Annotated in this window: 55 protein-coding genes (1 of these 55 only partly in view); 22 read left to right on the forward strand and 33 right to left on the reverse strand. The window is 68.7% G+C overall.

Annotated elements, in window-relative coordinates; all coding sequences use genetic code 11:
- Positions 1-775: 775 nt before the first annotated feature.
- A complete protein-coding gene (locus tag ACGFIF_RS34185) occupies positions 776-1,471 on the reverse strand; it encodes a DUF433 domain-containing protein (protein WP_393160231.1) in 696 nt (231 codons plus the stop codon).
- A 282-nt stretch (positions 1,472-1,753) separates the two neighbouring features.
- Here ACGFIF_RS34185 and ACGFIF_RS34190 point away from each other — a divergent pair, with 282 nt between their 5' ends.
- The 3 genes from ACGFIF_RS34190 (at position 1,754) to ACGFIF_RS34200 (ending at position 3,551) form a co-directional block, all read left to right on the forward strand.
- Positions 1,754-2,290 (forward strand): DinB family protein, encoded by a 537-nt coding sequence (locus ACGFIF_RS34190; RefSeq protein ID WP_393160232.1) that lies wholly within the window; start codon positions 1,754-1,756, stop codon positions 2,288-2,290.
- Positions 2,287-2,787, forward strand: a complete 501-nt coding sequence (locus ACGFIF_RS34195; protein WP_393160233.1) for a DinB family protein — start codon at positions 2,287-2,289, stop codon at positions 2,785-2,787. Before ACGFIF_RS34190 ends, ACGFIF_RS34195 begins: the two co-directional genes overlap by 4 nt.
- Before the next feature lie 137 nt (positions 2,788-2,924).
- Positions 2,925-3,551, forward strand: a complete 627-nt coding sequence (locus tag ACGFIF_RS34200; protein ID WP_393160234.1) for a TetR/AcrR family transcriptional regulator — start codon at positions 2,925-2,927, stop codon at positions 3,549-3,551.
- Here ACGFIF_RS34200 and ACGFIF_RS34205 read toward each other — a convergent pair.
- Positions 3,538-6,783, reverse strand: a complete 3,246-nt coding sequence (locus ACGFIF_RS34205) for a BTAD domain-containing putative transcriptional regulator (protein WP_393160235.1) — start codon at positions 6,781-6,783, stop codon at positions 3,538-3,540. The two genes, ACGFIF_RS34200 and ACGFIF_RS34205, sit on opposite strands and share 14 nt — an antisense overlap.
- 73 nt (positions 6,784-6,856) lie before the next feature.
- Between ACGFIF_RS34205 and ACGFIF_RS34210 the strand changes: the two genes are divergently transcribed.
- Complete coding sequence (locus ACGFIF_RS34210; RefSeq protein WP_393160236.1) at positions 6,857-8,206, forward strand: serine hydrolase domain-containing protein; 1,350 nt, start codon at positions 6,857-6,859, stop codon at positions 8,204-8,206.
- A 1-nt stretch (position 8,207) separates the two neighbouring features.
- On the opposite strand, the gene ACGFIF_RS34215 is transcribed toward ACGFIF_RS34210, so the two are convergent.
- The 5 genes from ACGFIF_RS34215 to ACGFIF_RS34235 form a co-directional block, all read right to left on the reverse strand.
- Positions 8,208-8,651 (reverse strand): VOC family protein, encoded by a 444-nt coding sequence (locus tag ACGFIF_RS34215; protein ID WP_393160237.1) that lies wholly within the window; start codon positions 8,649-8,651, stop codon positions 8,208-8,210.
- Positions 8,652-8,717: 66 nt separating this feature from the next.
- Entirely contained in the window at positions 8,718-9,533 is an 816-nt protein-coding gene (locus ACGFIF_RS34220) for an ABC transporter permease (protein WP_393160238.1), read from the reverse strand.
- The gene (locus ACGFIF_RS34225) at positions 9,530-10,519 is read right to left on the reverse strand and encodes an ATP-binding cassette domain-containing protein (protein WP_393160239.1); all 990 of its coding nucleotides are present in this window, start codon (positions 10,517-10,519) and stop codon (positions 9,530-9,532) included. The genes ACGFIF_RS34220 and ACGFIF_RS34225 overlap by 4 nt, the downstream gene beginning before the upstream one ends.
- Positions 10,520-10,618: 99 nt before the next feature.
- The gene (locus ACGFIF_RS34230) at positions 10,619-11,935 is read right to left on the reverse strand and encodes a nitrate/nitrite transporter (RefSeq protein WP_393160240.1); all 1,317 of its coding nucleotides are present in this window, start codon (positions 11,933-11,935) and stop codon (positions 10,619-10,621) included.
- Entirely contained in the window at positions 11,932-12,666 is a 735-nt protein-coding gene (locus tag ACGFIF_RS34235; RefSeq protein ID WP_393160241.1) for a GntR family transcriptional regulator, read from the reverse strand. The genes ACGFIF_RS34230 and ACGFIF_RS34235 overlap by 4 nt, the downstream gene beginning before the upstream one ends.
- 277 nt (positions 12,667-12,943) lie before the next feature.
- On the opposite strand from ACGFIF_RS34235, the gene ACGFIF_RS34240 reads away from it, so the two are divergent.
- Positions 12,944-14,368 carry a S8 family serine peptidase gene (locus ACGFIF_RS34240; RefSeq protein ID WP_393160242.1) on the forward strand — a complete coding sequence of 475 codons (1,425 nt, stop codon included), beginning with the start codon at positions 12,944-12,946 and terminating at the stop codon, positions 14,366-14,368.
- Between the two features lie 43 nt (positions 14,369-14,411).
- Here ACGFIF_RS34240 and ACGFIF_RS34245 read toward each other — a convergent pair whose 3' ends face one another.
- The 5 genes from ACGFIF_RS34245 to ACGFIF_RS34265 all read right to left on the reverse strand — a co-directional run bounded on the left by ACGFIF_RS34245 (position 14,412) and on the right by ACGFIF_RS34265 (position 20,463).
- Positions 14,412-15,245, reverse strand: coding sequence for an EamA family transporter (locus tag ACGFIF_RS34245; RefSeq protein ID WP_393160243.1), 834 nt, complete (start codon positions 15,243-15,245; stop codon positions 14,412-14,414).
- Positions 15,246-15,350: 105 nt separating this feature from the next.
- Entirely contained in the window at positions 15,351-16,778 is a 1,428-nt protein-coding gene (locus ACGFIF_RS34250) for a dihydrolipoamide acetyltransferase family protein (protein WP_393160244.1), read from the reverse strand.
- Positions 16,778-17,755 carry an alpha-ketoacid dehydrogenase subunit beta gene (locus ACGFIF_RS34255; protein ID WP_393160245.1) on the reverse strand — a complete coding sequence of 326 codons (978 nt, stop codon included), beginning with the start codon at positions 17,753-17,755 and terminating at the stop codon, positions 16,778-16,780. Before ACGFIF_RS34255 ends, ACGFIF_RS34250 begins: the two co-directional genes overlap by 1 nt.
- On the reverse strand, positions 17,755-18,921 hold the full coding sequence (gene pdhA, locus ACGFIF_RS34260) for a pyruvate dehydrogenase (acetyl-transferring) E1 component subunit alpha (protein WP_393160246.1): 1,167 nt from the start codon (positions 18,919-18,921) through the stop codon (positions 17,755-17,757). The genes ACGFIF_RS34255 and pdhA overlap by 1 nt, the downstream gene beginning before the upstream one ends.
- A 342-nt stretch (positions 18,922-19,263) precedes the next feature.
- Complete coding sequence (locus ACGFIF_RS34265; protein WP_393160247.1) at positions 19,264-20,463, reverse strand: phytase; 1,200 nt, start codon at positions 20,461-20,463, stop codon at positions 19,264-19,266.
- A 199-nt stretch (positions 20,464-20,662) separates the two neighbouring features.
- Between ACGFIF_RS34265 and ACGFIF_RS34270 the strand changes: the two genes are divergently transcribed.
- On the forward strand, positions 20,663-21,604 hold the full coding sequence (locus ACGFIF_RS34270; protein WP_393160248.1) for an EamA family transporter: 942 nt from the start codon (positions 20,663-20,665) through the stop codon (positions 21,602-21,604).
- 488 nt (positions 21,605-22,092) lie between these two features.
- Positions 22,093-22,695: a hypothetical protein gene (locus ACGFIF_RS34275; protein ID WP_393160249.1), complete on the forward strand. Its 603-nt coding sequence runs from the start codon at positions 22,093-22,095 to the stop codon at positions 22,693-22,695.
- Between the two features lie 158 nt (positions 22,696-22,853).
- Here the strand turns inward: ACGFIF_RS34275 and ACGFIF_RS34280 are convergent, their stop codons facing one another.
- Together ACGFIF_RS34280 and hisC are read right to left on the reverse strand one after the other, a co-directional pair.
- Complete coding sequence (locus ACGFIF_RS34280; RefSeq protein WP_393160250.1) at positions 22,854-23,576, reverse strand: SDR family NAD(P)-dependent oxidoreductase; 723 nt, start codon at positions 23,574-23,576, stop codon at positions 22,854-22,856.
- The gene (gene hisC, locus ACGFIF_RS34285; protein ID WP_393160251.1) at positions 23,573-24,682 is read right to left on the reverse strand and encodes a histidinol-phosphate transaminase; all 1,110 of its coding nucleotides are present in this window, start codon (positions 24,680-24,682) and stop codon (positions 23,573-23,575) included. Before hisC ends, ACGFIF_RS34280 begins: the two co-directional genes overlap by 4 nt.
- Before the next feature lie 175 nt (positions 24,683-24,857).
- Between hisC and ACGFIF_RS34290 the strand changes: the two genes are divergently transcribed.
- Complete coding sequence (locus tag ACGFIF_RS34290; RefSeq protein ID WP_393160252.1) at positions 24,858-25,730, forward strand: dimethylarginine dimethylaminohydrolase family protein; 873 nt, start codon at positions 24,858-24,860, stop codon at positions 25,728-25,730.
- Between the two features lie 3 nt (positions 25,731-25,733).
- Here the strand turns inward: ACGFIF_RS34290 and ACGFIF_RS34295 are convergent, their stop codons facing one another.
- Together ACGFIF_RS34295 and ACGFIF_RS34300 are read right to left on the reverse strand one after the other, a co-directional pair.
- Positions 25,734-26,339: a PEGA domain-containing protein gene (locus ACGFIF_RS34295; RefSeq protein WP_393160253.1), complete on the reverse strand. Its 606-nt coding sequence runs from the start codon at positions 26,337-26,339 to the stop codon at positions 25,734-25,736.
- A complete protein-coding gene (locus tag ACGFIF_RS34300) occupies positions 26,339-27,937 on the reverse strand; it encodes a phage tail tip lysozyme (protein ID WP_393160254.1) in 1,599 nt (532 codons plus the stop codon). Before ACGFIF_RS34300 ends, ACGFIF_RS34295 begins: the two co-directional genes overlap by 1 nt.
- Before the next feature lie 182 nt (positions 27,938-28,119).
- On the opposite strand from ACGFIF_RS34300, the gene ACGFIF_RS34305 reads away from it, so the two are divergent.
- Positions 28,120-28,788 carry a GntR family transcriptional regulator gene (locus tag ACGFIF_RS34305; protein ID WP_393160255.1) on the forward strand — a complete coding sequence of 223 codons (669 nt, stop codon included), beginning with the start codon at positions 28,120-28,122 and terminating at the stop codon, positions 28,786-28,788.
- Here the strand turns inward: ACGFIF_RS34305 and ACGFIF_RS34310 are convergent.
- The 8 genes from ACGFIF_RS34310 to ACGFIF_RS34345 form a co-directional block, all read right to left on the reverse strand.
- Complete coding sequence (locus tag ACGFIF_RS34310) at positions 28,779-30,824, reverse strand: hypothetical protein (RefSeq protein ID WP_393160256.1); 2,046 nt, start codon at positions 30,822-30,824, stop codon at positions 28,779-28,781. The two genes, ACGFIF_RS34305 and ACGFIF_RS34310, sit on opposite strands and share 10 nt — an antisense overlap.
- A gap of 69 nt (positions 30,825-30,893) precedes the next feature.
- Positions 30,894-32,147 (reverse strand): enolase C-terminal domain-like protein, encoded by a 1,254-nt coding sequence (locus ACGFIF_RS34315; RefSeq protein ID WP_393160257.1) that lies wholly within the window; start codon positions 32,145-32,147, stop codon positions 30,894-30,896.
- Positions 32,144-32,905, reverse strand: a complete 762-nt coding sequence (locus tag ACGFIF_RS34320) for an SDR family NAD(P)-dependent oxidoreductase (RefSeq protein ID WP_393160258.1) — start codon at positions 32,903-32,905, stop codon at positions 32,144-32,146. Before ACGFIF_RS34320 ends, ACGFIF_RS34315 begins: the two co-directional genes overlap by 4 nt.
- 10 nt (positions 32,906-32,915) lie before the next feature.
- Complete coding sequence (locus ACGFIF_RS34325) at positions 32,916-33,725, reverse strand: carbohydrate ABC transporter permease (RefSeq protein ID WP_393160259.1); 810 nt, start codon at positions 33,723-33,725, stop codon at positions 32,916-32,918.
- A complete protein-coding gene (locus tag ACGFIF_RS34330) occupies positions 33,712-34,644 on the reverse strand; it encodes a carbohydrate ABC transporter permease (protein ID WP_393160260.1) in 933 nt (310 codons plus the stop codon). The genes ACGFIF_RS34325 and ACGFIF_RS34330 overlap by 14 nt, the downstream gene beginning before the upstream one ends.
- Positions 34,641-35,936 (reverse strand): ABC transporter substrate-binding protein, encoded by a 1,296-nt coding sequence (locus tag ACGFIF_RS34335; RefSeq protein WP_393160261.1) that lies wholly within the window; start codon positions 35,934-35,936, stop codon positions 34,641-34,643. Before ACGFIF_RS34335 ends, ACGFIF_RS34330 begins: the two co-directional genes overlap by 4 nt.
- Before the next feature lie 17 nt (positions 35,937-35,953).
- Positions 35,954-36,661 carry a FadR/GntR family transcriptional regulator gene (locus ACGFIF_RS34340; protein ID WP_393160262.1) on the reverse strand — a complete coding sequence of 236 codons (708 nt, stop codon included), beginning with the start codon at positions 36,659-36,661 and terminating at the stop codon, positions 35,954-35,956.
- Positions 36,658-37,830: a DUF4185 domain-containing protein gene (locus ACGFIF_RS34345; RefSeq protein ID WP_393160263.1), complete on the reverse strand. Its 1,173-nt coding sequence runs from the start codon at positions 37,828-37,830 to the stop codon at positions 36,658-36,660. The genes ACGFIF_RS34340 and ACGFIF_RS34345 overlap by 4 nt, the downstream gene beginning before the upstream one ends.
- A 137-nt stretch (positions 37,831-37,967) precedes the next feature.
- Between ACGFIF_RS34345 and ACGFIF_RS34350 the strand changes: the two genes are divergently transcribed.
- On the forward strand, positions 37,968-38,357 hold the full coding sequence (locus tag ACGFIF_RS34350; protein WP_393160264.1) for a phage holin family protein: 390 nt from the start codon (positions 37,968-37,970) through the stop codon (positions 38,355-38,357).
- A gap of 2 nt (positions 38,358-38,359) precedes the next feature.
- The gene (locus ACGFIF_RS34355; RefSeq protein WP_393160265.1) at positions 38,360-38,785 is read left to right on the forward strand and encodes a low molecular weight protein-tyrosine-phosphatase; all 426 of its coding nucleotides are present in this window, start codon (positions 38,360-38,362) and stop codon (positions 38,783-38,785) included.
- Positions 38,786-38,789: 4 nt separating this feature from the next.
- Here ACGFIF_RS34355 and ACGFIF_RS34360 read toward each other — a convergent pair whose 3' ends face one another.
- Positions 38,790-40,001 (reverse strand): pyrophosphate--fructose-6-phosphate 1-phosphotransferase, encoded by a 1,212-nt coding sequence (locus ACGFIF_RS34360; protein ID WP_393160266.1) that lies wholly within the window; start codon positions 39,999-40,001, stop codon positions 38,790-38,792.
- Positions 40,002-40,111: 110 nt separating this feature from the next.
- A complete protein-coding gene (locus ACGFIF_RS34365; RefSeq protein ID WP_393160267.1) occupies positions 40,112-40,573 on the reverse strand; it encodes an Lrp/AsnC family transcriptional regulator in 462 nt (153 codons plus the stop codon).
- A 63-nt stretch (positions 40,574-40,636) separates the two neighbouring features.
- Here ACGFIF_RS34365 and ACGFIF_RS34370 point away from each other — a divergent pair, with 63 nt between their 5' ends.
- The gene (locus ACGFIF_RS34370; RefSeq protein WP_393160268.1) at positions 40,637-41,551 is read left to right on the forward strand and encodes a DMT family transporter; all 915 of its coding nucleotides are present in this window, start codon (positions 40,637-40,639) and stop codon (positions 41,549-41,551) included.
- On the opposite strand, the gene ACGFIF_RS34375 is transcribed toward ACGFIF_RS34370, so the two are convergent.
- On the reverse strand, positions 41,486-42,484 hold the full coding sequence (locus ACGFIF_RS34375) for an acetamidase/formamidase family protein (RefSeq protein ID WP_393160269.1): 999 nt from the start codon (positions 42,482-42,484) through the stop codon (positions 41,486-41,488). The two genes, ACGFIF_RS34370 and ACGFIF_RS34375, sit on opposite strands and share 66 nt — an antisense overlap.
- Positions 42,485-42,623: 139 nt before the next feature.
- Between ACGFIF_RS34375 and ACGFIF_RS34380 the strand changes: the two genes are divergently transcribed.
- The 5 genes from ACGFIF_RS34380 (at position 42,624) to ACGFIF_RS34400 (ending at position 47,801) form a co-directional block, all read left to right on the forward strand.
- Positions 42,624-43,316 (forward strand): response regulator transcription factor, encoded by a 693-nt coding sequence (locus tag ACGFIF_RS34380; protein ID WP_393160270.1) that lies wholly within the window; start codon positions 42,624-42,626, stop codon positions 43,314-43,316.
- Positions 43,313-44,893: a sensor histidine kinase gene (locus tag ACGFIF_RS34385; protein ID WP_393160271.1), complete on the forward strand. Its 1,581-nt coding sequence runs from the start codon at positions 43,313-43,315 to the stop codon at positions 44,891-44,893. Before ACGFIF_RS34380 ends, ACGFIF_RS34385 begins: the two co-directional genes overlap by 4 nt.
- A 139-nt stretch (positions 44,894-45,032) precedes the next feature.
- Positions 45,033-46,469, forward strand: a complete 1,437-nt coding sequence (locus tag ACGFIF_RS34390) for a S1C family serine protease (RefSeq protein ID WP_393160272.1) — start codon at positions 45,033-45,035, stop codon at positions 46,467-46,469.
- 103 nt (positions 46,470-46,572) lie between these two features.
- Positions 46,573-47,088, forward strand: a complete 516-nt coding sequence (locus ACGFIF_RS34395; protein WP_393160273.1) for a DinB family protein — start codon at positions 46,573-46,575, stop codon at positions 47,086-47,088.
- 5 nt (positions 47,089-47,093) lie between these two features.
- Positions 47,094-47,801: a pirin family protein gene (locus ACGFIF_RS34400; RefSeq protein ID WP_393160274.1), complete on the forward strand. Its 708-nt coding sequence runs from the start codon at positions 47,094-47,096 to the stop codon at positions 47,799-47,801.
- Here ACGFIF_RS34400 and ACGFIF_RS34405 read toward each other — a convergent pair.
- Complete coding sequence (locus ACGFIF_RS34405) at positions 47,798-48,130, reverse strand: L-rhamnose mutarotase (RefSeq protein ID WP_393160275.1); 333 nt, start codon at positions 48,128-48,130, stop codon at positions 47,798-47,800. The two genes, ACGFIF_RS34400 and ACGFIF_RS34405, sit on opposite strands and share 4 nt — an antisense overlap.
- A gap of 136 nt (positions 48,131-48,266) precedes the next feature.
- Here ACGFIF_RS34405 and ACGFIF_RS34410 point away from each other — a divergent pair, with 136 nt between their 5' ends.
- Together ACGFIF_RS34410 and ACGFIF_RS34415 are read left to right on the forward strand one after the other, a co-directional pair.
- The gene (locus ACGFIF_RS34410) at positions 48,267-49,031 is read left to right on the forward strand and encodes a VOC family protein (RefSeq protein ID WP_393160276.1); all 765 of its coding nucleotides are present in this window, start codon (positions 48,267-48,269) and stop codon (positions 49,029-49,031) included.
- 208 nt (positions 49,032-49,239) lie between these two features.
- Positions 49,240-51,147 (forward strand): penicillin-binding transpeptidase domain-containing protein, encoded by a 1,908-nt coding sequence (locus ACGFIF_RS34415; protein ID WP_393160277.1) that lies wholly within the window; start codon positions 49,240-49,242, stop codon positions 51,145-51,147.
- Positions 51,148-51,185: 38 nt separating this feature from the next.
- On the opposite strand, the gene ACGFIF_RS34420 is transcribed toward ACGFIF_RS34415, so the two are convergent.
- Entirely contained in the window at positions 51,186-52,526 is a 1,341-nt protein-coding gene (locus ACGFIF_RS34420; protein ID WP_393160278.1) for an FAD-binding oxidoreductase, read from the reverse strand.
- A gap of 179 nt (positions 52,527-52,705) precedes the next feature.
- Between ACGFIF_RS34420 and ACGFIF_RS34425 the strand changes: the two genes are divergently transcribed.
- Positions 52,706-53,047 (forward strand): zf-TFIIB domain-containing protein, encoded by a 342-nt coding sequence (locus ACGFIF_RS34425; RefSeq protein ID WP_393160279.1) that lies wholly within the window; start codon positions 52,706-52,708, stop codon positions 53,045-53,047.
- Between the two features lie 27 nt (positions 53,048-53,074).
- Here the strand turns inward: ACGFIF_RS34425 and ACGFIF_RS34430 are convergent, their stop codons facing one another.
- Positions 53,075-53,488, reverse strand: coding sequence for a PaaI family thioesterase (locus ACGFIF_RS34430; protein WP_393160280.1), 414 nt, complete (start codon positions 53,486-53,488; stop codon positions 53,075-53,077).
- A 35-nt stretch (positions 53,489-53,523) separates the two neighbouring features.
- A complete protein-coding gene (locus ACGFIF_RS34435; protein WP_393160281.1) occupies positions 53,524-53,838 on the reverse strand; it encodes a WhiB family transcriptional regulator in 315 nt (104 codons plus the stop codon).
- Positions 53,839-53,912: 74 nt separating this feature from the next.
- Here ACGFIF_RS34435 and ACGFIF_RS34440 point away from each other — a divergent pair, with 74 nt between their 5' ends.
- Complete coding sequence (locus tag ACGFIF_RS34440) at positions 53,913-54,377, forward strand: GNAT family N-acetyltransferase (RefSeq protein WP_393160282.1); 465 nt, start codon at positions 53,913-53,915, stop codon at positions 54,375-54,377.
- On the forward strand, positions 54,377-55,498 hold the full coding sequence (locus ACGFIF_RS34445; protein WP_393160283.1) for a DNA polymerase IV: 1,122 nt from the start codon (positions 54,377-54,379) through the stop codon (positions 55,496-55,498). The genes ACGFIF_RS34440 and ACGFIF_RS34445 overlap by 1 nt, the downstream gene beginning before the upstream one ends.
- Here ACGFIF_RS34445 and ACGFIF_RS34450 read toward each other — a convergent pair.
- Both ACGFIF_RS34450 and ACGFIF_RS34455 read right to left on the reverse strand, forming a co-directional pair.
- Entirely contained in the window at positions 55,495-56,334 is an 840-nt protein-coding gene (locus ACGFIF_RS34450) for an amidohydrolase family protein (protein WP_393160284.1), read from the reverse strand. The two genes, ACGFIF_RS34445 and ACGFIF_RS34450, sit on opposite strands and share 4 nt — an antisense overlap.
- A 52-nt stretch (positions 56,335-56,386) precedes the next feature.
- Positions 56,387-56,442, reverse strand: the final stretch of a protein-coding gene (locus ACGFIF_RS34455; RefSeq protein WP_393160285.1) for a mandelate racemase/muconate lactonizing enzyme family protein. Its footprint extends 1,036 nt past the window's final position; only the last 56 of its 1,092 coding nucleotides appear in the window; the start codon falls outside the window, past its right edge; its stop codon occupies positions 56,387-56,389.

Genomic DNA, 56,442 nt, shown 5'->3' on the forward strand with positions numbered 1-56,442 from the left:
ACGCCAAGACCCCTGAATCGTCACCGATGTCCTGACACATCGAGTGTCACCGATGTCCTGATGCAGAACTGTCACCTATGTCCTGAGACATCACACGGCGGTCGACAGCGTGGTGAGGTCTCCTTCGAACATGTGTTCTATCTTAGGTCAGTCCGCGGGTTCATCCCAACTCGCTGGGTCTGCTGGATCCCTTATCCACAAGGGGAAACGTCACACACGCGCAGGGGCTTGAAGTGGTAGGCGTGTCGGACCGCGCGTGGGTGTCCGGTTAGCTGAGGGCGCCCCGGGGATCGGTGAGGCGCGGCACGGCTGAGGTGATCGCTGGCCGGATGAAGCGGCACCAGATCATTCACCGCGGTGACCAGGAGCCCTCGACGACAAACTCTCGTGGTGGTGGAACTCTTCACCTCCGTGCTGATCGTTAGCCAACCGGACGAGATCGGCGCCCACGAACGTGTCTTCGGGCACCCGGCTGGCGCCACGGAGCGCAGACGCGAACGCTGCTCACACAGACGGCCGATCAGTGATGGCTCCACCGACTCAGACGGCTATTCCTCGCCCAGGGCGGGGTTCGCCGGGTCGCCAGGGTGGGGTCGACGCGGGTGGGCGGCCAGGTCCGCGGTCCCGCTGGCGCATGGTGGGTTGCGCGGCGGTGGTTGAGGTGGGGGCGAAAGCACGCAGGTCAGCGGCGATAAGCCGCGCAGACGGGTGGGTGGGGCTGGCGGGCGAGCACGCGACGTACGAGCGCGCGTAGCTGGCTGCAGGGTCGTTCAGGTTAGTCGTGGAGTAAGGCTTCGGATTGGCGGTGGGAGTTGCGGGTACGCCGGAACGCCGCGGGGCGGATGTGGGGGCGGACCAGGGCTTCTACCTCGTAGTCTTCGAGGCCGAACTTGGCGGCTAGTTCGCGGTACGGCATGCCGGAGCGCACCCGGTCGACGACGTCTTCGACCCGTACGTCGGAGCCCTCGACGAGGGGTTGGCCGGAGGCGCGGGCGGGGTCCACGATCACGTCGATGTCGTGGTAGATGACGAGGCGGAGGGTGGCGGCGTAGCCGTCGTCGGACCAGCCGATTGCGGCTGAACCGCGGCGCAGTACGCCGGGGAGGCCGCCTTGGCTGTCGCGGATGCGTTCCCAGCCTTGCTCGCGGCCCTCGGCGGCGATCTCGACGAGGAGGTCGCGACCGTCATGCGCCAGCCCGGACCAGGCGAGCGGGTAGTGCCGGCCGGCTCGGGATCGCAGTGCAACCGCGGCTTCGCCGATCGCTTGTAGTGAGAGGCCGGCGGACCGCAACTGCCGGAGCATGTGGGTCTCGACCAAGCCGGCGAAGGTGATGGTCGGTTCGCCGCGGCCACCGGTGCCGGACTCGAGCGCACCGGATCGGAGCCAATCGCCGAGCGTGGTGGCGGGTAGCCCCAGGTGAAGGGCTACGTCGGCACGTGTGTACAACGGCAGGTCGAACCGTGGATCCACGTCTCACCTCTTCGCGCGGTGCGGGCGCGCCGGCAGCACGCCGGGCTGGGAGTAGAGCTGTGCTGGGAGTAGAGCTGTGCTGACCACGAGCATGCCATTCCGAGGGTCGCAAAATCGGCAGTCCGGTCGGCGTTGTGCGTGTAGGGTTCTGGATGCCGGGTAGATCGACACCCCGGCGGCGGAGAGGAGGTGAGCGCGATGTCGAGTCCGACAGTCGTGCTGCCCGTCCGCCGTACCCGCGGCTGAGACCGGGTGGCTCCAGTATGTACAGGAGCTTGAGAGATGACCGAAGTACACCGTCCACCGCTGACCGCCGACGAGCGCACCCAGCTGACCGGATGGCTTGACCTGCAACGTTCCTTCGTCCGGATGAAGTGCGTTGGACTCTCCGAAGAAGATGCCCACCGCAAGGTTCTGCCGACCTCGCCGCTGATGACGATGGCGGGTCTGGTGGCGCATCTGCGCTGGAACGAGTACGCGTGGTTCCAGCTCAACCTGATCGGCGTCCCGGACACCGGTCAGACCCCGTGGACCGAGGGTGGGCATCCGGACGCGGAGATGTTCGTCGACGACGTACCCCTGGCCCAACTGCTCGACGAGTACGACGCCGAATGCGCCCGATCCAACGAGACGATCGCGCCGTTGCCGCTCGATGTCGTCGAGCAGGGACCGTACGCCGCCGAAGGTGAAGCGGCCTCACTGCGCTATGTCCTCTGCCACATGATCGAGGAGACCGCGCGCCATGTCGGTCACCTGGACATCATCCGGGAGATCCTCGACGGCAGGACCGGCTACGAACGCATGGAGGATCCCGCATGAGGCCGCCGTTGACCGCCGACGAGCGGACCCAGTTGATCGGCTGGCTCGACCACCAACGCTCGCTGATCCGGCCGAAATGCGAAGGGCTCAGCGAGATCGATGCCCACCGCAAGTTGCTGCCCACCTCGCCGCTCACGACCGTGGCTGGTCTGGTCGCCCATCTGCGCTGGGTCGAGTACTCGTGGTTCCACTTCAACCTGGCCGGCGTCCCCGACACCGGTCAGACCCCGTGGACCGAGGGTGGGCATATCGACGCCGAGATGTTCGTCGACGACGTTCCACTGGCCCAACTCCTCGACGAGTACGACGCCGAGTGCGCCAGGTCGAACGAGATCATCGCCGGGTTCTCCCTCGACGACGTGGAACGCGGGGTCGTCCGGGACGCCGGCGCGGCCTCGCTGCGCTACATCCTCTGTCACATGATCGAGGAGACCGCCCGCCACCTGGGCCACCTCGACATCATCCGGGAACTCCTCGACGGAGCCACCGGCGACTGAGCTTCACCGGCACCGGACGGTCTTCGCGACGCGGAGATCGTCCGGTGTGTAAAGACGGTGGAAAGACCCGGCGACAGTGTCGCCGAGTGATGGATAGGATGTCCGGCATCTGGCACGGGGTAGCGACAAGAGGTGTGATGAGGGAACCCTCCGTACGCCGTTATTCCGGGCGGTCAGTCGAGGAGTGGAAGGCTGCGCGGCGCGAACGGTTGCTGGCTGCCGCGCTCGAGTTGTTCGGGACCGAGGGCTATCCGGCGACGTCGGTGGAACGCCTGTGTACACAGGCGAAAGTGTCCACCCGGCACTTCTACCACGAGTTCCAGAACAAGGAAGCCGTGTTGCTCGCGGTGCACGCGCAGGTGATCGAGCTGGGCGTCCGCAGCACCGGAGACGCGCTGCGCCGGACCGCCGACCGGCCGGTGCGGGAGCGGATCGAGGCGGCGGTCGACAGCTACCTGCACACGATCATGGCGGACCTGCGCCGGGCCCGGATCTCGTTCGTCGAAGTGGTCGGGACCAGTCCGGCGGTCGAGGAGCAGCGGATCGCGTTCCGGGAGTTGCTGATCTCCAGTGTCAAGGACCTCGGCGACACCGCGGTCGAGCGCGGCGAGATCAAGACCAAGGACTTCCGGTTCCTCGGGCTGTGCTTCTTCGGCGCGGTGAACACCGTCGTCTACGACTGGATGCTGGCCGATCCGCGGCCGCCCGAAGAGTCCGTGCAGCAGGCCTTGCGTGAGCTGGCCGTCCAGCTCATGACGAGCTGAACCGCTTGCGCAGCTCGGCGATCGCCTCGTCCCGGGTCAGCATCGCACCAGCGCCGTACGCCGTCTCGAACGCGTCCTCACCCAGCACGTCGCGCAGCCGCTCGTAGGTCTTGCGGACGTCGGCGTCCGGAACACTGCGCATTCCGCGCATGGCCGCTGCGAGTCCGAGTGTCCGGGTGGCCAACTCGGCATCGCCGGACAGCAGGTCGACGTCCGCCGCGGCCTCGACGATGACGGAGGCGAGCGGCATGTCCTCGGTGCTCAGGCCGAGCTCCATCGCCTGCCGGATCTGGCCGACCGCCTCGTCGAGCTCGCCCCGGGCGACGCTCACCCGGCTCAGGTGGCCCAACATCATCGCCTGACCGTGCGGCGCCATCCGCTCGGCTCTGAGGTCGAGCATCGAGTACGCCAGCTCGGCCAGTTCCTTCGCCTCGTCGAGCCGGCCGGACCGGAGGGCGATCCTCGCCAGTCCCATGTTTGCCATCGCCTGGCCGTCGCGTGACCCAGTCTCCTCGGACAGCTGCAGCGCCCGTTGCAGGTCGGCGCGGGCGCCGTCGAAGTCGCCCAGCTCGATCCGGCTGATCGCGCACCCGCCGAGCAACTGCGGCAGGCCCTCGGTCGTGCCGAGCTGCTCGAGCAGGCCGAGAGCCTCCTCCAAGGAGGTCACCGCGCCCTCGTGGTCGCCCAGATTGGCCTGGTAGCTGGACAGTCCGCGCAGTGCCATCGACGTACCCCAGCGGTCGCCGATCGTCCGGAAGCCGTCGATCGCGACAGCCAGGTCGGCCGCCATCTCCTCGACTTCGCCCTCGTTCTCGCGGAACATCGCGGTCATCAGTACGCCGAGGTTCCGGACCCACGGATCGGGGTGCTCGCGGGCGGTCTGGAGCTCGCGGAAGCACGTGGCCTTGTCCCGCCGGATCGCCGCCCAGACCGCGTTCGTGAACAGTCCGACGCCGGACTCCGCCACCTGCGGATGACGCCGGCTCAGCCAGCGGACCTCTGCCAGTCCGCGGGCCGCGCGGGCGAAGCTTTCGCTCGGGTCGTCGCCGCTCGACAACCTGCCGAGCGAGAGCAGCATCAGCGACGAGGCCCGGTCGAGCGGCGTGCTCGGCCCCGGTACTGCGAGCGCCGCCTGCATCCAGCCGACAGCCTCGGCGGGGCGGCCGCTCATGTTCCAGTACTCACCGAGCACCGAGACGAGTTGCACCGCCGTCCGGGCCGAGCCGGTGTCGATCGCCGTACGCAGGGCGTCGAGCAGGTTCTCGTTGTCCGCGGTCAGCCGGGCGATCCACTGGATCTGCTCACCGGTGCGCAGCTTCGGCCGCGCCTGCCGGAGCAGCCGGCTGAAGTACATCGTGTGCGCGTGCCGGAAGTGCTCGTACTCACCCGATTCCTTGAGCTGCTCAGCGCCGTACGCCCGGACCGTCTCGAGCATGCGGTAGCGCACCGACCGGTCGTCCGCCGCGGCCTCGACGAGCGATTTGTCGACAAGAGACGCGAGTACGCCGAGCACCGACTCGGACGGAAGGTTGTCGTCACTGCAGACCTGCTCAGCGGCTTCCAGCGTGGCGCCGCCGGAGAACAGCGACAGCCGCCGGGCGACCGCCTGCTCCTCCGGATCGAGCAGCTCCCAGCTCCACTCCACGACCGCGCGCAACGTCTGATGTCGGGGCAACGCGGTGCGCGAGCCGCTGGTCAGCAAGCGGAACCGGTCCGCCAGCCGGTCGACGATCTGCAACGGCGTGAGCGCCCGCAGCCGCGCTGCCGCCAGCTCGATCGCCAGCGGCATGCCGTCCAGTCGCCGGCAGATCTCGGCGACCGCATCGCGGTTGGCCTCGGTGAGCTTGAAGTCCGGTCGTACGGCGCGCGCCCGGTCGACGAACAGCTGCATCGCCGGGTACCCGTCGTCGATGCTGTCCTCGGGCGGCAACCCCAGCGGGCCGACCGGATGCAGGTGCTCGCCGGGAATGCTCAACGGCTCGCGGCTGGTCGTCAGCACCCGGAGCCGCGGGCAGGCCGCGAGCAGCGAGTCGACCAGGCCGGCGACCTCCTGGACCAGGTGCTCGCAGTTGTCGAGGACGATCAGGACCCGGCGGTCCGCGATCACCTCGACCAGCCGTTCGGTCGCGGCCCGGCTAGTCGGGAAGTGCTTGGCGATCGTCGTCGGCGGCAGGCCGACGTACTCACTCGCGCCCAGCGCCGACAGCACCGCGGGCGCCACATCGGCCGCGTCACCGAGTGGTGCGAGCTCGACGAACCAGATCCCGTCGCCGCTCTGCTCCACCAGCGACCGTCCGGTCTCGGTCGCCAGCCTGGTCTTCCCGGCGCCGCCCGGACCGACCATCGTCACCAGGCGAGTCCCGTTGCTCAGCAGCCGCGCCAGCTCGGTCACGTCTTCCCGCCGCCCGACGAAGCTGGTCAGCGGGGCACGCAGGTTGCTCCGCGGCATCGGAGCGGCCGGCGCCGTTACGACGGTCGTGGCCGCCGGCGGATCCACCGAGTCACCCCGCAGTACGGCGACATGCAGATCACGCAGGCGGGATCCCGGATCCGCACCGAGCTCGTCGGCGAGAGTGCCGCGAACACGCTCGTACGCGGTCAACGCCTCGGCTTGGCGACCGTCGGCGTGCAGGGCTCTGATCAGGAGCTCGTGCAGTCGCTCGCGAAGTGGGTGTACGGCGGCGAGGCGTTCGAGCTCGGCGATGAGCTCGCGGGCGTGACCGCAGCCGACCGCGGCCTCGGCGAGGTGCTCCGTCGCGGCGAGCCGGAGCTCGGCCAGGCGATCGGCCTCGATGGCGGCGAACGGCAGGTCCCGGAGGTCGGCGAGGGCGTCGCCGCGCCACAGCTTGTCGGCCTGGGTGAGGAGCGTCCACGCCTTCTCCGGATCGGAGCCGATCAGCCCGCGTCCCCGCCGTACCAGCTCCTCGAACTGGAGAGCGTCGACACAGTCCGGGCCGATGGTCAGCGTGTAGCCGGCCGGTCCGGACTGGACCGAGATGCTCGACTCGGTGGCCGGGAGGGTGGCGCGCAGGCGGGAGACGAGGGACTGCAGAGCGTTCGCACTCGGGGCCTCACTGCCCCACAGACCGTCGACCAGGGTCTCGACACTCACCGGCCGGCCCGCGCTCAACGCGAGTCTGGCGAGCAGTCCGCGCAGCCGGACGCCCCGGGCGTCCAGCGGAGTCCCGTCGGCCGCCCACATCGCGAGAGGCCCAAGCACCGCTATGCGCACCGGTCCAGCCTCGCACATCGCCCCGTCCAAAACCCGTGCCTTTTGTCATCGTCTTGACCTAAGGTCGGCAGTCGTGACCGACATCGCCGCACCGACGCAGACCGCACTCACCCGCATCGTCGCCGAACGTCAGGCCAAGGCGCGCGTCCCCGGAGTGGTGGGCGCCGTCGCCCGCGCCGGGTCGCTGGCCTGGTCGACCGGTGTCGGCTCGGCCGATCTGGAGGTTCCCGGCGTACCGCCGACCGCGGACTCGCAGTTCCTGATCGCCTCGCAGAGCAAGACTCTGACGGCGGTGGCGATCATGGCGCTGCGCGACGAGGGCAAGCTCAGCCTCGACGACACGGTCGAGCAGCTGATCCCGGAGAGCAAGCACGAGGGCCTCACCGTGCGGCAGATGCTCAGCCACGCCAGCGGTATGCAGCGCGAACCGGTCGGCGACGTCTGGGACGTGATGAAGTTCCCGGACCGCTCCGAGCTGGTGGCCGGCTGGAACGAGGCGGAGCGGATCGGCAAGCCGCATCACCGGTTCCACTACTCGAACCTGGTCTTCTCGATGCTCGGCGAGATCGTCGCCCGGCTCGACGGACGGTCCTGGTACGACGCGATCAAGGCCCGCATCCTCGATCCGCTGGAGATGCGCCGGACGACGGTCGGCATGGACGGCGGACCGACCGCTACCGGGTACTACGTGCCGCCGTTCTCCGACGTACCGGTGCGGGAGCAGTTGTTCGACATCGGCTCGATGGCCGCCTGCGGCGGTCTCGCGAGTACGGCGGCGGACCTGGCGAAGTGGGCGATGTTCGTCGCCGACCCGGTCGACGAGGTGCTGTCGAAGGACACCCTGGACGAGATGTGCCAGGTCCAGATCATGGCCGACATGGACCGCTGGCAACTCGCCTTCGGTCTCGGCTTCATGCTGCTGCGGCGCGGCGACCGCGTCTTCGTCGGCCACGACGGCGGCATGCCGGGCCACATCACGTCGACCTTCGTCCACCGGCCCTCGGGTACGGCGGGGATCGCGCTGCAGAACTCCACCTCCGCCGGGGCGCCGGGCCTGCTGGCCACCGACCTCATCATCAAGGTCCTCGAGGACGACCCGCTCCCGGCCGAGCCCTGGGTCCCGGGTACCCCGGTCCCGGCCGAGCTCGAAGCCGTCCTCGGCACCTGGTTCACCGAGGGCTCCCCGTTCGTCTTCACCGTCCAGAACGGCGCCCTCCAGGCCAAGTCGCCGGCTGCCGCCGAACACCTCGCACCGGCGGTCTTCGAGCGCGTGTCCGACGACCTGTACCGCACCGTCTCCGGCCGCGAGACCGGCGAGCTCCTCCGCATCACCCGCACCCCCGACGGCGTCCCGGTGAAGTTGCACTGGGCAACCTACCTGTGCACCCGCGACCCCCTGGCCTTCGGCGAACACCTGCGCTGACTCAGACGACGCAGAAGTCGTTGCCTTCGGGGTCTGCCATCCAGAGGTGGTCGAGGTCGGGGCTGGCGTCCTTGGTGACCTCGTGGACGACGGTGGCGCCGGCGGCGATCAGGGTGTCGGCGAAGGCGCGGATGCGTTGTTCGCGGAGCGCTTGCGGTTCGGCGCGGCCGCCGCTGACCTGGAGGTCCAGGTGGAGGCGGTTCTTCATCGTGCGAGGCTCGGGGACCTTGAGGAGGGAGATGGCGGGGAGGACGCCGTTCGGGTCGGCGAGGCTGGCGCCGTCGTTCCACTCGTCCTCGGGGACGTTCTGGTCCCGGAGGAACGCCTCCCAGGTGTCCCAGCCCTTTGGTGGACCGGCTTCCTCGTAGCCGAGCGCCGTACACCAGAAGCGAGCGAGCAGGGCTGGGTCCGTGCAGTCGATCGTCATCGTCCACTTCGTCGTCATGGTGCCCACTCTGACGGACAGCATGGACAAAGGGGCCGGGGAGATCCCCGGCCCCTTTCCCGTTGATCAGGTACGGCGGCGGTAGGCGCGGATCGCCAGTGGGGCGAAGACCGCGACCAGGCCGACCATCCAGGCGAGGGTGATCAGCAACGGCTTCTGGATGTCGCCGCCGAGCATCAGCCCGCGCATCGTGTCGACCAGATACTTGACCGGGTTCACGTTCACGAACGCCTGCAGGAAACCCGGCAGGGTGTCGGTCTGGACGAACACGTTGCTGCCGAAGGTGAGCGGGAACATCACCAGGAACGCGATGCCCTGGACACCCTGGGCGGTACGCAGCTTCAGCCCGAGCCAGACCCAGATCCAGCACATCGCCAGCGCGAACAGCAGCACGATCACCAGCGCGAGCAGGCCGTAGCCGACCCCGTTCTGGAACCGGAACCCGAGCGCGAACCCGGTCCCCATCAGGATCACGATCGACAGCGAGTACCGGACCGCGTCGCCGAGGACGGCACCGATCAGCGGTGCTATCCGCGCGATCGGCAGGCTGCGGAACCGGTCGAAGACTCCCTTGGCGAAGTCGTCGTTCAGCGCCACCCCGGTGCCCATCGTGGAGAACACCACGGTCTGCACCAACAGCCCCGGCAGCAGGTACGGCAGGTAGTCGCGCCAGGTCCCGCCCTGGGCGATCGCGCCGCCGAACACGAACAGGAACAGCACCAGGAAGATGATCGGCTGGAACGTCACGTCCGCCAGCGCTTCCGGGTTCTGCCGAATCCGGACGATGTTGCGCCAGGCAAGCGTCAGGCTCTGCTCGACCCAGGCGAACGGCCGGGTCCGGCGGCCCGCGTGGGCCGGGCGGTCAAGAGTTGCGGTGGTCATCGACCCACTCCTTCCAGGACTGCGTCCTGCTTCTTCTCTTCGGCGGTGTGCCCGGTCAGGGCGAGGAACACCTCGTCCAGGCTGGGCAGCCGCAGGGACAGTTCGGTGACGGCGATCCCCTCCTCGTCGAGGCGGCGGACGACCACCGGCATCGGCGTACCGTCGCTGACCGGTGCGCTGACCAACGTGTTCACCACGTCGACACTCGGGCGTACGCCGACGGCCTCGGCAACGATCGCGGCGACGCGTTCGAGGTGCGCCGGCTCGGACGGGCGGACGTCCAGCGACTGCTTGCCGGCCTGCGCCTTGAGCTCGGCCGGCCGCCCGGAGGCGACCACCCGGCCCTTGTCGAACACCATGATCGAGTCGGCCAGCGCATCGGCCTCCTCCAGGTACTGCGTGGTGAGCAGCACCGTGGTCCCGTCGAGCACCAGGTTGCGGATCGTCTCCCAGACGCCGTTGCGGGCGTGTGGGTCGAGACCGGTGGTGGGCTCGTCGAGGTAGAGGATGCTCGGGTCGCCGACCAGGCTGGCCGCGAGGTCCAGGCGCCGGCGCATACCGCCGGAGTACGTCTTGGCGATCCGCTCACCGGCGTCGGTGAGCTCGAACCGCTCCAGCAACTGATCCGCCTTGGCCCGGGCGTGCTCCCGCGAGTACCCGAGCAGCCGGCCGATCATGATCAGGTTCCGGCGGCCGGACATGTCCTCGTCGACCGAGGCGTACTGCCCGGTCAGGCCGATGATCTCGCGCACCTTGCCGGCGTCGCGGACGACGTCGTACCCGCCGACCGTGGCGTGCCCGCCGTCCGGGCGGAGCAGGGTGCCGAGGATGCGGACCGCGGTGGTCTTGCCGGCACCGTTCGGGCCGAGAACGCCGAGTACCGTGCCGGTCGGCACACTCAGGTCGACACCGGCCAGGGCGGTGGTGTTGCCATATTTCTTGACCAGACCAACTGCCTCGATGGCGACCTGGTTCGTTGTGGACATCGGTTCCTCCCAGTGGACTCACTTCACTGGGATTACCGTGCAGCGACGTACTGGCACCGGCCTGGCACTCGGCTGTCAGCACGTGCCAGGCCGCTGGCGTCAGCCTTTCAGCGGGACGACTTGGTTGGCCAGGAGGGCTTGGTAGGCCTCGGGGTTGTAGCGGGCCAGGTTGCCACGGGCCTTGCGCCGGTACTTGAGGATCTGGCGGGTGCCGATCGCCCACAGCACGTACTGGAAGGCCAGCGCCCACTTGAAGTCGGTGAGGGTCTGCGGCGCACCGCCCGACGACGCGTCGAGCAGGATGCCGACCATGCCGATGCAGATCAGCATGGCGATGAAGCCGCCGGTGTTGACCATCCCGTTGGCCGCACCGAACCGGGTCGAGGGGTTGAACGTCCGCGCGTAGTCCAGCCCGAGCATCGACCCCGGCCCGCCGGCCGCTTGTACGACTATCAGCAGCAGGAGCACCGGCATCGGCGCCTGACCGGGCCAGAGCAGTACGACGGTCCACATCAGCACCGAGCCGCCGATCACAGCCAGCACGATCCAGGACCGGTAGAAGGGGAACCGAGCGGCGTACCGGCCGACCAGAGGTCCGTAGCAGAGGCTTGCCAGCACCGGCAGGATCAGCATCGCCGCGGCCGTGGTCGGAGCGACCCCCTGCCCCTGGACGAGGAACGGGTAGCCCCACAGCAGACCGAACGTGCCGCCGGAGAAGCTGGTGGTGAAGTGTGTCCAGAGCCCGAGCCGAGTGCCCGGCTCGCGCCAGGCGCGGCGCAGGTTGTTCCGCACCTCGCTGACCGACTGCTTGGCCCGCCGCAGCGGCTCGTCGTACGGCGTGTCCTTGATCAGGAACAGTACGGCGATGCCGGTCAGCAGACTGAGCACACTGGCACCGGCGAAGGTGCCGGTCCAGCCGAAGGCGTGGAACGCGGCCGCCATCGGCACGGTCGAGATGATCGCACCAACACCACCGAGCATCCCGGTGGCCTGCGACATCACCGGCTGCCGCAGCGCGGGGAACCAGGACATGACGACCCGCAGCACGCTGATGAACACCAGTGCGTCACCAACACCGAGCACGGCACGTGCAGCGAGGGCAGCCGGGTAAGAGTCGACCAGACTGAACGCAGACTGCGCTACGAACAGCAGACCGGACGCAGCGATCAGCAGCCGCTTGGAGCCGTACCTGTCCAGCAGCACGCCGACCGGCACCTGCATGGCGGCGTACACGGTCAGCTGTACGACGGTGAAGCTGGCCAGCGCGGATGCGGAGATGTCGAAGCGCTCAGCGGCCTGCAGACCGGCCACACTCATCGAACCGCGGTGCAGCACGGTCACCAGGTAGGTGAAGACAGCAGTGAGCCACACCGCCCAGGCGCGACGTCCGCCCAGGGGGAAGAGGAGTTCGGTCAACGCGTACTCCGCAGATCCGTCGCGGCCTCGTTGATGTGCGTGACGACCAGCTCGCGGAAGCGCTTGACGCTGTTGCCGTCGAGTGCGTCGATCATCTCCTGGTGCGCGGCGATGGACTTGTCCATCCGGGCCGGCCGCACCTCGATGCCCGGCACACCCATCCGGACCTGGCGGTCGCGCAGGCTGTTGTAGAGCTTGGCCAGGATCTCGTTGCCGGCGGCACCGACGATCGCCTCGTGGAAGGCGCGGTCCGCCTCCAGGAACGTCTTCGCGTCACCGGCCTGGCGGTGCGCGCGCATCTCCTCGACGCGCTGGGTGAGCGTCTCGACCAGCTGCTTGCGCCGCGGCCACACCTTGGCGGCCGCGTGCGTCTCGATCAGCTCGCGGGCCTCGAGGACGTCGTCGATCTCCTGCGGCAGCACCGGCAGGACGAGCGCACCCTTCTTCGGGTACAGCTTCACCAGGCCGGACTCCTCCAGCCGGAGCAGTGCCTCACGCACCGGGGTGCGGGACACTCCGACGGCCGTGGCCAGCTCACCCTCGGTGAGCAGCTCGCCGCCCGGATACGTCCGCTCCAGGATCGCGGCCTTCACGTAGGCGTACACGCGCTCGGCGGCCGGGATCTTCTCCACCCCCGGCGCCGCCTCGACCACCACCCGGGCGATCTCCGCGGTCTCGTCCCCCAACTGGACATCTGCTCTGGCCGGCCCTTGCTCCGGCACCCCGCTCACCACTGAAACCCCTCACCCATACGACTCGTATCTCTGTTGTATCTATCCTACACACACAGCCAATCCACCGTCCGTCCCCACCTTGTCCACCAGTTATCCACAGGGCAATCCACAGATGTGGGCAACTCCCTGTGAACAAGCGGACCGAGGGTAGTGACCGGAGGAGGGTTTCCCCTGTCTTGTGGATGAAGAATCACGCCGGTCCGGAAACCGGCCTAGAGTCTCGGGTTACCAAGCTCTTGGGCCTACCCGGCCCCCGCCCTGGAGGAGTCAAAGCGTGATCCGACGCTCCCGCACCCACCGGCTGACCGCAGGCCTGGCCGCCGCCGGTCTGGTCCTGACGACACTCGGTGCCGCCACGGCGAACGCCGCACCGGCCACCGACACCAGTTCGGCGGCCGCGCCTGGGCCGCTGATGAACTATGTGGTCAACAGCAAGGCCTCGCCCGGACACGTCCGCAAGGTCGAGCAGGCGGTGACCGCTGCCGGCGGCATCGTGCTCCAGTCGTACTCCCAGCTCGGCGTAGTGGTCGCGCAGTCGACCAACCCGGACTTCCGGACCGCTGTCCGCGCCGGTCGCTACGGGCGTGAGGTGCAGTCCGTCGGCGCGACCCGCACGGCCGCGGTCAGCGAGGGCCCGGCTGCTTCCGGGCTGAAGTCGCTCGGTGTGGTGGAGGCGGCGCCCGTGCCGGATCCGCGCGAGGGCGAGCAGTGGGACATGACCCAGATCAAGGCCGACCAGGCGCACGCGGTCACCGACGGCTCCCGCAAGGTCCTGGTCGGTATCAACGACAGCGGTGTCGACGACGCCCACCCGGACCTCGCGCCGAACTTCGACAAGGCCAACTCGGTCAGCTGCGTCGACAACGGCGTACCGGACCAGACCGACGGTGCCTGGCGGCCGACCACGAGCTCGCACGGCACGCACGTCGCCGGGACCGTCGCGGCGGCCCGCAACGGCATCGGCATCGTCGGTGTGGCTCCCGGCGTCCGGATCGCCTCGGTGAAGGTCGTGAACGACGACGGCTTCATCTACCCGGAGTACGCGATCTGCGGCTTCGTCTGGGCCGCGCAGCACCACATGGACGTCACCAACCACAGCTACTTCATCGACCCGTTCGAGTTCTGGTGCAAGGACAACGGTGACCAGGGCGCCGTGCAGGAAGCGGTACGACGTGCCGTCGACTACGCGACACATCGCGGCGTACTGTCCGTCGCCGCCGCCGGCAACTCGAACTACGACCTGGCCAACAAGACCACGGACTCGAACAGCCCGAACGACACGACGCCGGTGACGCGGACCATCAACAACGACTGCCTGGACATGCCGACCGAGCTGCCGGGCGTGATCACTGTCGCGAGCACCGACCAGGGCGGCGCGAGGAGCAGCTTCTCCAACTTCGGGCTGAACAAGATCGACGTGGCCGCACCGGGCCGGCGCATTCTGTCGACGCTGCCGAACAACAACTACGGCCTCTCGAGTGGCACGTCGATGGCGTCGCCGCACGTCGCCGGTGTCGCCGCACTGATGAAGTCCGTCCACCCGTGGTGGGGGCCGCGCCAACTGGAGGCGGCGCTCCGCGCGCAGGCCGACGATGTCGCCTGCCCGACCACCCCGGACGCCCGTTGCACCGGAACGACGGCGAACAACTCCTTCTTCGGCGAAGGCAACGCCGACGCCCTCGACGCGGTCCAGCGCTGACCCCCTGACTGAGAGGGGGTCCTCCGCCCAGGACCCCCTCTCCTCAACTCGTACTGATCAGCACGATCCCGGCCACCACCACGGCCGCGGCGATCGCGCGGCGGGGGCCGAAGCGTTCGCCGAAGAAGATCGCGCCGATGATGGCTCCGAAGATGATGCTGGTTTCGCGGAGGGCCGCGATCGCGGCCAGGGTGCCACGGGTTTGGGCCCACAGGACCAGGCCGTAGGCCGCCATCGAGACGATCCCGCCGCCGAGTCCGGTGAGCACCGCGGATCGGGGCTGCCGGAAGACACTCGGACCGCGCCAGCACACGGTGGCGATCGGCACGAGGAAGCCCTGGATCATGAAGACCCAGCCCATGTAGGTGATGACCGGCATCTTGTGGACCGCGATCCCGTCGACCACGGTGTAGGCCGCGATCGCCAGACCGGTCCCGAAGGCGGCGAGCAGTGCCGCAGTCTGCGTGCGTCCGGCGGTCCGTCCGATGAACACCAGCCCGATCAGTCCGGCCGAGATGAGCAGTACGCCGGCCAACTCGGCCACGGCCAGGCTTTGGTGCAGTACGACGATCGACACCACGGCCACCACCCACGGCGACGTACCGCGGGCCAGTGGATACATCTGACTGAACTGACCGAACTGGTACGACGCGAGCAGGCCGGTGTAGTACACACAGTGCAGGACGATCGAGGCGGCGATGTACGGCCACGTTCCGGCCGGTGGTGGACCGCTGATGACAACGGCGACGAGCCCGACCACACCCGATGACACGCCGAGCAGCGCGAACCCGGCCAGCCGGTCGGGCACCCCGTGCGCCATCGCATTCCAGGTCGCATGCAGCACGGCCGCACCGAGCACCACCATCAAAACCAGCACCGCACCACCCTCTCACCGAGGTGCTGGGCGGTCAGGCGGTTTTCACCACCGGCAGACGAAGGCCCGGGCGACAATGCACCCGGGCCTTCGCGTGCGTCGTACTGGTCAGAACATCAGGGCGCGGGCCGGGTCCTCGAGAATGCCGGCGACGTCGGCGAGGAAGATGGAGCCCTTCTCGCCGTCGATCATCCGGTGGTCGAAGGACAGTGCGAGCGTGGTGATCCAGCGCGGCACGATCTCGTCGTCCACCACCCATGGCTGCTTGCGGACCGCACCGAAGGCGAGGATCGCGGCCTCACCCGGGTTGATGATCGGTGTCCCGGCGTCGACCCCGAACACGCCCACGTTGGTGATCGTGAACGAACCGCCCGCCTGGTCAGCCGGCTGCGTCTTACCCTCGCGGGCGGTCGCGACCAGCCCGTTCAGCGCCGCGCAGAGGTCGGGCAGCGTGAGCGAGTCGGCGTTCTTGATGTTCGGCACGATCAGGCCCCGCGGGGTGGCCGCGGCGATACCGAGGTTCATCGAGCCCTTGTAGACGATCTCCTGCGCCTGCTCGTCCCAAGCCGCGTTGACGATCGGCGTACGGCGGGCAGCCAGGGTGACCGCCTTCGCGACGATCAGCAGCGGCGACACCCTGAGATCCCGGAACGCCTTGTCGCCCTTCAACCGGTCGACCAGGTCCATCGTCTCGCTGACGTCGACGGTGATCCACTCGGTCACATGCGGTGCGGTGAACGCGCTGGCCACCATCGCCTGCGCCATCACCTTCTGCACACCCTTGATCGGCACCCGGGTGTCACCCAGGCCGCTGATCACCGGCGCCGGTTCCACCACCGCAGCCGCAGCCGGCGCGACAGCCTGCGCGCCTGCCGGAGCCGCCGTGTACGCCTCGACGTCCGCCCGGGTGATGATCCCGCCCGGCCCGGTGGCCGTCACGGTTGCCAGGTCGATGCCCAGATCCTTGGCCAGCTTCCGCACCGGCGGCTTGGCCAGCACATGCGCAGCCGCCCCGTTGCCTTCGGCAACGGAGGTGGGGACAGAAGCGGGCTCAGCGGGCGCAGGCACGGCTGCCGGCGCCACAGGTGCTGCGGAAGCAGCCGCAGGTGCTGCCGGCGCAGCTGCGGGACCACCCTTGCGGGGGCGGCGTTTGGCTTCTGTTGTTCTGGGGCCGTAGCCGACCAGGACCGCTGTCCGGCCGCCTGGAGCCTCGCCGCCGATCTTGCCGGCTTCGGGCTCGTCCGGGATGGCCGGGACCAGGTCCTCGGTCAGCACCTCGTCGGCCCCGGCTGCGGCCTCGGTCTCGACGGCGATGATCGGCGTACCGACCGGGACCGTCTCGCCTTCGGGCACCAGCAACTCGGTGACCGTCCCGGCGAACGGCACCGGCAGTTCGACCAGCGACTTGGCCGTCTCGATCTCCACGATGGTGTCGTTCAGCTTGACCGTGTCGCCCGGCTTGACCTTCCAGCTGACGATCTCGGCCTCGACCAGACCCTCACCGACGTCAGGGAGGCGGAACTGCTGGATGCCCATCAGTACCCCATCACCCGGTCGACACCGTCGAGCACCCGGTCCAGATCGGGCAGGTACTCCTCCTCCATCCGCGACGGCGGATAGGGGGTGTCGTACCCGGCCACGCGCAGTACCGGCGCCTCGAGGTGGTAGAAGCACTCCTCGGTGATCCGGGCCGCGATCTCCGAGCCCGGGCCGAGCGAGAACGGCGCCTCGTGCACGACGACCGCCCGCCGGGTCTTCTTCACCGACGCGAAGATCGCCGGCAGGTCCAGCGGCGCGATCGTGCGCAGGTCGATGACCTCGAGCTGCCGGCCGTCCTCGACCGCGGCCTCGGCCGCCTGCAGGCAGGTCTTCACCATCGGGCCGTAGCAGAACAGCGTCGCGTCGGTGCCCTCGCGGACCACCTTCGCCTGGTGCAGCGGGAGTGCCGGCGGCACGGACTCGTCCAGCTCGGCCTTCTCGTGGTACCGGCGCTTCGGCTCGAAGAACACCACCGGGTCGTCCGAGGCGATCGCCTGCTGGATCATCCAGTACGCGTCCACCGGGTCGCCGCACGAGACCACCTTGAGGCCGGCCACGTGCGCGAACAGCGACTCCGGCGACTCCGAGTGGTGCTCGACCGCGCCGATGCCGCCGCCGAACGGGATCCGGATCACGACCGGCATCCGGATCTTGCCGAGCGAGCGGTAATGCATCTTCGCGACCTGGTTGATGATCTGGTCGTACGCCGGGAAGACGAACCCGTCGAACTGGATCTCGCAGACCGGCCGGTACCCGCGCAGCGCCAGGCCGACCGCGGTGCCGATGATGCCGGACTCGGCCAGCGGGGTGTCGATCACCCGGTCCTCGCCGAAGTCCTTCTGCAGGCCCTCGGTGACCCGGAAGACACCGCCGAGCTTGCCGATGTCCTCACCCATCACGACGACCTTCGGGTCGGCCTCCATCGCCGCCCGCAGGCCCATGTTGATGCCCTTGCCGAGGCTGATCTTCGCCATCAGTGACCCTCACCTTCGAACGAGGCGGCGTACGCGGCGTACTGCTTCTTCTGCTCGGCCAGCTGTGCGGTCTGCTCGACGTACACGTGGTCGAAGAAGTCGGTCAGGGACGGGTCCGGCATGGACAGGCAGCCGGCCCGCAGCTCCGCGGCGATCTTGTCCGCCTCGGCCTCGAGCTGGTCGAAGAAGTCGGCCTCCACCCCGGCCGAGCGGGTCAGATAGGCCCGGACCCGCTCGATCGGGTCCTTGAGCTTCCAGTGCTCGAGGTCCTCGTTCAGCCGGTACTTGGTCGGGTCGTCGGAGGTGGTGTGCGCACCCATCCGGTACGTGTACGCCTCGACCAGGGTCGGGCCGCTGCCCTCACGGGCCCGCTTCAGCGCCTGCTGGGTGACGGCGTACGTCGCGAGTACGTCGTTGCCGTCGACCCGGACGCCGGGGAAGCCGAAACCGGCCGCACGCTGGTAGAGCGGGATCCGGGTCTGCCGGTCGATCGGCTCGGAGATGGCCCACTGGTTGTTCTGGCAGAAGAACACGACCGGGGCGTTGAACACCGAGGCCCAGATGAACGCCTCGTTCACGTCACCCTGGCTGCTGGCGCCGTCGCCGAAGTACGCGATCGTCGCCTCGCTGGTCTCGGCGTCGCCGATCGCGTGGTCGCGCTGCTGACCCATCGCGTACCCGGTCGCGTGCAGCGTCTGGGCGCCGATCACGATCGTGTACAGGTGGAAGTTGTTGTCCCGCGGGTCCCAGGCACCCTGGTCGACGCCGCGGAAGAGCCCGAGCAGCCGCAGCGGGTCGACACCCTGGCACCAGGCGACGCCGTGCTCGCGGTAGGTCGGGAAGACCATGTCCTTGCTGTTGAGGGCGCGGCCGGAGCCGATCTGCGCGGCCTCCTGGCCGAGCAGCGACGCCCAGATGCCGAGCTCACCCTGCCGCTGCAGGGCGGTCGCCTCGGTGTCGATCCGGCGGACCAGGACCATGTCCCGGTAGAAACCCTTGACGGCCTCGTCGTCCAGATCGAACGAGTAGTCCGGATGCTCGACGCGCTCACCTTCGGGCGTCAGCAGCTGGACGAACTCGACCTCCTCGGAGGCCTGGGACGGACTGACCGGCGCCTCGACGGGCGCGAACACTTCCGGGGCAATGCCCGGCACCGACTCACTCACATGCACTCCTCGGGTTCGAGCGCGGGATCGCCGCGACCGCAACGTTGCACGGGGGCCGGCCCTTCAGCCGGGTGAGGCTTCGCAGGCAGGACCGCGTGGATCCAGGGGTTGATGCACTGTCTCAGTACCAGTAGACCTCCTCACCGGCCTCACTGGCTGTACTACTTGCCGGACACCGTACCCAGCGGTTGCCTGATCCGCTAACTGTCTGGACGCTCGCGGGTACGGCGGTACCGAAACCGGTCCTCGGCTGAGACACCAGTCCATGCAGTGGTCATATCGTCCCGCTCATGTGACAGGCAATCGCTGGATCGTGCGACAAGTGTCACAACTGGGTACCGATCACGGCAGCTTCTCCAGCCGGACCAGCTTGAAGTTGGTGCCCTCCCGGTCGCCGTCACCAGGCGTGTTCTCGCCGTCATGCACAGCGAACAGGCCGTGCGGGAACAGCGGCCCGACCGGCTGGGTCGTCACCGCCGCACCGTCACTGTGCTGGACGCCGTCTGCCGCCGGCCCGTCGGTCACCTGGAACCCGGCGCGGTAGACCAGCCGGTGCCCGTTGATCCGGTAGCTCGCGAACGTCGAGTCGCCCTGACTGGACGCGTACAGGGTCCGTACGCCGTGCTTGTAGGCGATCGTGAGGCCTTCGGCGTCAGCGCTCAGGTGCTTCCCGGCGTCAGGGCTGACCGGACCAGTCGGCGCGCACTCCTCAGTCTCCTCGTCGTACGCGGCCGGCTGGCCGAACTCGCGCACCTTCTCGAGCAGCTCGGGCTTTCCGTGCAGCGGGATCCGCCAGACGCCGACGTCCTCCTGGGCGGCGTACAGGTCGTTCGTGGTGCGGTCGAACACCATGCCCTCGAGCTGCGGCCGGTCGCCGGGCTCCTCGCACGGGCTCCAGGTGTTGCCGTCGGTCAGCTTGAAGCTGCTCGGCAGGTCGACCTTGCCGATCGGGCGGTAGATGACCTTGCCCTTACCGTCCGGGACCAGCCGGAAGAAGCCGACCCGGGTCTCACTGCGCCGCGTCACCGCGACGATCGGCTGCCCCTGGACGACGGTCGCCGCCAGGCCGTAGGCGGTCCGCTGCTCCTGGACCTCCTCGGTGTCCTTGCTGAACACGAGCGGCGCGTCGGCGCTGGTGACATCGGTCAGCCGGCCGGACTTCACGGCGTACGTCCGGAGCTGGTCCCGGCCGCGATCCGTGACGATCGCGAGGTTGCCGATCAGGTCCACGTTGTTGAACCGGCCGGGCTCCTGGCCGGGCGCGGGCGCCGGCGGGGTGGCGAACCTCTGCACTTCCTTGCCGGTGAGGTCGAAGACGGTCAGACCGCCGTTCTTCAGGGTGCCGAGGACGACGCTGCGCTCGGGGTGCTTGGGGTCGATCCAGATGGCCGGGTCGTCGGCGTTGGCGTTGCCGCCCGCGTCGTCGTCCCAGCTCGGCGCGGTCTCGGCCGAGGCCGTCACCCCCGGGAGCTCACTCGCGTACGCCGGCTGAACGCCCAGCGTGACGACCAGCGCACCAACCAAGACACCGGCGACCCGCATCCCACTCTCCTCACTGTCAGCAATGGCTGAAGACTGCACGTCGCTGGTTGCCGCGACCTGACCGCCCGGTGAATCCCGCACGCCGGGTGCGGTGGCCGGATCGCGAGGGTCGCTGGCCGGAAATCACCTTGCGCTGCTCGGGCTGCAGGCTTAGCGTAATGACTGTTCTTGCATTACACCCCTGACAGTGAGGACGACGATGGCCGCCGCTTCCCCCGCCGTACTGCCCGAGGCCGGTGGTCGTGAGGCATCCACGGCGATGATCTGGTCCGCACTGGCGGTCGTGTACGTCGTCTGGGGTTCGACGTACCTCGGCATCCGGGTCGTCGTGGAAGCGGAGATCCCGCCGATGCTCGGGATGTCGGCCCGGTTCCTCGCGGCCGGCGTACTGCTGGGCGCCTTCCTGGCACTGAAGTCGGGCTGGCGCCGACTGCGGATCACCCGGCAGGAAGCGCTCAGCGCGGCCGTCGTCGGTCTGCTGCTGCTTGCCTTTGGCAACGGTGCGGTCGCGATCGCGGAGCAGACCGTGCCGTCCGGACTGGCCGCGCTGCTGGTGGCCGCGATCCCGCTGTGGGTGATGCTGCTGCGCGTCGGCGGCGGCGATCGACCGCGCGCGCTCACCTGGGTCGGCGTACTGATCGGATTCGCCGGCGTGGCGCTGCTCGCCCTGTCCGGCGGCAACACCACCGCGAAACCGCTGTCGGTGGCGATCCTGGTGGTGGGCACGATCTGCTGGGCGACCGGCTCGCGCTTCTCCCCGCGGCTGGGCCTACCGCGCGATCCGCTGGTGGCGGCGCTCTACGAGATGCTCTTCGGTGGTACGGCAATGCTCCTGATCGGCGTACTGCGAGGAGAGCCCGGGCGGCTCCACCTCGACCGGATCGACACGTCGGGCTGGATCGCGCTCGGCTACCTGATCGCCTTCGGGTCACTGCTGGCGTACTCGGCGTACAGCTATCTGCTCGCGAACGCCCCGATCTCGCTGATCAGCACCTATGCGTACGTGAACCCGGGGGTCGCCGTCCTGCTGGGGTGGCTGATCCTCGACGAGCACGTGACCTGGCAGATCCTGTTCGGCGGGGCCGTCATCATCCTCGGCGTGGCCGTGGTCGTGTCGGCCGAACGCCGCCGACGGCCCTGATCGCGGGCGGGGAAAGGAAGAACCCGGGCCCCTGAGGACCCGGGTCTCCCACCGCTGCCGATGCGCGCGGCAGCGGGACCTGGTTGCCGATGGGCGCCCTGCCCCGAAAAAACACGGCGCGAAACTCCGGCAATCGTTCCAACGATATTCCGATTCATCATGGTATTGCCAATTCGGCGACCACCGAGCCCACCGAAAACAATCTTCCGAATCACCGGGTTCATCCGTCACCCGCGCAGACTCAACGACGAACTCAGGCATCGGTTACGGGCCCGCCGACGGCAAAAGTGAGGATCGCTCCAAGACCGCCTGGTTACCGGCAAGTTGCCTGGTCAGGGCGGATTCGTTGCCCCGTCAGCAAAGTCATCACGCGTCGGCTATGAGGGCCCGCGTGGATCAAATAGTTGACGAAAAAGTTTGTAACCGGCCTCCGCAGGTGTCGTTACCACTAAGACGAATCCGTCAAACCCGAAAGGAAACCTGGCATAATGCAGGTAACTCGCAAGATCGCCGCTGCCGCGGCCGTGGCGACCGTCGCCACGCTGGGCCTGGCCACCGTCGTGAGCGCGAACATGCTCGACGACACCCAGAAGAAGGCTGCGGGCACCGGCCTGGCCGACGCCGCGTCGCTGGCCAGCAAGGGCGGCTACAAGGGCGGCAAGCAGTGGCACTGGGTCAAGGGCGACGGCTCGCTCGTTGCCGTTGACGACAACAACCTCGGCCCGTTCCAGGCCTGCCACAACTTCGGCTCGGGCACCGGCATCGGCGGCAACGTGCCGGTCAGCGACGTCGTCGGCGTCGTCGGCTGGGGCAACGACAACAACTCCGTCACCGCGGTCAAGACCTGCGAGCTCGACTCGGAGCAGAACAACCACGGCAAGAAGTGGTACCGCGTCGGCGACGACGGCCTGGTGTCGGTCAGCCGCAACAACGTCGGCCCGTGGCAGCTCTGCCACAACGAGGTCTCCGCGACCGGTATCGGCGGGAACGTGCCGATCACCAACCTGAGCGGTGTCCTGGGTCTGGACAACGACAACAACTCCATCGACTCGCTGAAGACCTGCGAGCTGGAGTCCGAGCAGGACAACTGACCCCTCCCTGGTCAGTGATGCAGGACCCGAAGGAGCCACCTCGGTGGGGTGACTGATTCGGAAGCACCACCGGCGGCGCCGGGAGCAAGCCTCACTACTCCCGGCGCCGTCCCACGCCCGGCCCGTGTCCCAGCACGGTCCGGGCGTTTCTCGTGGTCCTACAGGTCTCTCAGGTCGACGCACGAACCGTTGCGGAGGTCGCGGTTCAGGACCGACCAGATGCCGGCGGCAGCCTCCGCCGGGGTGCTGAGGGCGCCAGTCTCCTTGAGCTGATGAAAGCGCCCGACCGTGGGGAAGTCCCGCTCGTCGGTTGCGCGGATCTCGGACTGCATGGCGGTGTCGACGACTCCAGGCGCGACTGCGATCACCCGGCATCGCCCACCGGTCCGCTCCTCCTGCTCGGCGCCGACCGTGCGGACCCAGTGCTCGACAGCTGCCTTCCCCGCGTTGTACGACGACCAACCGGCGTACGCGGTCTTGGCTGCGCCGGACGACAGCATCACCAGGTGGCGTTCGCACGTGAGGTCGGCAATCGCCCGGAGGAAGGCTCGTCCGAGCACCTGCGGTGCCGCGGAGTTCAGCAGGACCGCGCGGGTGTACTCGTCCCCGGGGACCCCGTCCGCCGGCCCGATCGGGGTGATCGTCCCGGCGTTGTGGATGAACACGACCCGCTCACCGTCGTACCCGGTCAGCTCTTCGCGGAAGTGCTGTTCCACGCGAGCCCAGTCGGCCGGATCCGACAGGTCGGCCTTGAAGTGTTCGGCAGGCCCGCCGCCTCGCCGGGACAGGTCGATTACGCGTACGTCGTCGTACGGCACCGATGCGGCCAGCGCCGCGCCGATTCCGGCGGACGCTCCCGAGATCCAGACCAGCGAGCTCACTTGCGCCAGGCGCGCGCGACGGACAGGAAGAGGTCGTTCGCCTCGCGCTCGCCGATGCTGACCCGGGCACCGTCACCCGGGAACGGGCGGACCGACACACCCTCCGCCTGCACCGCCTCGGCGAAGGCAACGGTGTCGTCGCCGAGCGGCATCCAGACGAAATTCGCCTGCGTCTCCGGCACGTCCCAGCCGGCCGCGCGTAGCTCGTCGACCACCCGGGTCCGCTCGGTCACCAGCACGTCGACCCGCTCCAGCAGCTCTTCCTCGGCGGCCAGCGACGCGATCGCCGCGACCTGCGCGACGTGGCTGACCCCGAACGGCAACGCGCACTTGCGGATCGCTGCCACCACCGGCGCGTGGCCGACGGCGTACCCGACCCGGAAGCCGGCCAGACCGTAGGCCTTGGAGAAGGTCCGCAGTACGACGACGTTCGGCCGGTCCCGGTACACGTCGATCCCGTCGACGACGTCGGGCTCGCGGATGAACTCGCGGTACGCCTCGTCGACCACGACCAGCACGTTCGGCGGGACGACGTCCAGGAACGCGAGCAGCTCGTCCCGCCGTACCACCGGGCCGGTCGGGTTGTTCGGCGTACAGACGAGGACGACCTTGGTCCGCTCGGTGAGCGCGGCCTCCATCGCCTTGAAGTCGTGCCGCGCGTCATCGGTCAGCGGCACCTGGACCGAGGTCGCGCCGGTGAGCTGGACCGCGATCGGGTACGCCTCGAACGAGCGCCACGCGTAGACGACCTCGTCGCCCTCGGTGCACGTGGCCTGCAGCAGGTGGTAGAGCAGCGCGACGGACCCGGTCGCGACGGCGAGGTCGCTCGCCGGTACGCCGAACCGCGCCGACAGCGCCTCGAGCAGGTCGACCGCGCCCATGTCCGGGTAGCGGTTCATCTGCGCCGCGGCCTCGGTGGCGGCGGCGAGGACGCCCGGCAGCGGCGGGTACGGGTTCTCGTTGCTGGACAACTTGTAGGTCGGCCGGCCGTCGGTCCGCGTGGGGGGACGACCGGGCTTGTAAGCCGGCACGTCGTCCAGGCACGCGCGGAACCGAACCACATCCTCTGCGGCAGTGTGTCCTGTTCGCTCGCTACGCTCGCTCATGCCCGCAGGCTAACCCCAACCCCACCCCCGAACCACCCTCCCCCGAGCGACCTGGATCACTCCACCGGAACCGTTTGACTCCGGACCGGTCCGGCCTCAAACTGACTGATTGTCGGACAATCAGGGAATCTGGCACAGCGCCGGGATGGGACGAGAGTCAGCCGAAGGAGTGTTCATGGGTCAGCCGCTGGAGTGGGGTCGCCGGTATCTGATGGTCCGCCCGGACCACTTCCGGATCGACTACGTGATCAACCCGTACATGTCGACCCAGGACCAGCCGGACCCCGAGCTGACGCTGAAGCAGTGGGACTCGCTGCGGCAGGCGATCCTCGACGCCGGCGGTGCGGTCGAGGTGCTCGCGCAGCGGCCGGACTCGCCGGACATGGTGTACGCGATGAACCTCGGGCTGGCGACCGCGGACGGCCGCGCGATGCTCTCGCACATGCGGTTCGAGCCGCGGCGGAAGGAGTCCCTCACCGCGGGCGACTGGTTCACCGGGCACGGGTTCGCCCTCGGCCGGACCGGGTCGGACGGGATGGGGGCGCACTTCGAGTCCGGGGACGCGTTCGTGTTCGGCGACAGCCTGGTCGTCGGGTACGGGCCGCGCACCGAGGCGGAGGCGCTCAAGCAGCTGGCGATCGAGTGGGGCATCCGGGTGCGCGGGCTGCGGATCACGCACGAGGGGATGTACCACCTCGACCTGCCGTTCTGCCCGGTCGACAGCACCCACGCGATGGTCTACCCGGCGGCCTTCGACGCGGTCAGCCAGGCCGAGCTGTTCGGCATCGTGCCGGACCCGATCGTGCTCACCGACGAGGAGGCGTTCGCGTTCAGCGCCAACTCGATCGTCGTGAACGAGACGATCATCATGCCGGCCTGCTCCCCGCGGCTGCACGAGATCCTCACCGGCCTCGGCCTCCGCGTCGTCGTCCTCGACCTCACCGAGTTCCACAAGGCCGGCGGCTCCGCCCGCTGCCTCACCAACCCGCTGGACTTCGACCTCACCGCCGTCACCACACCGGGAGGCGAGGTCGTCCTCCCCGCCTGAGCGCTACTTGGTGGTGTAGATGAGTTCGAGGGTTTCCGGTTTGTAGCCGTGGCCGGTGAGCCACTCGAGGGACTTCTTCTTGCCCTCGGAGTCGGTGACCTTGATGTAGAAGGCGAGGAACTCGGGGTCGCCGGGGTGGGCCTGGGACACGCCCTGGTTCACGGTGAAGCCGGGGCCGATGTAAGGCAGCTCCTGGAGGATCGGGTACTTCGCGGCAAGCCGGGCGTTGAGCTCGTCGAAGCGGCGGCCGGCCTCGCCCTCGGCCTCGAGCTGCTCCTCCGGGTGCGACTTCTCCCAGGCACGACCCTCGGCGCTGTTGGAGAACAGGTACATCTTGTACTGCGAGTCCTCCGTGACCTGGACCGTCTGGGTGTAGCTCTCGAAGCCGCGCCGCTCACCGGTCAGCGTGTGCTTGCCTTCCTTCACCTTGATCTCACCGTTGGCCGGGACCTGTCGACCGTCCAGGGTCAGCGTCAGGTCGTTCGGGATCGACTTCACCGTGAGTGTGTGCTCGGGGTTGCCGCGGAACACCAGGTATCCACCGAGCACGATCAGCGCGACCACCACGACGGTGCCGCTGAGCATGAACAGCCGCCGGTTCTCATCCATCAGTCCGATGCTCCAGATTGCTTGAGCCGGGCCACCGTGTAGTGACCGCGGTAGTCGGTGAAGTACACCCGCGTCGCCTCCGGCACGTGGCCGCGCCACGACGCCGACGCCGCGTTGTAGGTCCGCCCGTCACTGCCTTCGTAGTTACCGGTGTACAGGTAGGTGTGACCGTCGATGATGAAGATGTCCCCGGGCTGCAGCTGGCCCTCGTTGTTCAGGTTGTCGAAGAGGTCGTACTTCCCTGAGCTACGCAGGTAGTCCATCTGGACACTCGTCCCGCGGGGGGCGTACTCCGGGTCGGCACCGCTCATCCTCATCACCGTCGCCACGAACACACCGCAGTCGGTCAGCTCGTCCTGGCCGGAGGAGCCGTTGTGTTCCCGCACGGCATGCTCGTAGGTGGGGTCGATCGGCTTGGGAGCGTGACCGTGACCCGGGGTGTCCCAGGCCAGCTGGAGCGCGGTCTGGACGATGGTGCCGCCGCCGCAGCCACCGCCGCCGTCCTCGCCCGCGGCGCCCCCGCCGAAGGTGGCCAGCACCTCGCGCGCCGCGGTCTTGCGCTGGGTGTAGCGCGGGTTGCTGAGGTCTTCGGAGCCGGCGAAGCGTTCGAAGTACCGGCCGAAGGCGACCGCGGCGTCCTCGGCGGTGGTGGCCCGCTTGAGCATGTCGCCGGCGTGCCCCTCGGCGATCGCCGTCTCGCCGGCCAGCTGTTTCTTGAGGAATTCCAGCTGGTACTCGAGCGAGCCGATCACCGCGTCGTCGACGCCGGCGGCCCGGGACGGGCTGATCATCTTGCCGGCCGGGGTCCACTGGACGATGCCCCAGCCGAGTGGGCTCGCGACCGCGTCGGACGGGTTGGTGACCTTGCCGGGCGGGGTGTTCTGCAGCCGGCCCGGCTCGACGCCGGACTCGTGGATCATGTTGCCGACGATCCCGGCTGCCTGCTCCTTGGAGTACCCGTTCGAGGCGAAGTAGTTGAACGCCTTCTGCTGGTTGTTCGACCCGACCAGGGTGCTGCAGCCGCAGCTGCCCGTGTCCTGCGTGGCCTCGTCGCCGAAGGTGTCGTCGTCGGGATCGGGGTCGACCGCCTCGAGGTCGCCGCCTTCCTCCTTCTTGACCCACAGCTCGAAGTGCAGGTGGGATCCCGTCAGTCCCGGGCTGGCCTCGCTGCCCGAGCCGGAGGTGCCGATCTGGTCACCGCGCTTGACGTCCTGGCCGACCCGGACGGTGATGTCCTTGAAGTACTTGTAGCGGGTCTCCACACCTTCGTCGTGCTGGATCCTGATCTGGTCGTCCGAGGTGGAGACGATCTTGCCGTCCTCGGCCGCGTAGACCTTGCTGCCCTCGTCGACGTCGAAGTCGATACCGCGGTGCGGGCTCGTGCCCCGGCCGGCCGTCGTCGACCAGTCCTGGTCGATGTCGTGCCGGTCGGTCGGCCAGGCGAGCGCCTTGCCCTCGGACTCGGTGGGCACGCAGCCGGCCGCGGCGGAGTCCAGCCCGGCCAGGCCGCCGACGATCAGCGCGAGCACGATCAGCAGAGGCAGGAACAGAACCAGCATGATGCCGCCGAGGATCGGCAGTGCCTTGCTGTCACCCACAATCGGCTCCTCGCTGGCTCGGTGGCCCTCCACGGCGGATCGTGGAGAGGGGCGGCCACCTGGGGAAATGCTGCCCGAAAACCGGGTCATCACGTCGGGAGTTATCCACAGGCGCGGCGGCCGGTGGGTGCCAACCCCGGGTCGCGCGCGACAACGGACCTTGACTGGACGAGAATCTTCCCATGTACGAACGGCTGCGGGTGGACCGCTCGACCACGGTGGACCGGGTGGTCGACGCGCTGCGTGCCGCCCTCTTCGCCGGCGACCTCGAACCTGGTACGCCGTTACGCGAACAGCCGCTCGCCGAGGCGCTGGGTGTTGCCCGGAGCACCGTTCGCGAGGCGATGACCATGCTGGTCACCGAGGGTCTCGCGATTCGGGAGCCGAACAAGGGCGTCAGTGTCGCGATCCTGCACCCCGACGCGGTCGCGGACATCTGCCGGGCCCGGTTCGTACTGGAGTCGGCCGGTATCCGCGCCTGGTTCGACGCCGACGAGGCCGCCCGGGAGCGGGTCCGGGAGGCGATGCGGACATTCGCCGCGACCGCGAAGGACGGCGCCGACCCCGAGGCGATGACGGAGACGCATCTCGCCATTCACCGGAGCCTGGTCGCGTTGACCGGCAGCGAACGGCTGATCGCGACCGCCGACTCGATCACCGGTGAGGCGAGGCTGGCGCTGGCCCGCGTGGACGCGCTCCGCCAGGACGCCCGCCAGCAGGTCGCGTCCCACCGCAAGCTGGTCCGCCTGCTGGAACGCGGCGAGCTGGACGAGTGCGTCGAGGAGCTCCGCCGCCACCTAGCCGGCGCCGAGGAATCCCTCCTCGAAGCCATCGCGATGCCTCACAGCTGACTGACTCCTTCGGCCGTGACGTCGTAGACCGTGGAGCCGACGCGGAGGCCGGTCAGGCGCGCATCCGGGTCCAGGGCGCTGACCTGCGGGTTCGCGGTGACCGTGCCGTCCAACGCGACCTCGATGCCGAAGACGCCCTCCAGGATCAGGCTGACCCAGGAGCCGGACGACGAGCAGGACCAGTCGATCAGGTACGGGAACTGTGGCGGCGACTTCCGCGCGCCGCCCGCCATAGCCGGCACCGCCTCCTCGACGAAGTGCGCCTGACCACACGGCCCTTGGTTGGCCGAGCGTGCCAGCCCCGGCAACCAGTCCAGTACGACGTCGCCACGCCCCAGCGCGAACAACGCCCGCCCGGCGTCCGCCGGCCAGGCCGGGTAGGCACCGTTCCACTGGTGGTCCGGCCGCAGGCTGAAGGCAGCATCCGCGTCGTACGGCGAGAGAGCACGCATCCAGGTCGGTGTCTGCAGCTCCCGCTGGAAGAACTCGACCATCTCGGTGCGCTGCTCCGACGACAGGTCCGCCGCGATCGTCGTACCCACGATGTTGAAGTCGTAGCAATGCCGCACCGGGACCAGTGAGCCGTCCGGCTGGCGTGCGTGCCAGAAGCCCGCGCCCTCGATGTACAGCTCGTTGACGTGACCGGCCTGCTCGTCAGCCTCCTTGCGCAGCAACGAAGCACGGTCGTCGTCGCCAGAGCGCTCAGCGACCTCAGCCGCAACGCGCAGGCACCACACGTTGGCGGCGTTGAAGCTGGCCACCTCGTGCACGTAGCTGCTCACGCACTCCAGCAGGTTGTCGATGCCGCCGTAATCCGCGAGTGCGTGCTCACCACGCAGCCCACGCCACGCCGTCGCCCAGTCGTGCAGATGCTCGGCCATCGGCTTCTCGCCGACCGAAGAGTCCAGGAACCCGGCATCGCCGGTGAAACGCACGTAGTCCCGCACCAGCCGCGTCATGGCGAAGTCGTTGACCGAGTACCAGTAGCCGACCGGCCCACCGGTCAGCCACTCGGTCCCGAAGTGCTTGTGGATGTCGAGGTCGACCCAGTGCTCGATGTGTTTCCGCATCGGCTCCGGGTCGAGCAAGGCGTGTGTCAGCGACGAGAGGCTGTAGTCCCAGATGAACGTCGTGGTCTGCCAGTAGCGCGGCATCAACGTGTCGTAGGTCCGCCCGATCACACTGGCCGGGTTGTCCCGCCGGAACCAGATCACCCCGAGCACGCCCCACCAGTAGAGCTTGCGCAGTGCGTCGTTCGAGGTCTCCAGGATCGGCAGGGATCCGCTGAAGCCGTCGCCGTCCGGGTCGAAGGCCTCCGCCAACGCCTTGTCCCACAGCCGTTCCGCATCGGCGATCACCGCCGGCACGTCGGCCACACAGGCGTCGAGGTGCTGTGTCGCCTCACCCAGGTCCCCGGCCAGCACTTGCACGTAGGCAACCCGGGCACGGCCCGAGTCGTCCAACACAACAGTTGCCTCAAGCATCGACCGGTCAACAGTCGCCGGTACGTCGAGACCCTGCAAGCTCACCGCCGAGCCGGACTCTCCGGTACCGATGACGCGGCCTTCGGCCGCAGTCAGCGTGTTCGGCTCCGACGGTGGCTCGGGCTTCAACCAGCCGCTCGGCGAGCGGGTCGCCGTGCTGTCCAGTGCGAACCCGAGACGCACCGAACGGCCCGGCGTACCGGACACGTCGAGCTGGACGACGACCGCCGGGCGACCCGGTGCGCAGGCCGTGGTGGACCGTAGGTCGAGGCCGTCGACCGTCGTCGACCGCACCACGCAGTCCGGCCGCCACACCACGTCGACCGGGCCGCCGTGCGAGCGGGCCAGCCGCCCGTCGACGTACAGCTGGCCGGTGATGCAGTCGCCGTGCGAGTACGGCGGGAAGTTCACACTCCGGATCGCGAACACGTCCAGGTCGACCTGCGCGGTGCCCAGGAAGTTGGTCAACCCGGGCGGGTTGAACATGTCGTCGTACGTGTGGGTCAGGACGTCGCTGGCCAGGTCGGCGCTGCGCGGGATGGTCATGGTCATGGGGCCTCCCGGCCTGGACTGAGGAGCGGAGGGAGCGAAGCGACTGGAGTGACGAGGGAAGGCCGGGAGTTAGGGCCCCATGACACGCCGTGCCGGAGGCGCGGCCGAAGGCACAGGGTCGGCCCAATCGGTGTTCGGTAGCAGGGGGTACCAGTCCGGCCTGGCCGGGTCCCGGTCGTACGGATAGGGGCCGAGTTCGCGGAAGAGTTCGGCGTACTCGGCGAGTTTGTCGCGGTCCAGCTCGACCCCGAGCCCGGGTCCGTTCGGGACGGCGATCGCACCGCCGGCGTACGGAATCTTGCCGCCGGCAATGATGTCGTCGCGCAGGTGGTGGTAGTGCGCGTCGGCGGCGAACGACAGGTTCGGTACGACGGCGCCCAGGTGCAGCATCGTGGCCAGCTGGATGCCGAGCTCGCCCGACGAGTGCACGGCGACGCCGAGCTGGAAGGTCTCGCAGACGCCGGCGGCCTTGACACACGGCCGGATGCCGCCCCAGAACGTGGTGTCGAGCAGGATCACGTCGACGGCGGGGTCGCGGATGTTCGCCGCGAGCTGTTCGAAGTTCACCACCACGGTGTTGGTGGCGAGCGGGATCGAGGTCTTCTCGCGGACCCGGCGCATCCCGTTCAGGCCCCAGGTCGGGTCCTCGAGGTAGTCGTTGTCGAGGTCCTCGATGCCGCGGGCGAACCGGATCGCCTCCTCGACACCGAAGGCGCCGTTCGGGTCGAACCGGACCCGGTGCCCGGGGAACGCCTCGGCCAGCGCACGGAAGCACTCGCGCTCGTAGTCCGGCGGGAAGACGCCGCCCTTCAGCTTGTGCACGCTGAACCCGTGCTCGTCGACGAGCTCCCGCGCGTGCTTCACCAACTGCTCGGCGGTCCGGATCTCGCCGGTCCCGTCGTCCGCCGGATGCCGGAAGAACAGATAGCTCGCGAACGGCACCTTCTCGCGGACCTTGCCGCCCAGAAGCTCGTGCACGGGTACGCCGAGATGCTTGCCCTGCAGGTCGAGACAGGCGAACTCGACCGCCGCCAGCAGTTGAGTCCGGTTGTTGTACAGACTCGCGGTCGGATTGGCGAGCATCCAGCGCAGCGCCTCGGTCCGCGCCGGATCATGCCCGACCAGGTACTGCTTGAGGCCGGTGACGGCGGTCTCGGCACTCTGCCCGCCGCCGCCCATCTCACCCAGTCCGATGAGTCCGTTGTCGGCCTCGATCTCGATCACGGTCCGCACGAAGCGGCCCCAGTGCGCACCGTTGCTGTGCCGCAGCGGCGCCTCGAGCGGCATCGTGACGGTCGTGGCCCGGACGTCGACAATTTTCACTTCTGATCCTCCGGCAGTACGACGGCCAGCCCAGCGGTCAGCCCACCGTCGACCTTCACATCCGCCCCGGTCACGAAGGCCGCGGCCGGAGACGCCAGGAAGTGGATGACCTCGGCAACTTCTCCCGGAGTGGCGACCCGGCCGAGCGGATGCGACCGGCCCCACTCCGCGACCACCTCGTCCGTCGACCGCCCACCACCGAACTGGGCGGCCGAGGTCCGCAGCATCGGCGTGTCCACCGACCCCGGGCAGACCGCGTTCACCCGGATCCCGTCGGCAGCGTGATCCACCGCCATCGCCCGGACCAGGGACAGCAGCGCACCCTTCCCCATCGAGTACGCCGCCACACTCTTCTGCGCCGCGTAGGCCTGCACCGAGGCGACCACCACAACACTCCCGCCCCGGGGCAGCTTCGGCACAAACGCCTGGCAGGCGAAGAAGACACCACCGACGTTGACCGCCATCACCTCGTCGTATACCGCGGCCGGTGTGTCGACAACGGTCCCGTACCGCTGAATCCCCGCAGCACACACCAGAACATCAACGGTGTCGAGCTGCTCCGCAGCTCCTGCCAAGGCACCCCGGTCACCCATATCGACCGCGATTCCCCGGACTCCCAGCTCGTCCTGGAGGTACTCGAGGGCATCCGCGTCCCGATCCAGGACGACGACCTGATCGCCGGCGGCGACGAATCGCTCGACAGCACCTCGTCCGATCCCGGCGGCACCGCCGGTCACGACGACTGTGCGGCTACTCATATGTGTCCTTTCAGAACTGACCGAGGGCGAGGCCCCGGGAGAAGAAGCGTTGTGCGGCCAGGAAGAGAACGACGGTGGGCAGCGACACCAGCAGGCCGCCGGCGAGCACGGTTGGCAGCGCGGCGCCGCCGTACGTGCTCTGCAGACCGGTCAGGGCCGGCATGATCGGGCGGACCGACTCGGACTGGCTCAGGGTCAGGCCCAGCAGCAGGTCGTTCCAGACGAAGGTGGCCTGCAGGATGAAGATCGCGGCCAGCGCCGACCCGGCCATCGGCAGGTAGATGCTGCGGAAGATCCGGAACATGCCGCCGCCGTCGACGATCGCGGCCTCGAAGACGCTGCGCGCGATCCCGGTGAAGAAGTTGCGCATCACGAAGGCCGAGAACGGCACACTGATCGCGGTGTAGACGATGATCATGCCGGCCCGGGTGTCGTAGAGGCCGGAGTCGGCGTACCCGGAGAACAGCGGCATCAGCACCATCTGCAGCGGGAAGATCGTGCCGCCGAAGATGAAGATGAACCACAGGAAGCCGTACCGCAGCCGCAGCACCACGATCGCGTACCCGGCCGCCGCACCGATCAGCACCGCGAGCACCGGCGACACCACGCTGTACAGCGTCGTCGCCACCAGGGTGTCACCGAGCGCGGCCTTGTCCCACGCCTCCGCGAAGTTGCTGAACAGCGAGAATCCGGCCGGCTTCCACACCGTCGCCGCGTCGTACCCGTCGACGGACTTGGACGCGTTGACGATCAGCAGGTAGACCGGCGCGAGCCAGATCAGCCCGAGTACGACGAGGAACGCGGTCTTAACCTTGCTCACGCGACTCCCCCAGTTGGTATCGCAGGTACAGGATCGAGGCGGCAAAGGTGACCAGGCTCAGGAACAACGCGATCGCGGAGCCCTGGCCGTAGTCGTTCAGCACGAAGGTCTCCTTGTACATCGAGAGCGCGAGAGTCTCCGACGACGTACCCGGGCCGCCCTGAGTCATCACCCACACGACGTCGAAGGTCTTCAGGCTGCCGACGATCGACAACCCGATCACGACGGTGGTGATCGGCCGGAGCTGCGGCCAGAGGTGGTGCAGGAACAGCCGGAACCCCTCCGCGCCGTCGAGCCGGGCAGCCTCCAGTGGCTCGGCCGGAATGGACTGCAACCCGACCACGAACAGCAGTGCGTTCACACCGGCCGCCTGCCAGGTCACTGCCACGATCATCATCAGCGTGTTCCCCGGACCGGCCTGCAACCAGCCGGTGTGCTCACCGGGCAGCCCGAAGAACCCGAGTGCCTGGCCGAGCGCGCCGTCCGGCTGCAACACGAAGCCCCAGATGACGCCGACGGCCACACCGGAGATCGCGTACGGCAGCAGGAACGGCAACCGCAACCACGTGCCCCACTTGTGCCCATAGGTCAGTACGGCGACCAGCAGCCCGAGCACGACCGGGAGCGTCACCATGCCGACGACCCACAACAGCGTGTTGACCAGCGCGCCGACCAGATCCGGGTCGCTGAACATCGCCTTGTAGTTGGCCAGCCCGGACCACACCGGCGACGCGAGGCCGTCGTAGTCGGTGAAGCTGACGTACGTCGTCCACAGGAACGGCAGGTAGAGCAGCAGTGCGACCACGGCCGCGGCCGGCAGCCCGAACAACGGGGCCGACCGGCCGCCATGCCGCAACGAACGCCCGCGGACCGGCGCCTGCTGCACAGGCGCCGGTCGCTGGAGAGTGGAGGAAGTCACTTCTGCTTGGCCCAGTACGCGTCCGCCTCGGCCTGGATCTTCTGCAGGCCCGGCATCGGGTCACCCGGCTTGGTCACGAACGCGCCGAACACCTCGAGCGCCTTGTTCGCGACCGGTACCGGCGTCGCCTCGAACCAGCGGTTGATCAGCCGGTAACTGCCACTGCCATCGCCTCCGACATCTTTGTTGAGCGCGGCCAGGCTCGGGTCCTTGACCTCGGCCTTGGGGTTGAAGGACAGGTCGCCGCGGGAGTTGGCCCAGGCGGTCTGCGCCTGCGGGGTCACCCACCACTCGGTCCACTTCTTCACCGTGGAGGTGTGCTCGCTCTGAGCCGCCGAGCACACCGGGCCGGTCTCGAAGATCATCGAGGTCTTCGGCAGGTCCGGGTTCACGTTCGGGATGATGAAGAAGTCGTAGTCGGTCCCGGCCTTCATCTTCAGCGAGTTCAGGTTGCCGCTGAACCAGGTGCCGAAGTTGATCATCGCGACGTCACCGTTCTTCAGCTGCGCCTGCGGCTCGGTCTTCGAGCCCGGGTCGCTGAAGTAGCCGGCGTCGATCATCTTCTTCCACTCGTTCATCACCTCGACCACACCCGGGTCGGTGTACTTCGCCTTGCCCGCGGCGAGGGCGTCGTACAGGTCCGGGTCCTTACCGGCCAGCAGGGTCTCGAACCAGACGAAGCTGAACAGGATGTTGGTCTGGTAGAACGGCTTGACCCCGGCCGCCTTGACCTTGTCGGCGACCGCGAGCAACTCCGGCCAGGTCTTCGGGGTCTGAGTGATCCCGGCCTTCTTGAAGACGGCCTTGTTGTAGTACATCACCCAGTAGCCGGCGTTCAGCGGCACGCAGTACTGCTTGTCGTCGTAGGTGAAGTACTGCTTCAGCTGCTCCGGCACGTCGCCGTCGGCAACCGCCTTGGTCCACTGGTCGGTGGTCTCGGCGACCAGCTTCTGGTCGACCAGGTCCTCCAGCTCCTTACCGGTGTGCCAGGTGAACAGGTCCGCCTTCTCCTTGGTCCGGAACGACGACCGGATGAACGCGGTGTAGGTGTTGGAGTCGGAGTACCCGACCGGCTCCATCCCGACCCCGATGTCCTTCTTGCTGGCCGCGCCGACCTGGACGAAGGCGTCCTTCCAGCCGCCCTTGTCGTTGTAGAACTTCAGCGAGTCGACCGGCTTGTCCTCGCCCTTGGCGGCCTCCGAGCCGCCACCGCCGCCCCCACAGGCCGACAGCACGAGCGCGCCGGCCACCGCCAGAGCGGTCAGTGCCTTGCGGTTGGTGATGCGTTGCATGGTGCGTCCTCTCAGCTTCAGGGGTGCTGAAGTCGGTTGTTGATGACGGCAAGGACTCCGTCGAGGTGTTCGTGAGTGAGGCGTTCGGCCAGCTCGGAGTCGCCGGCCAGCACCGCCGCGTAGATGGCCCGGTGCTCGTCCAGGTCGGTCTGCCGGTCGCCGTGGATGTGCAGGATCTCCAGCTGTTCGCGGACGTTGACGACGGTGACGGACTCGACCACCTCGGCCAGCGTCGCGTTCCCGGACGCCTGCGCGAGGGAGCGGTGGAAGTCCATGTTGATCTCGGCCAGCTGGGCGTGGTCGCCGGATGCGATCAGCTCGGCCGCGGCGGTCAGATCGCTCGCCATCCGTTCCAGCGCGGCCTCGGTGCGAACCCGCGCGGCCAGGGCGGCGACCGGCGGCTCGATCAGGGCTCGCGCTTGCAGCAGCTCGATCAGGCGGTCGGATGACGGCGTCGGTGCCAGCGGGTTGGCGAGAATCAGCCGGCCGATGTGCTGGCCGACGTACACCCCCGACCCGTGCCGCAGCTCCACGGCACCGGTGGCTTCCAGCCGGCGCAGCGCCTCCCGGACCGTCGGTACGGCGACTTTGAACCGGTCGGCCAACGACCGGACCGACTCGAACTGGTCACCGGACGACAGTTTGCGGTCCGCGATCAGCGCCAGCATCGACGTGGCGAGGTCGTCGAGAAGACTCCGCCGTACGACGCCACCCGACGTACTCATCGAGCGGCCGCCAGGGTGACGGCGACGAAGCGGGGCCGATAGATGCTCACATCGGCGTACAGGTCGTTGTTGGCGTCGAGGCTGTTGACGTTGTAGCTGATCAGGAGCTGGTTCCCGCGGCGCAGGTCCGGGTGGTCGTGGGAGTTGTACGTGATGATGTTGGCGTTCTCGTAGGTGCCGTCCGCACCGGTCTCCGGCGTCTGGTAGAGCTCGACCGGCTTGACGAACGGTCCGGTCGGCGAGCAGGAGAAGTACCCGAGGACTCGCTTGCTGAACAGCTCCGTGGTGTCATGCGTGACCAGCAGATAGCCGTCACGCCACCGGGTCACGCTGTGCTCGTTGGCGACACCTTCCAGCACGCGCGCCGAGGCCGTCTCGTCCGCTGACCAGCCGCTGCCAGTCCAGTACTCCCACGGCTTGGCGGTCAGGTCGTCGCCGCGGACCCGAGCCACGTGCTGGTACTTCGAAGTACCCAGGTCCTCGACACCGTAGATGTAGGTGTAACCGCCGTCCCGCTGCAGCCACCCCGACCACTGCACGTTCGCAGTGGACGGAATCGGGATGAGCTTCTTCAGCTTGAGCGTCTTGCTGTCGAACCGGGCGACGTAGTTGCTGGCCCAGCGCCAGTCCCACTGACCGGTGCCGGTCTTCTCGAAGCGCAGCGCGACGATATCGAGGTTGCGACCCGCGTTGCTGGTCTGCGCCGCACCGAACCAGTACCAGCCGTTGGCCGGCGGCGGGACGAGTGCGGTCGGGTTGGCCGACGTACCGCCGGTGACGGTCTTCAACGAGCTGCCGCGCTGGACGACGAAGGAGTTGTTGATGAACGGCGTCGTGGTCGGGCGGCTACCGTCCGGGTTCACCGGGCCGAGGAACGTGTCGGAGAAGATCCACACGGTCCGGCCGCCGGAGAGCTTGACCGAGTTGGTGGTGTCTCCACCCGTCCAGCCCTTGCCGGTGTTGCTGTAGGCGTTGAGCAGGCTCTCCGGGTCGGCCTGCGGCCGCGCCTGAGCCGTCCAGTTGGTCCGCACCGCGTCACACTCGGCCGTGCCGGCAGCAGCGTCCGGCTCGGCCGCCTGGGCGGCGGGGACTCCGGTGGCGACCAGAGTGAGTGCGGTCGCTGCAATCCAGAAACGTCGTGTGACTGGCCGTGATTTGTTGGCTCTCACGCGTGCTCCCTCGGCAATCATTCACCTCACGAATGAAAATGATCAGATCACTTGGTCATTAGCGTGTCAAGACTCAGGGTTGGATCAGGGCGCGTACGGAGCCGTCGCGCTACCGGTGGGGTGGGAGGATCGACGGCATGAAGAACTTGATCATCAAGCTGCTCGCCAACGCGGTCGCGCTGGCGATCGCGGCATGGCTCGTCAGCGGGATCACCATCCAGGGCGCGACCACCGGCCGGCGGATCCTCACCCTGCTGATCGTGGCGGCCATCTTCGGCCTGGTGAACGCGGTGGTGAAGCCGATCGTGAAGCTGCTCTCGCTGCCCTTCATCATCCTGACGCTGGGGCTGCTGATCTTCGTCATCAACGCCGCCATGCTGATGCTCACCTCGTGGATCACCGGGAAGCTGGACGTCCAGTTCCACGTGGCCGACTTCTGGCCGGACGCACTGCTCGGGGCGCTGGTGATCACGGTCGTCGGCATGCTGCTGAACGCCGTCCTCCCGGACAAGGCGGAGATCCGCTGACCATGCGGTACGTCGAGATCGTCTGCAGCGGGAACATCTGCCGGTCGCCGATCGGCGAGGTGGTGCTGCGCGCGAAGCTGGCCGAGGCCGGGATCGACGACGTGGTCGTGACCAGCTCAGGGACCGGCGGGTGGCATGTGGGCGACCCGATGGATCCGCGGGCCGCGGCGGCGTTGCGCAGACGCGGGTACGACGGCAGCGCGCACCGGGCGCAGCAGTTCCGGGCCGACTGGTTCGCCGAGCGGGATCTCGTGCTGGCGATGGACTCCGGCCACCTGTCGGAGCTGTCCAGCCGCGGCGGCGCGGCACAGTTGTTCGCGGACAGCGACGTACCGGATCCGTACTACGGCGAGGACGAAGGGTTCGACGACGTCCTCGACCAGATCGAGAAGGCGGCCGACGAGTGGGTCGACCGCCTTCGCGCCTGAGGTACTACGCCTGGCCGATGTCGGCCCTCAGCGTGGTGAACCAGTCGACATTGGGGTCGAACTCCTTGCCGCCGGCGATCCGCGGGAACTCGATCGCGCGGAGCTCGTCGCCGCGCTCCTCGTCGTGGCCGACCACACCGCTCTCACCGCGCAGCGCGGCATCGACCGCGTAGTCGGTGCACTCCTTGATCAGCGCGAGGTCGCGGTCGTTGGCCGCGGCCGAGCGGCTGAAGTAGCCGCTCTTCTGCACCATCGTCTTCTCCGCGCCGATCCGCTCGGCGAACTGCTTGGCGAACCAGGCCCCCGGGTTGATCGTGTCCAGCTTCACGTGTCCGAACGGGTCCCGGCCGACCTCCTCGCCGCGGGCCTCCATCTCGGCCACGATCGACGGTACGCCGGCACCCTCGGACAGGAAGATGTTGACGCAGTCGGTCTCGTCCATCACCTTGCGCAGCCGGTCCGCCTCGGCGTCCAGGTCGATCGTTGCCTCCGGCACGTACACCGCGTGCACGTCCCAGCCGGCCTTGGTCAGGCCGATGCCCGGGTTCCACTCCTGCCCGTCGACCCACTGCTGGTACGCCTGAGCCGTTGCCGCGGTCAACCATCCGCAGTTGCGGCCCATCACCTCGTGGACGATCAGCATCCGGGGGTTCGAGGAGTGCTCGGCGATGATGTTGCGGGCGTACAGCGCGCCCTGCTCGGCCGCGGTCCAGGCGCCCAGGCTCTGCCGGATCGGGATCACGTCGTTGTCGATCGTCTTCGGCAGACCGACCACGGTCAGGTCGTAGTCGTGCTCGTGCAGGTACGCCGCCAGGTCCGCGGCGGTGGTGTTGGTGTCGTCGCCGCCGATCGTGTGCAGTACGTCGACACCGTCGGCGACCAGCCGCTCGGCCGCGACCTGGAGGGCGTTCTGGCCGTCGGCGATCAGGCCGCGCTTGACCAGGTCCGCGGCGTTGGTCAGCTTGACCCGGCTGTTCCCGATCGGGCTGCCGCCGAACTTGTGCAGCAGGGCGGCCTTCTCGCGTACCTCGGGCGTCACCTCGAGATACCGGCCGCTGAGCAGACCGTGGTAGCCGTTCAGGTAGGCGATGATCTCCACGTCGGGCGCCACCTCGGTGTAGCGCTCGATCAGCCCGCCGACGGCGGAGGACAGGCAGGGCGCGAGCCCGCCGGCGGTGAGCAGGGCAACTCTGCGGACAGACTTGTCGGCAGCCATGGGTCAGGGTCCTTCCGAACGTCCATGAATGTGGCACTGAAGTCGCCACCAGACTAGTGATGCAGACCACCCTCAGGACTGGTTGGGGCCCAGCCTTCGGACGACCGGAGTCAGCCGAGCGGCACCGAGCGGGGCGGGACCGGGGTGGAGACGACGAACGAGCTGTTGGTCCGGCCGTACGGCGCGAAGCGGTCGAGCAGGTCCTCGAGCTTGTCGATCGCGGGCACCTGGACCCGCATCAGGAAGCAGTCCTCACCGGAGATGCGGTGGCACTCGACGACTTCCGGCGTACTCCGGGCCATCTCGGCGATCCGGGACACCTGGCCAGGCCCTGGCTGCAGCCGGACCCACGCGGCGACCGGCCGGCCGAGCGCGGCGGGATCGACGTCGAGTCGGTAGCCGCGGATCACCCCGGACTCCTCCAGCCGGGTGACCCGCTCGCGCACGGTCGGCGTGGAGACGCCCAGCCGCCGAGCCAGCTCGGTGGTCCGCAGCCGGGGGTCGGCGGAGAGCTCCTCGAGGATCCGGACGTTCAGCTCATCCAGCAATGTGCTTTTCGTTTCGGTAAACAATTCGGCCTCCCAGGCTCCGTTTCAGCATGGTACCTCAGAAGGAGCTTTCCTACCGTTGTCGTCATGAAACCCACCGCACTCGTCGCCGCCGGCGTGACCGTCGTCCTCTGGGCCTCGTCCTTCGTGGCGATCCGGCACCTCGGGACCGAGTTGTCGGCCGGTCCCCTGTCACTCGCCCGGCTGCTGGTCGGCAGCGTCCTGCTGGGGTTGCTGTTGCTGGTCAAGCGAGAGCCGTTCCGGATGCCGCAGCGACGGGACTGGCCGCTGCTGCTGGCCTGCGGTCTGCTGTGGTTCGGCCTGTACAACGTCGCGCTCAACGCGGCGGAGCGGCGACTCGACGCCGGTACGGCGGCCATGCTCGTGCACATCGCACCACTGCTGGTCGCTCTACTCGCCGGACTGACTCTGGGCGAGGGTTTCCCACGGCAGGTGCTCATCGGCAGCTTCGTCGCATTCGGTGGCGTGCTGTTGATCGGCCTGTCCACGTCCACCGGCCGGGCCGAGACCTGGGGTGTGGTGCTGTGTGTGACGGCTGCCGTGTCCTATGCAGTCGGAGTGGTCACGCAGAAGCCACTCCTGAGCCGACTGCCCGCTGCACAGGTCACCTGGCTTGCCTGCGTCATCGGTACGGTCGTCTGCCTGCCGTACGCACCCGGCCTAGTCCAAGAGATCGGTGCGGCTCGCCCCTCGACGCTGTGGTGGGTGTTCTACCTCGGTGCGTTCCCGACGGCACTCGGCTTCACGACCTGGGCGTACGCGTTGTCCCGGACGACCGCGGGTCGCATGGGCGCAACGACGTACCTCGTGCCGATGGTCGCAATCCTGCTGGCGTGGGCGTTCCTCGGAGAGACTCCTGCCGGTCTTGCCTTGGTCGGTGGAGCGCTGTGTCTCGTGGGCGTCGCTGTCAGCAGGTCAGAGCGTCGCCGCAAGGCCGCGGAGGTGCCGGTGGATGCCGCTGTAGACGTCAGCAGCCGGTAGCAGGCGCTTCGGGACCTTGGTGACCACGCTGTAGTTGGCGTCGACCACGTTGGCCAGCGGTACCTCGCTGACCTGGCTGAGCAACTGGTAGGCGTCCAACTTGTCGAGGCCGTAGAGCGAGCCGAGCCAGCCGACCATGTCGACCTGACCGGCACGCCACGCGTCCTCGAGCGGCCGGCTCGACCCGACCACGGCCAGATAGTCGTCGTTCTCGATCCGCGGCCAAGCGGGTCCCGGCGTCTTCAGCAGATCCACGATCAGTACGACGTTCATCGCGCCCTCGACCGCGGTCCCACAGGACTCGCCCTCGCCCTGGCGGTAGTGACCGTCACCGACCGAGAACAGTGCGCCCTCGACGTTCACATTCAGGAAGCAGGTCGCACCGGCCCGCATCTCCGGCGTGTCCATGTTGCCACCGAACGTGTCCGGCACCAGCGACGAGCGGACCTCACCGGCGGCCGGCGCGAGCCCGACCGTGCCCAGCATCGGCTCGATCGGCAGCGCGACCTCGAAGTCGCTGCCCTGCGCCTGGAACCCGACGGTCTGCTTGTCGGTGTCCACCTCGTAGATCCAGGTCCGCTCCGGCAGCGGATCCTGCAACGTGGCGGTCCGATCGGTGCTGGTCAGGCCGCCGAAGAACGGGATGGTCGCGGACGCACCCCAGCTCCGGGCCGGGGTGAGCTCGACAAAGTGCAGCACCAGGGTGTCGCCCGGCTCGGCGCCCTCGACGTAGAACGGGCCGGTCTGCGGGTTGACGAACGGCATCGTCAACGAGGCGCTGGCCAGGTCCGCCGTACTGCGCAAGGTCCCGCAGAACGCATCCTCGGTCCAGAGTCTCAAGGCTGTCCCGGGCTTCACCCGCCGCACCGGCGCGGCACCGCCGAAGGTCCAGGTGTACTCGTGGGGCTCAGGGCTGAATTCGACGATGTCCACCTGCGCAAACCTAAGGTGGACAGGAGGTGTTGGGCGAGGGATCAGCGGGTTCTCAGGCGATTCTCAAGCAGACGGCCTAATCTCGCGGTGAAAGCAACTTTCCAGCGGTGACGGAACTTCGAGCGGAGCGGGGAACGAGATGCGCGTACTGGTGGTGGACGACGACCGGGCGGTCCGGGACTCGCTGCGCCGTTCGCTGGAGTTCAACGACTTCGAGGTGGTGACCGCGTCCGACGGCGCCGAGGCGCTCGCGGTGATCGGCAACGTCGAGCCGGACGTCGTGGTGATGGACGTGATGATGCCGCGGCTGGACGGTCTGGAGACCACCAAGGCCCTGCGGGCCGCGGGCAACAACGTGCCGATCCTGGTGCTGACCGCGCGGGACGCGGTGGCCGACCGGGTGGACGGCCTGGACGCCGGCGGCGACGACTACCTGACCAAGCCCTTCGCGCTGGAGGAGCTGCTCGCCCGGCTCCGCGCCCTGCTCCGCCGCAGCACCACGCCCGGTGAGGGCGGCCAGCGCGGCGAAGTGCTCCAGTACGCCGACCTCGTGGTCGACGTGGACGCGCACGAGGTGCACCGCGGTGAGACCCCGATCCCGCTCACCCGGACCGAGTTCTCCCTGCTCGAGCTGCTGATCCGCAACCCGCGCCGGGTGCTCGAGCGCGCGGTGATCCTGGACGCCGTCTGGGGTTACGACTTCCCGACCACCGCCAACTCCCTCGAGGTCTACATCGGCTACCTGCGCCGCAAGACCGAGGTGAACGACCTGCCGCGGCTGATCCACACCGTCCGCGGCATCGGCTACGTCCTGAGAGACACCCCACCGTGAGTTCGTCCGATCCCGACTTCCCGTCGTACACCGACCGCCCGGACCAGCCGGGCGGCCCGCGGCACCCCGGTCCCCCCGGCCGGCACCCCTCTCCGGCCGGTGGACCACCCGTTGCCAATGGCAACGGGAATCGGGTGACCGCGACGGCGGCCCGGACGCAGAGCTGGGCGCAGCAGAAGCTGCACCAGCTCAGCCTGCACGCCCGGGTGACGCTGCTGGCCGCGGTCGCGGTCGGCCTGGCCGTCGCGTTCGTCAGCGTGGCGGCGTACCTGACCGTCCGGCAGCAGATGTACCGGAACCTGGACGACAGCCTGATCCAGCGCACCACCCTGGCCGCCAAGGGCCCGGTTCTGACCAATCCCGAGATCATGCAGGGGTTGCCGCCGGAGGCGCTCGGGCTGGTCGACATCCGGATGGGCCTGCTGGCCGGGGACGGCAGAACGGCCGGCAGCCCGAAGTCGTACCTGCCGCCGATCGGCCCGGAAGAGCTCGCGGTCGCGCAATCCGATCTCGGCACCGAGCCCAGCATCCGCACCGCGGGCTCGCCGAACAACCAGCACTACCGGGTGGTCGCCGTACCGCTCGGAGACGACACCGCGCTCGTCGTGGCCCAGTCGCTCGGGCCGATCGACCAGACGCTGCACAACCTCGGGATCGTGCTGTGGGCGGTCGGTCTGCTCGGCGTCATCGGCGCCGCACTGGCCGGCAACGCCGTCGCCGCCTCCGGTCTGCGGCCGCTGGCCAGGTTGACCGGAGCCGCTGAGCATGTCGCCCGGACCGAGGATCTGCAGCCGATCCCGATCACGGGCTCGGACGAGATCTCGCGGCTGGCGCAGGCGTTCAACGCGATGCTGGCCGCGCTGGCGCGGTCGCAGGACCGGCAGCGGCGGCTGGTCGGCGACGCCGGGCACGAGTTGCGGACGCCGCTCACCAGCATCCGGACCAACCTCGACCTGCTCGCCCAGGCGGACAAGCGGGGCGGCCTCCGGCCGGAGGACCGGCAGCAGTTGCTGGACGACGTACGCGCTCAGATGGACGAGCTGACCACCTTGATCGGCGACCTGACCGAGCTGGCCCGCGACACCCCACAGGTGCGCAACGCCGAGCTGATCGAGCTGTCGAACGTGGTCGAGGACGCGGTGATCAAGGTACGACGCCGCGCGCCGGGCCTGGAGTGGGACGTCCAGCTCGCTCCGTTCCCGGTGTGGGGTGACGAGCGGCTGCTCGGCCGGGCGGTCACGAACCTGCTCGACAACGCCGCGAAGTACAGCATTCCGGAGGACATGCCCGCGCATGCCGACGGTCAGCCGGTCGGCCGTGTGACGGTCCGCCTGCTGGACGGCGTACTGACGGTGACGGACTCCGGGCCGGGGATCTCCGACGCGGATCTGCCGCATGTCTTCGAGCGGTTCTACCGCTCCAGTGAGGCGCGCAGCCGTCCCGGTTCCGGGCTGGGCCTCGCGATCGTGAAGCATGCTGCCGAGCAGCATGGCGGGATGATCTATGCCCGTAACGCGCCCGGCGCCGGCGCCCAGTTCACGCTGTGGCTGCCGCACGCCGCGACGCAGACCCGCTGAGTCCTAGCGCGCGATTTCGCCGTACCCAAGGAAGCTGAAGATGAGCTGACTGAGCCTTCAGGGGATCTTCATAGAGTTCTTCGGTAGCTCTGACGGGATCTTCAGGGCCTTCTCAGGTCCGGCCGACACAGTATTCGTCATGAACGAGAACCAGCCGCACCAGCCGCAGAACCAGCCTGGGACCGACAACCCCGCGCCGGGTTCGACGACCGGCAGCCAGCCTCAGGGCGGGCAGCCGTCGTACGGCGCCAACCCGCAGGAGCGGACGCAGCAACTGCCGATGGGTGGCTACGGCCAGCACCAGCAGCAGCAGTTCGCGCCGCAGGGTGGGCAGCGGCCGGGTCAGCACCCTTCAGGTGGGAGTGCTTACCCCCAGTTCGGGGTGCCGGGGACGCATCAGGGGACGTCTCCGGGCCCGAGCTGGCCCTTCGGTCCGCAGCCCGCACAGACCGCGGTAGCCGCGCCGGCCAAGCCCAAGCGGCTCGGTCTGGCTCTGGTCGCCGCAACGGCTCTGCTGGTCGGCACAGCCGGCGGTGTGGGCGGTGCGGCGGTCTATTCGGCGACGAACGACTCCGGCGGCAACAGCCCGTCGGTGACGGCCCCGCTGAACGGCAACCAGGCCGCGCCCGCCGCGGCACCGGACGGCTCGGTGCAGAGCGCCGCCGCGAAGGTGCTGCCGAGCACGGTGAAGATCGCGGTCGCTACCTCGCAGGGTGCGGGGACCGGGTCGGGCATCGTGATCAGCAAGGACGGCCTGATCGTCACCAACAACCACGTGGTGGCGGGCGCCGGCAGCAACGCGCAGATCTCGGTGATCCTGAACGACGGCCGGACGGTTCCGGCCACCGTGAAGGGCACCGACCCGCTCACCGACCTCGCCGTGATCAAGGCGGACGCGACCGACCTGACCCCGGCCACCCTCGGCAGCAGCGACAAGCTCGCCGTCGGCCAGGGCGTGGTCGCGATCGGCTCGCCGTTCGGCCTGGAGGCGACCGTGACGAGCGGTATCGTCTCGGCGCTGAACCGGCCGGTGACGTCCGGCGACGAGCAGCAGGACAGCACGACGGTTTTCCCAGCAATTCAGACGGACGCCGCGATCAACCCCGGTAACTCGGGCGGCGCCCTGATCGACCTCGCCGGCCAGGTGGTCGGAATCAACAGCGCGATCAAGACCGCCGGAGGATCGGGACAATCCGAAGGCGGCAACATCGGCCTGGGCTTCGCAATCCCGATCGACCAGGCCAAGCCGATCATCGACGAGCTGGTGGCCAAGGGCAAGGCCACGCATGCGCGGCTCGGAGTTCAGGTCGGCGACGCGCAGTCTTCCGGCGGGCTCTCCAGTGGAGCACGCCTCGGCGAGGTGACGTCCGGCGGTGCGGCGGACAAGGCCGGCCTGCAAGCGGGTGACGTGGTGACCGCTGTAGACGGCAAGGCGATCGCGTCAGGGGACGCGTTGGTCGCCGCAGTCCGTTCGCACCGCCCGGGCGATGACGTGAAGATCACGCTGACCCGCGACGGCAAGACCCAGACCGTGACGGCGACGCTCGGTTCGGACAACGGGAACCCGACCGGCTGACCCAAGCGTTCCTCCCTGGTTGGGACTGCGGCCGCCCACCGAGCGGCCGCAGTCCCTTTTTTATTGCCATGCGGCCCGGGTGGCCGCACGCTACGGTCCGGCCATGACTTTCTCTCGGGAGCGGCCGCCGCCGGTGGCCGATGAGCGGACGCAGCTGGTCGGGTGGCTGGACCTGCAGCGGGCGTTGGTGCGCTGGAAGCTGGAGGGGCTGGCCGCGGCGGACGAGCATCGGGCGGTGCTGACGACGTCGCCGATGATGACGCCGGCCGGGCTCGTCTCGCACATGCGGTGGACCGAGCACTGCTGGTTCAACGTGCTGTTCCTGGGTCAGTCGTACGAGGGCAATCCGCAGTTCCAGGAGGAGCCCGAGGACGCCGACATGATGGTCGACGGCGTGCCGCTGGCACAGCTGCTGGACGAGTTCGAGGCCCAGTGCAAGGAGTCGAACGAGATCGTCGCGTCGCACTCGCTGGACGACGTCGGCAAGCATCCCGACTTCCGCGCGGCCAAGGCCACGCTGCGCTGGATGCTGATCCACATGGTCGAGGAGACCGCCCGCCACGTCGGCCACCTGGACACGATGCGCGAGCTCCTGGACGGCGAGAAGGGGTACTACTAGATGTCATGAGTGTGGAGATCCGGCGGGCCGACGAGCGATTCCAGACCTCGAGCGAGTGGCTGGACTCGCGGCACTCGTTCTCGTTCGGGCCGCACTACGACCCGGCGAACGTCGGGTTCGGGTTCCTGCTCGCCCACAACGACGAGACCGTTGCCCCCGGCACCGGCTTCGACACCCACCCGCACCAGGATCTGGAGATCGTCACCTGGGTACTACGCGGGGCCCTGGCGCACCGGGATTCGGAAGGACACAGCGGTGTCGTCCACCCGGGCCTGGCCCAGCGGATGAGCGCCGGCTCGGGCATCCGGCACTCCGAGTGGAACGACGGCGGCGAGCCCGTGCACTACGTGCAGATGTGGGTGCGCCCGGAGCAGTTCGATCTCGAGCCGTCGTACCAGCAGGCCTCGGTCGATCTGTCCTCCGGCGAACTGGTGCCGATCGCGTCCGGTCTGCCGAAGCACGCGAGCAGCACCGCGATCCACATCAACCAGCGGTCCGCCGGCCTGTCGGTGGCCCGGCTGGCTCCGCGCGCCACGGTGGACCTGCCGTCAGCGCCGTACGTCCATCTCTTCGTTGCCCAAGGCACCGTGAGCCTCGAGGACGCCGGCGACCTCGGTACGGCGGACGCGGCCCGGCTGACCGGTGTCGACGGACCGCGCGTGACCGCGGGACCCGACGGCGCGGAGCTGCTCGTGTGGGAGATGTACGACTAGTCGTGCTGCTCGCTCATCGTCCAGACGTGGCGTAGCGATTGACCGGCCAGGCCGTCCGGGTTCTGGGCGAAACCCTCGACGAACTGGCTCATGTGCTGCTGCCAGCGCTGGTCGACGGGGTTGTCCTTGAGCTGCGCGACGGCGGCCTCGAAGTCGTCGCACTCGACCACGTGGAAGAGGTCGCGGCCACTGCGCCAGATGGACCAGTCGGTGATCCCGGCGGCGCGCATCACGGTGATCAGTTCGGGCCAGACGCGGGCGTGCTCGATCTCGTAGGCCTCTTCGGTCCCCGGGATCAGGCGGCTGTGGAGAGCTAGGCGGGTCGTCACAAGGGAGCAGAATACGCCCGTGACGTGGCCGGGGTGACCGAACCGTTACGCAGTCCGGTGGCTGGATCGGTCGACGGACGCGTCGGTGCCTGGCAGGTTTGGGGGCTGACTCGGACAACGTGTTCCCGGAGGGCTGATGCGCGAACTAACCCGGCCCTGGCCGGCAGGTACGCCGACCTGGGTGGACCTGTCCGCGGACGACCCGGAGGCGGCGGCTGCGTCGTACGCGGAACTCCTCGGCTGGAAGTGCGTTCGTCCGGACACCCGGGAGTATTGGTTGTGCTCGGTGGACGGCCAGGAGGTCGGCGGGATCGGCGCGAAACGGCCCGGGGGCCTGCCGAGTCGCTGGACCACCTACCTGGCGACGGATCAGCTGGACCGGACCCTCGACCTGGTGGTGGCGCACGGCGGCCGGATGGTGGTCAGGCCGTCCGACATCGAGCAGCACGGGCTGATGGCGATCGTGGCCGATCCGGACGGCGCGATCTTCGGCCTGTGGGAGGCGGCCGAGCACGTCGGGACAGATCGTCGTACCGACCCTGGCTCGTTGGTCTGGAGTGAGGCGCTGAGCCGCGACTTCGAGGCGGCGAAGGCGTTCTACGTCGCGGTGTTCGGCTACGAGGCGGAGGAGATCGGCGGCGACGGGCCTAGGTACGCCGCTCTGTACGCCGGCGGACGGCCGGTCGCCGGCATCGCCGAACTGCACCCGGATCTGCCGGCCGGTGCGCTCTCGCCGCAATGGCTGCCGATCTTCGCGACCACCGGGGCCGATGCGGCCGTCGCTCAGGTCCGCGCGGGTGGCGGTGGGGTGGTCTGCGAGCCGTTCGACACCGACTTCGGCCGGATGACGATCCTGCGGGACGCCGAGTCCGCGCCGTTCTCGGTCATCCACCTGGGCTGAGCCGTCGATTCGTCCTGCCTCTTGCCGCTGATTCATCCCGGCGATCAGTACCTGCGTGACCAGGCGATTTCACCGCTGACTGCCAACTCCGGCGGCTTTGCGCGCGTCGTACCTTGGGTGGCTTGAGTAGTTTCGCCCTCGTGGGCCTGCTGCCACACGCCGAAGACTGTGCCAGGTCTCCATCCGTCATCATGCGAGAGTTGGGAACGTGAAGCGAACCACCGCAATCGTCTGTCTGAGTAGTCTGCTGATCACCGCTGGTTGTTCCGACAGCTCGGGCGGCAGCGGCGGCACACCGGATCCGAACGACGAGAAGCAGGCGTCCGCCGAGGTAGTGAAGCAGTTCGCCGCCGCCTGGGTCGCCGCCTGGGCGCCGGACGGGAAGCCGGACGCGGCCGGGGCGCTGACCGACAACCCGACGGTGTTCGCCAAGCGCCTGGACGACACCGACTCCGCCCTGGTCGCGAACACCGTGAAGGTGACGCCGGAGGGCGACCCGGAGTGCAGCGACGGCAACACCTGCACGCAGAACCTCGCGGTCGAGGCCGAGCTGCGCGGTATCGGCACGATGAAGTGGACCAGTACGGCGACCGCGACGAAGGTCGGCGACGCGTGGAAGATCAAGGCCTCCGGCGACACGATCTACCCCGGTCTCGGCGACGCGAACTACCTCAAGCGGGTCCGCGCCCTGCCCGCGCGCGCCTCGATCCTGGACCGCAACAACGTCCCACTGACCGCGAACCGCCCGGTCGTGATCGTCGGTGTCGCCGCGGGCACCAAGGCGACGCCGGCGACGTACGCCGCGTTCACGAAGAACCTCGACGTGGACGGCGCGAAACTCGCCGCCCGGGCGAAGGCCGCGCCGGCCGGTCAGTTCGTCGACGCGATCACCATCCGCGCCGAGGAGTGGGAGAAGCTGCGGCCGACGATGGGCAAACTGCCCGGGGTGCTGACGATGGGCGGCACTCAGTCGCTGCCGCCGACGTCGTCCTTCGCCCGGTCGGTGATCGGGACGATGAAGACCGCGACCGAGGAGACGCTGAAGAACGCCGGCCCGACCGCGTCCGCACAGGACCAGGTCGGGACGACGGGTCTGCAGTACGCGTTCCAGCAGCAGCTCGCCGGGACGCCGGGCGGGACGGTGACGCTGCGGGACGGGAAGACCAAGCTGACGATCAAGACGGTCTTCAGCCAGCAGGGCACCGCCGGGAAGCCGGTGAAGACCACCCTGGACACGAAGCTGCAGGTTGCCGCCGAGGCCGCGCTGGCGACGAGCAAGCTGCCCGCGTCGCTGGTCGCAGTCCAGGCCTCGACCGGTCAGATCCTGGCGGCGGCGAACGGGCCGACGCCGACCAACTACAACCGCGCCTTCCAGGGTCGCTACGCACCGGGGTCGACGTTCAAGATCGTCACCTCGGCGGCGCTGCTGGGCAGCGGTGAGACCGCGGCGACGGCGCTGCCGTGCACGAACACGATCACCGTGTTCGGCAAGTCGTTCAAGAACTACGACGGCCTGGCGGCGTACGGCGCGGGGACGATGCAGAAGGCGTTCAACGAGTCCTGCAACACCGCGTTCATCTCCCAGCACGGGCGGCTCCCGAAGGACGGGATGACGAAGGCGGCCGCGATGTTCGGCCTCGGCCCGGACCTGAACCTGTCGATCCCGGCGTACGGCGGTGAGGTGCCGGCACCGAAGGACGACGTCGCCGAGGCCGCGTCGATGATCGGTCAGGGTACGGTCACCGCGAGCCCGCTCGGGGTCGCGATGATCGGTGCGACGGTCGACCACGGGACCGCGATGAAGCCGGTCCTGGTGCCGGCCAAGGACGCCGCCGGACCGGCCGCGTCTCCGTTGCCCGCGGCAACTGCCGCGGCGCTGCGCACCTTCATGCGCACCACCGTCACCGGCGGCACCGCCAAGGTCTTGGCCGGCAACGGCGCCGTCGCCGCCAAGACCGGCACCGCCGAGGTGGTCCAGAACGGCAAGGTCGTCACCAACGGCTGGATGGTCGGCTACCGCGGCGACGTGGCCTTCGCGGTCATCGTCGAGGGCGGTGCCTCCGGCGCCAAGGCGGCCGGCCCGATCCTGACGAACTTCCTCGGCCGCTTCAAGTAGACGAGGACGGCGGCCCCAGGGCGGGGCCGCCGTTCTGCCTATTGAGGCCGGACGTTGTGGTTGCCGGCGAACAGGTTGCCGGGGTCGTACTGACGCTTGACCGCGGCGAGCCGCCGATAGGTCTCCGGCGGATAGACCGCGGCGACATCCTCCTCGGTCGCGGTGGCGAGGAAGTTCGCGTACGCGCCGCTGACGTGCGGTGCGAGTCTCCCCCAGATCGCGTCCAGACCCGGCCTTGCGGCGTCGAGAGCCGGCTTCGGGCCCACGGTGGTCGTCACGAACATCAGCTCCGCCTGGCGGTGTGCGTAGGCGGTGGCGTCGTCGGGAACGCGGGACACGGCGCCGCCGACACTGCGGACGGAGATGACCGGGGTCCCCGCCGTGGTCCCGACGTCGGCGAGGATCTCGAGCACCTCGGACACCGAATCCTTGTCCACGAAGGCGCTTCGGGTGACGAGCTGGATGCCGGGCGGCGGGGTCATCCCGTCCACGAGCAGATCCGAAGCGGGTGTCAGGGCGACCTCGTCGACGATCACCGTGCCGAGGTGGCGGATCGGGTCGAGCGCCTTCTCGGCCAGACCCGGGTCATCGCTGTCGAACACGATGTGGATCTCGACCGGTGCCTCGGGTCCGCCGGCGAAGGGGTTGGCCATGTTCGCGATCGAGGTGAGCTCCTCGGGCGCGGTGCGAAGGTAGTCCGCCCAGCCCTGGAGCACCGTGGCCGCCTCCGCCGCCGGGAAGGTGATCCGGCCGTGGAACACGTCCGTCGTGGGGTGTGCCGCGAACTCGAAGGCGGTGACGATCCCGAAGTTGCCGCCGCCACCGCGGAGCGCCCAGAACAACTCCGGGTTGTCCGCTGCGCTCGCCCGTACGACCTCTCCGTCAGCGGTGACCAGGTGCACGGCGACCAGGTTGTCCAGAGCCAGGCCGTACTTCCTGACCTTCCAGCCGATGCCGCCGCTCAGCGTCAGTCCGCCGACGCCGACGCTCTTGGTGTCGCCCGAGGAGATCGCCAGACCGTGTGGGGCCAGGGCGGCCGCGACCTCACCCCAGGTGGCGCCGCCGCCGATCCGGACGAGATGGCGCTCGGCGTCGATCACCTCCACGGCCGCGAGCTTGCCGAGGTCGATCACAACGCCGCCGTCGTTGGTGCCGAAGCCGGGGAAGCCGTGTCCGCCGCCGCGCACGGACAGGGCAAGCCCTGCGCCGGCCGCGAATCCGACGGCTGCTTGCACGTCCTCGACGCTCTTGGGCCGGAGGACACAAGCCGGACTGCCCTCGACCAACACCGATCGACTGGCCGACTCGTACTCCGCTCCGCCCGGTTCGATGATGTCGCCGCCGAAGTCACGGCGAAGGGTTTCAAACGCTGACTTCATGACGTCCTTCCACAGGGGAGAGATTCCGGATCCATACACACACCACTGACGAGACGACCCGTCCGGATGTGAGACCCCTGACCTGTGACCTGCATCACAGGATCGAGCCTATCGGTGGAAAACCTGAGAGTTCCCTGAAGTCGCGGCGTTTCGGGGAAATCGTCACTTAGGGTGGCTGGATGGAGAGCCTGACCTGTCCCAAGTGCCGAGGCGCGATGCGAACCTACGAACGCAGCGGCATCACCGTCGACCAGTGCACCGAGTGCCGCGGCATCTTCCTCGACCGCGGTGAACTGGAGCGGCTCGTCGACGCCGAGCTGAAGTTCAACGCGCCGGCGCAGCAGCAGCCTCGCTACGAGGAGAAGCGGCGCGACGACGACCGGCGCTACGACAACGATCGCCGGTACGACAACGACCGCCGCCACTACGACGACGACGACCGTCGCCGCGACCCGCGGTACGGCAACCAGCAGTACCCGCGCAAGAAGAAGAAGTCCTTCCTGGAGGAGCTCTTCGACTGATCGTCGGTCCGGCGCTGTGATCGCCCGTCAGCGACGCGCGGCGATCACAGTGCCTTGCGCGACGGCGCAGAGCGTGGCCTTGCCGTCGCCGTCGATCGTCGACAACTCGCAGGTGCAGGTCGCCTGCCGGCTGCCCGCGTGCGCGACCTTCGCCTCGGCCCGCAGTACGGCGCCCGCACCCGGGCGCAGGTAGCTGATCGTGAAGCCGCCGGTCAGCACCTCGGGGCCGAGCGCCGTACCCGCGGCGAAGGTGATCGCGTTGTCGGCCGCGTAGCCGAGGACACCGCCGTGCAGGAACCCGTTCTGCTGTTTGAGGTCGTCGCGGATGTCGAGCTCGAGGGTCGCTCCACCGTCGCCGAAGGCGGTCAGCCGGGCACCCAGCAGGACGCTGAAAGGCTGCGCGGCCAGGAACTTCTCGGCCAGGTCGAAAGTCAGCTCCATGCGTTCCAGGCTAACCGGCGGGTAACCACGCCGGCTCAGTGCTGGCGGGCATGGAGGACGGGTTCGCGTTCTTCCTCGGTGGTGCCGCCCCAGACGCCGTACGCCTCGCCGACGACCAGGGCGTGGTCGCGGCACTCGCGCCGTACCGGACAGGTCCCGCAGAGCGACTTCGCGAGCACCTCGCGGGCGTGCTTGCGCAGGCCGCGCTCGGACTCGGCGGCGAAGAACAGGTCCGGGTCGACGTCGCGGCAGGCGGCCCGGTCCTGCCACTCCCAGTTCTCGATCAGTGGGTACGGCAGGCCGACCGGCGCCTTCGCGACCGCCCCGGCAGGCGGTTTGCGCCGTCTCATGTCGACTTCCTCGACCGTGAGGTCATCACGTGTTCTGGTACCCGCCGCGCAAACCCCGGCGCTATGGTCGGCAGATGACCACGCCGCCCGTGACGCTCCGCCCGATGACCGAGACAGAGTTCGAGGTCTGGAGACACCACAACGCCGAGTCGTTCGCCGCCGGGATGGGACCGGCTCGCGGGCTGAGCCCCGAGGAGGCGATCGAGGTCGCTCACCGTGAAGTGGAGAAGCTGCTGCCCGACGGGCGGGACACCGAGAAGCACGTGATCTGGATGGCCTGCGACGGTGACGAGCCGGTCGGCAGCCTGTGGATCACCACCAAGACGCGGATCCCGTTCATCTACGGCCTCGAGGTCGACGAGAAGCATCGCGGCAAGGGCTACGGCCGCTCGATCATGCTCGCCGGCGAGGAGGAGTGCCGCCGCCTCGGCCACAGCCAGCTGGACCTGAACGTGTTCGGCAACAACACCACCGCGATCAACCTCTACACCTCCCTCGGCTACACCGTCACCTCGCAGCAGATGCGCAAACAACTCTGATGAGCGACGCGGCGAACTGGTGGGTCCTGCATGTGGACATGGATCAGTTCATCGCGGCTGTGGAGATCCGGCGCCGGCCGGAGCTGAAGGGCTTGCCGGTGGTGGTCGGCGGGTCGGGTGATCCGACTCAGCCACGGCAGGTCGTTGCCACCGCGTCGTACGAGGCCCGGGAGTTCGGTGTGCACTCGGGGATGCCGGTGCGGGCGGCGTACAAGCGGTGTCCGCAGGCGGTCTACCTGCCTTCGGATCCGACGGCTTATGAAGCCGCGTCGACCGAGGTGATGGACACGCTGCGGTCGTTCCCGGTGGTGGTCGAGGTCTGGGGCTGGGACGAGTGCTTCGTCGGGGCGGAGACCGACGACCCCGAGCAACTCGCCGCCGACCTGCGCGCGGCGGTGTTCGAGCGGACGACGCTCACCTGCTCGATCGGCATCGGCGACAACAAGGTCCGGGCCAAGCTCGCGACCACGTTCGCGAAGCAGCCGCGGTCGCACGCGGTCCCGTTCGAGGAGGCGGGTACGACGGACGCGTCGCCGGGCCGGCGCGATGTCGAGGGCGTCTACCGGCTGACCGGTGACAACTGGCGCGAGGTGATGGACCACCGGGCGGTGCGCGAACTCTGGGGTATCGGCAGCCGGATGGAACGCAACCTGAACGAGCTCGGCGTCGTCACCGTGGCCGACCTCGCCGCCGCGGACCTCGACGTTCTCCGCAAACGCTTCGGCCCGAAGATGGGAGCCTGGTACGCCGCCCTCGGCCGTGGACTCGGCGACACCGAGGTCACCGACGTGCCCCGCGAACCCGTGTCCCGCAGCCGCGAGGAGACCTTCCCACTCGACTTGGCCGACCGCGCCGAGGTCGAGGAACAACTCCGCCGGATCGCCGTCGAGGTCACCCGCGACGTGGTCGCCGAGGGCCGCAGCATCCAACGCATCTGGGTCAAGATCCGCTTCACCAGCTTCTACACCCCCATCAAGAGCCGCAAACTCCCCGAAATCACCCAGGACCCCGAGGTCATCGCCACCACAGCCCTCGCCCTCCTGGAGAAGTTCGAACTCAAGCGGCCGGTCCGTCTGCTGGGCGTCCGAGTGGAGTTCGCGCCGGGCGCCGACGGGTCCTAGAGGTTGTAGGTGCGGGTAGCGGTGGACGTGAAAACTGCTTCGCGCTCGGGTGGGGTCAGGTTGGCGGTGAGGGTCTCGGCCGCCTGGACGACGTCGGCGTACGTGGCGGCCAGGAGGCAGACGGGCCAGTCGGAGCCGAACATGACGCGGTCCGGGCCGAAGGCGTCGAGGACCACGTCGGCGTACGGCTGGAGGTCGGACGGTTTCCAGTCGGTCCAGGAGGCCTCGGTGACCATGCCGGAGAGTTTGCAGGTGACGTTGGGGAGGGCGGCCAACTGGCGGAGGTCGGTGGCCCACGGGTCCAACGGATCGCCGATGGCCGGCTTGGAGATGTGGTCGACGACGAAGGTCAGCCCGGGGAGGGCCCGGACGGTTTCGATGGCGGCCGGGAGGTGTGGGGGTTTGGTCAGGAGGTCGTAGACGAGACCGGCGTCGGCTACGGCGGCCAGGCCGCGCTGAACGTCGGGGCGGAGGAGCCAGTCGACGTCCGGCTCGTCGTGAACCTGGTGACGGATGCCCTTCAGATACGAGCCGTCCGGCCGGGCCTGCAATCCGGTCAGGGCGTCCGCCACGTCGGGAGCGGCCAGGTCCACCCAGCCGACCACGCCCGCGACCAGGTCGTTGCTGGCAGCAACCTCCAGGAACTCGACGGTCTCGTCGACCAGACCGACGGTCTGGACCAGGACGGTCGCGGTGATGTCGGCGGCCGCGGCCTGCGGAGCCAGGTCGTCGATGGAGAAGCTCCGCCGGATCGGATCCATCTCGGGACCGGCCATCCAGCTCTGCTCGCGGACGGTCAGGTCCCAGATGTGATGGTGCGCGTCGACTCTGCTCATCCGACTGTGGTCCTTTCCGAGATCACCCGACACCGTAGCCGTACGCCGGCGGTCACCCGACGCGCCGGTCGTCGATCGCGTCCCGGTCCCACTCGATCCCGAGCCCCG

The sequence above is a fragment of the Kribbella sp. NPDC049174 genome (genome assembly GCF_043197365.1).
Lineage (GTDB): Bacteria > Actinomycetota > Actinomycetes > Propionibacteriales > Kribbellaceae > Kribbella.

Coding starts and splice junctions, on each gene's coding strand:
- ACGFIF_RS34190 (WP_393160232.1), top strand. CDS start 1,754: ATGACCGAAGTACACCGTCCACCGCTGACCGCCGACGAGCGCACCCAG.
- ACGFIF_RS34195 (WP_393160233.1), top strand. CDS start 2,287: ATGAGGCCGCCGTTGACCGCCGACGAGCGGACCCAGTTGATCGGCTGG.
- ACGFIF_RS34200 (WP_393160234.1), top strand. CDS start 2,925: ATGAGGGAACCCTCCGTACGCCGTTATTCCGGGCGGTCAGTCGAGGAG.
- ACGFIF_RS34215 (WP_393160237.1), bottom strand. CDS start 8,651: ATGACGACGAAGTGGACGATGACGATCGACTGCACGGACCCAGCCCTG.
- ACGFIF_RS34220 (WP_393160238.1), bottom strand. CDS start 9,533: ATGACCACCGCAACTCTTGACCGCCCGGCCCACGCGGGCCGCCGGACC.
- ACGFIF_RS34225 (WP_393160239.1), bottom strand. CDS start 10,519: ATGTCCACAACGAACCAGGTCGCCATCGAGGCAGTTGGTCTGGTCAAG.
- ACGFIF_RS34250 (WP_393160244.1), bottom strand. CDS start 16,778: ATGGGCATCCAGCAGTTCCGCCTCCCTGACGTCGGTGAGGGTCTGGTC.
- ACGFIF_RS34255 (WP_393160245.1), bottom strand. CDS start 17,755: ATGGCGAAGATCAGCCTCGGCAAGGGCATCAACATGGGCCTGCGGGCG.
- ACGFIF_RS34265 (WP_393160247.1), bottom strand. CDS start 20,463: ATGCGGGTCGCCGGTGTCTTGGTTGGTGCGCTGGTCGTCACGCTGGGC.
- ACGFIF_RS34270 (WP_393160248.1), top strand. CDS start 20,663: ATGGCCGCCGCTTCCCCCGCCGTACTGCCCGAGGCCGGTGGTCGTGAG.
- ACGFIF_RS34275 (WP_393160249.1), top strand. CDS start 22,093: ATGCAGGTAACTCGCAAGATCGCCGCTGCCGCGGCCGTGGCGACCGTC.
- hisC (WP_393160251.1), bottom strand. CDS start 24,682: ATGAGCGAGCGTAGCGAGCGAACAGGACACACTGCCGCAGAGGATGTG.
- ACGFIF_RS34290 (WP_393160252.1), top strand. CDS start 24,858: ATGGGTCAGCCGCTGGAGTGGGGTCGCCGGTATCTGATGGTCCGCCCG.
- ACGFIF_RS34295 (WP_393160253.1), bottom strand. CDS start 26,339: ATGGATGAGAACCGGCGGCTGTTCATGCTCAGCGGCACCGTCGTGGTG.
- ACGFIF_RS34305 (WP_393160255.1), top strand. CDS start 28,120: ATGTACGAACGGCTGCGGGTGGACCGCTCGACCACGGTGGACCGGGTG.
- ACGFIF_RS34310 (WP_393160256.1), bottom strand. CDS start 30,824: ATGACCATGACCATCCCGCGCAGCGCCGACCTGGCCAGCGACGTCCTG.
- ACGFIF_RS34320 (WP_393160258.1), bottom strand. CDS start 32,905: ATGAGTAGCCGCACAGTCGTCGTGACCGGCGGTGCCGCCGGGATCGGA.
- ACGFIF_RS34335 (WP_393160261.1), bottom strand. CDS start 35,936: ATGCAACGCATCACCAACCGCAAGGCACTGACCGCTCTGGCGGTGGCC.
- ACGFIF_RS34340 (WP_393160262.1), bottom strand. CDS start 36,661: ATGAGTACGTCGGGTGGCGTCGTACGGCGGAGTCTTCTCGACGACCTC.
- ACGFIF_RS34350 (WP_393160264.1), top strand. CDS start 37,968: ATGAAGAACTTGATCATCAAGCTGCTCGCCAACGCGGTCGCGCTGGCG.
- ACGFIF_RS34355 (WP_393160265.1), top strand. CDS start 38,360: ATGCGGTACGTCGAGATCGTCTGCAGCGGGAACATCTGCCGGTCGCCG.
- ACGFIF_RS34360 (WP_393160266.1), bottom strand. CDS start 40,001: ATGGCTGCCGACAAGTCTGTCCGCAGAGTTGCCCTGCTCACCGCCGGC.
- ACGFIF_RS34370 (WP_393160268.1), top strand. CDS start 40,637: ATGAAACCCACCGCACTCGTCGCCGCCGGCGTGACCGTCGTCCTCTGG.
- ACGFIF_RS34380 (WP_393160270.1), top strand. CDS start 42,624: ATGCGCGTACTGGTGGTGGACGACGACCGGGCGGTCCGGGACTCGCTG.
- ACGFIF_RS34390 (WP_393160272.1), top strand. CDS start 45,033: ATGAACGAGAACCAGCCGCACCAGCCGCAGAACCAGCCTGGGACCGAC.
- ACGFIF_RS34395 (WP_393160273.1), top strand. CDS start 46,573: ATGACTTTCTCTCGGGAGCGGCCGCCGCCGGTGGCCGATGAGCGGACG.
- ACGFIF_RS34400 (WP_393160274.1), top strand. CDS start 47,094: ATGAGTGTGGAGATCCGGCGGGCCGACGAGCGATTCCAGACCTCGAGC.
- ACGFIF_RS34410 (WP_393160276.1), top strand. CDS start 48,267: ATGCGCGAACTAACCCGGCCCTGGCCGGCAGGTACGCCGACCTGGGTG.
- ACGFIF_RS34420 (WP_393160278.1), bottom strand. CDS start 52,526: ATGAAGTCAGCGTTTGAAACCCTTCGCCGTGACTTCGGCGGCGACATC.
- ACGFIF_RS34425 (WP_393160279.1), top strand. CDS start 52,706: ATGGAGAGCCTGACCTGTCCCAAGTGCCGAGGCGCGATGCGAACCTAC.
- ACGFIF_RS34430 (WP_393160280.1), bottom strand. CDS start 53,488: ATGGAGCTGACTTTCGACCTGGCCGAGAAGTTCCTGGCCGCGCAGCCT.
- ACGFIF_RS34435 (WP_393160281.1), bottom strand. CDS start 53,838: ATGAGACGGCGCAAACCGCCTGCCGGGGCGGTCGCGAAGGCGCCGGTC.
- ACGFIF_RS34440 (WP_393160282.1), top strand. CDS start 53,913: ATGACCACGCCGCCCGTGACGCTCCGCCCGATGACCGAGACAGAGTTC.
- ACGFIF_RS34445 (WP_393160283.1), top strand. CDS start 54,377: ATGAGCGACGCGGCGAACTGGTGGGTCCTGCATGTGGACATGGATCAG.
- ACGFIF_RS34450 (WP_393160284.1), bottom strand. CDS start 56,334: ATGAGCAGAGTCGACGCGCACCATCACATCTGGGACCTGACCGTCCGC.